Here is a 57,671-nt window from a genome sequence, read left to right as displayed (position 1 = left end):
TAGGTTATGGCTTAGAAACTATTATTGGTCCTATAGAAGTAAAATATTCATGGTCGCCGGAAAACCCAAAAGGGTATACATGGTTTAGTATCGGATTTTTGTTTTAATTTGTAATTTAACTCAATAAAAATTACGATATTTGTTGTAATGAAAACAAAATGGACAGGTTTATTAGAATATCTTCAATTCCTCATCAAGAGAAATCCTGAGTAAGCTATCGAATTGAGATGATTAGTCATTCTTAGAAATGAGCTGATTATCTGTTCACACAATTCACAATTTTCGAATTATCTAATTTACAAATTATCTAATTGAAAAGCCATGCCATTATATCACAAACTCGGAAACTTTCCGCAAAAACGACACACTCAGTTCGAAAAACCTGACGGAGGTTTTTATTACGAACAATTGTTTGGTACCGAAGGTTTTCACGGACATTCATCATTGTCATATCATGTTCACAGACCCACTCAGGTTAAAGAAATTTTAAAGTCATATTCCGTAGAACCCAAAATTGCAATCGGGAAAAATATAAAATCATTATTACTTAAAGGTTTTGAATTAAAACCGGAGAATGACTTTTTAGAAAGCCGAAAACCCATGTTGGTCAACAAAGACTGTATTATTGGTTTGGCAGCACCTAAAGAATCGCTTCGAAATTACTTCTACAAAAATGCCGATGCTGATGAAATGCTTTTCATCCATAAAGGAAAAGGAAAATTAAGAACCATGTTGGGGAATATCCCTTTTGAATATGGCGATTATCTAATTATCCCTCGCGGTATTATTTATCAAATCGAATTTGAGACTACAGAAAACAGACTGTTTTATGTCGAATCTTATTCCCCTTTTTATACTCCAAAACGTTATAAAAACCAATCAGGTCAGCATTTAGAACATTCGCCATTTTGCGAACGCGATTTTATTCTGCCGAATGAATTGGAAACACATGACGAAAAAGGCGATTTTTTAATTAAAATCAAAAAAGAAGGTATGATTCATGAAGTGGTTTACGCCACACATCCTTTTGATGTTGTGGGTTGGGACGGTTACAATTTTCCGTATGGATTCTCGATTCATAATTTCGAACCTATAACCGGACGTGTACATCAACCGCCTCCGGTACATCAAACTTTCGAAACGGCAACTTTTGTCGTTTGCTCATTCTGCCCGAGACTTTACGATTATCATCCAAAAGCAATTCCGGCGCCATACAATCACAGCAATATCGATTCTGATGAAGTTTTGTATTATGTTGATGGCGATTTTATGAGCCGCAATAATATCGAGCAGGGACATATCACTTTACACCCAAAAGGAATTCCACATGGTCCCGCACCAGGCGCAATGGAACGTAGTATTGGCCATAAAGAAACTCAGGAATTAGCCGTTATGGTGGATACTTTCAGACCGCTTATGGTTACGGAAGAAGCAATGGGATTAGATGATGGTCAGTATTACAAATCCTGGACGGAGTAGTCATTGCGAGGCACGAAGCAATCTCATTTACAATATAATTAGAAGCTATTCCTGCTGTACACTGTATCTTTTATGGAGAACCCCGCCACAAAAGGATGCCGTTTTCATAAGGGCTAGAAATCAAAATTCAAAACAACATTTCGGATCATCAAATAAACGATTAGCCGATTAAACAAATAAACACAATGAGTAAAGAAATAAAATCAGTAGAATACGGATTAGAAAAAATCTTCGAAGGAGCACAGGATTTCCTTCCATTATTAGGAACCGATTATGTAGAATTCTACGTAGGAAACGCAAAACAATCGGCACATTATTATAAAACGGCTTTCGGATATCAATCATTGGCATATGCCGGGTTAGAAACCGGAGTAAAAGATAAGGCATCTTATGTTTTAAAACAGGACAAAATCAGAATTGTTCTGACAACGCCATTAACGCAGGATTCTCCAATAAATGAACATCTGAAAAAACATGGCGACGGTGTAAAAGTTGCAGCACTTTGGGTAGAAGATGCCAGAAGCGCTTACGAAGAAACCATGAAACGCGGTGCCCGTTCTTTTATGGAGCCAACTGTCGAAAAAGATGAATTTGGAGAAGTAATTCGCTCCGGAATTTATACTTATGGTGAAACAGTTCACATTTTTGTAGAAAGAAAAAACTACAACGGTGTTTTCTTACCGGGTTACAGAGAATGGAAGTCCGATTACAACCCGGAACCAACCGGATTGAAATATATCGATCACATGGTTGGAAATGTGGGTTGGAACGAAATGAATATTTGGGTAAAATTCTATGAAGACGTTATGGGCTTTGTAAATTTCTTATCTTTTGATGACAAACAAATCAATACAGAATATTCGGCTTTGATGAGTAAAGTAATGTCTAACGGAAACGGAAGAATTAAATTTCCAATCAACGAACCGGCTGAAGGAAAGAAAAAATCCCAGATAGAAGAATATTTAGATTTCTATGGCGGACCAGGAATTCAGCACATCGCTATTGCAACAGATGATATTATTAAAACAGTTTCAGAACTAAAAGCCAGAGGGGTCGAATTTTTATCTGCTCCACCTCATACTTATTATCAGGCAATACCTGAAAGATTAGGTGTTCATATGGATGTAATGAAAGAAGATTTAAACGAAATTGAAAAATTAGCCATCATGGTTGATGCTGATGAGGATGGTTACTTATTACAGATATTTACTAAGCCGGTTCAGGACAGACCAACACTTTTTTTCGAAATTATCCAGAGAATGGGGGCAAAAGGATTCGGTGCAGGCAACTTTAAAGCACTTTTTGAGTCGATTGAGAGAGAGCAGGAATTGAGAGGAACATTGTAAAATTGTTTAAATTTTATGATATGTAGAGAAATTCTCTGAAAAATGATGGTTTTTATGCAAATGTTTTGTTAAACTAACTCTTTTGTATTTCTTTTTTGCACTTTCTGTATATCTTTGCACTCGCAAATCAAGAAGGGGTGGTTTCCTTCTGAATTGATATAAATTTTCATAATTTATAGTTTTTTGGTTAGTTAATAGCATAAAAACTCAGTCATTATTTGACTGAGTTTTTTTGTTTTGGTACATTTGGAATAAAATTTGCGTTTATGAGCTAATAAACAGACAGATATTATGAAAAAAATTATTCTCTATATACTCATTCTCTCCACATTCAGTTTCGATAGTTTCAAAGAAGATTCTTTTGATGTTGGAGAATATATAAAATTCAGGATTCATTATGGTATTGTAAATGCCGGTTATGCAACTCTCGAAGTCAAAGATGCTACCATAAATAACAAAAAAGTATATCATGCAGTGGGTAAAGGTTACACGACCGGGATGTCCAGATTTTTCTTTAAAGTCGAAGACTTATACGAAAGTTATTTTGATAAAGAAACCGGGGAACCATATCGATACGTTCGAAAAATAAATGAAGGAGGATATACCAAAAATCAGGAAGGGTTTTTTAATCCGAAAGAAAACAGGATTTTAGTAAAAGACTATAAACATAAATCTGAAAAAACAATTGTTCTCACAGAAAATGTTCAGGATATCCTTTCCTCATTTTACTATTTGAGAAATCATCCTAATATTGACAAACTTCAACCAGGCGAAGCAATTACGATTGATATGTTTTTTGACGAGGAAATCACAAAATTTAAGTTAAAATATATAGGGCGTCAAGATATTACAACTAAATTTGGCACCGTTTCTACAATGGTTTTTAAACCTTTAGTACAAACCGGACGGGTTTTCAAAGAGAAAGAGAGTTTAACGCTTTGGATAACAGCTGATGATAACAAAGTTCCGGTTAGAATAAAAGCAGAATTAGCGGTTGGTTCGCTTAAAGCTGATATTGATGAATTCAAAGGATTGAAAAGTCCACTTAAAGTAAAAAAATAATGAATACCACAGATAATTCTGAATCAATACTAAAAGAAATTGATCTTAAATTTAAAGCTATAAATCAAAAAACGGAGGTGCAGCTTGAAGGTTTACTTTGGTCAAAACCAATAACGTATTGGGATTATATACAAACCGATGCGCTTTTAAATTTGCAGATTCAGCGTACCACACTTCCTGACGAAATGGTATTTATTATGTATCATCAGGTAAATGAATTGATTTTTAAAATGATTCTGTGGGAAATCGATCAAATTGCCGATACTGAGGATATTCAAACCGATTTTTTTAGTGAAAGACTTTCAAGAATTACCCGTTATTTTGATATGCTGACCAATTCTTTCAGTATTATGGAGAACGGAATGGAGGTAGACCAATATATGAAATTCAGAAATACCTTAACTCCTGCGAGTGGTTTTCAAAGCGCACAATACAGATTAATTGAATTTGCTTCGACAGATGTTATTAATCTGACAGACAGAAGGTATAAAGCTGATTTTGACGAAAATACTGATTTAGAAACAAGTTTTGAGCACTTATACTGGCAGGCTGCCGGAAAAGATTATCAAACAGGTCAGAAATCGTATTTACTGCAAGAATTTGAAAAGAAATACAAAGGTCAGTTCTTACGACAAATGTCAGATTTTAAGACTAAAAATATTTGGCAAAAATTCACGCAATTACCGGAACAGGACCAGCAAAACCCTGACTTAATTATAGCTATGCGTCATTACGATTATACGGTAAATATTACCTGGGTAATGCAGCACTTAAATACGGCCATAAAATATATTCTGGAAAGTGGAAAAGGAAATGGTGAAGCAACGGGTGGAAGTGATTGGCAAAAATATATGCATCCAAAATACCAAAGACGCATCTTTTTTCCTAAATTGTGGACCGAAGAAGAATTGTCCAATTGGGGAAACGAAACCACCGTTTAATTTTCCAGTAAAAAATTTAAAAGTTTGAAAAAAGCAATCGTAATTTTAATAGTATTGTTTTCAATATTTTCATGTAAAAAAACGGAAGAAAAAGTTGAAATCAAAATTGCCAAACCAAAGACTAAAAAAATAGATTTTGGCTTTAATTACGCTGATTTTAATGTTGTTCAGGATACTGTAAAAAAGGGAGATTCTTTCGGGTCAATTATCCAAAGTCAAAATATTGGGAACAAACAGGTTTATGATATTGTTGAGCAGGTAAAAGATTCTTTTAATGTAAGAACTATTCGATACAATAAACCTTATACGATTCTTAGGTCAAAAAATAAAACCAATAAACTACAGGTTTTTATTTATCAGCCAGATGCACTTACTTATTATGTTGTAGATTTTAGGGATAGTCTTGCAACAGCTTACAAAAAAGTAAAACCAGTTACGTTAAAGCGAAAAATAATTGGAGGTGTCTTAAAAAGCTCACTCTCGGAAACTTTAGGAAATAATAGTGTTGAAGCAGCTCTTGCAAACAGGATTACTAAAGTGTTTTCGTGGTCTATCGATTTCTTTAAACTTAAAAAAGGAGATCGTTACGGATTAATTTTTACCGAGCGTTTTATAAATGGTAAGACTTATGATGGTGTTGAAGATCTTGAAGCTGCATTTTTTGAGTATAAGGGAAAAATTATATATGCTTTCCCATTCGAGAAAGATACACTGTCCGGTAAAATAGAATATTATGATGATGAAGGGAAAACGCTGAAAAACTTTTTCTTAAAATCACCGATTAAATTCAGCCGAATCACATCGAGATTTACAATGAACAGATTTCATCCTGTACAACATACCTGGAAAGCACACAAAGGAACTGATTATGCTGCACCAACAGGGACACCGATTTCTACTACCGCTTCCGGAGTTGTAGAAGCAACAGGATATACCGCAGGAAACGGAAATTTTGTGAAAGTGAAACACAATGGTACCTATTCTACACAATATTTACACATGTCCAGAATTTTGGTACGTCGTGGCCAGCGTGTTACCCAAGGGCAAAAAATAGGATTAGTAGGCAGTACCGGATTAGCTTCGGGACCGCATGTTTGCTACCGCTTCTGGAAAAACGGAATTCAGGTAGATGCGCTTCGTCTCAATTTACCAACGGGAGAATCTTTAACGGGTAATGATAAAAATCGTTTCGAAAACAAAATAGAACCTTTAAAAAGAGAATTGGACAGTATTGGGAATTTGTAGAATTTCAAAATTCTGAAAGAGCCAAAAAATTATTTAACAAACTTCTTTCTAAATTCAGAAGGATTCATTCCTTTATGTTTTCTGAAAACTTTATTAAGATGACTTTCGTCTGAAAAGTTGAGCTCATCTGCTATTTCATTGATACGCATATCACTATTTAAAAGTCGGGCTTCGATTAATCTTAATTTATAATTGGAGATGTATTCTTGTAACGTTTCGCCGGTTTGTTTTTTAAAATACTTCCCTAGATAATGAAGAGAAATATTAAAATGTTCACTTATTATCTCCGCTTTTAATTGTTTAGGATCATAAATATTCTCTTGAATGTAATGCAATATTTCGAGCACCATTTCTCCTGTCGTTTCCTTAATATTCTTTGGCAATTTTAAGGCTATATTTCTGGCAACAACAGTAATTATTGTGTTTACGATTTGCTCCGTTACTTTCTGATGATAAATTTGCTGATTAATCTGTTCGTTTATTATACTCTCAATAAGTGATGCAATTAATGGTTTATCAATTTTATTCTTCAATATGCAACCCGGGCGATGGCTTGCATTCTGTAAAATATATTCCATTCTAAGAACCGTTTCCATTTGTCCGTTTTGAGAATTTGTTTTAATATAATATTCATTAAAACGAAGAAAAAAGAATTTCGTTGGAGTTAAAATTTCAAACGAATGAATATCCTGTGGTGTAATAAGAAACAGATTTCCTTTCCGGTAATGAAATTTATTATCATTAATAATCTGAATTCCGGTTCCATCAACAACGTATATCAATTCAAAGAAATTGTTTTTCCTGGTTATTTTCGGAAACTTTTCCAACTCCTTAAAATCAACTTCAAAAGGAAGATATAGGTTTTTATCTGTCATAATGCTAAAATACAATTTTAGTGCTAATAAGTACAATTTTCAACGGATGCTAACGCTCTAATTTTGTATCAATAACAAATTAAAAAATACAAAATGAAAATACTATTAATTGGAGGAAACGGCGAAATCGGTAAAATATTAAAACCTGCTTTTGCTAAAAATCATGAAATTATTTCAGCCGGGAGAAATAGTGGTGATTTACAAATAGATTTATCGGATATAAATTCAATCAAAAAATTATTCAAAGAAATTAAAAATATCGATGCTTGTATATGTGTCGCAGGAGATTGTTTTACTGGTGATTTGCTTTCGCTTGACGAAGAAAAATTAAATATTGGCATTAAAAACAAATTATTGGGACAGGCTAATCTGGTTTTAGTGGGTCAAAAATATTTAAATGATAATGGCTCATTTACTTTAACATCAGGAAAAATGGGAGACAAACCGGTGAAAAACAATTCGGCAAAAGCAATTGTAAATGGCGGAATCAACAGTTTTGTTCTTGCAGCTTCATTGGAACTGGAAAGAGGCATTCGGATAAACGCAATAAGCCCGGGAAAAGTTTCAGATATTCCGGTAAATGATTTGGTTAATGCTTATTTAAAAAGTGTTGAAAGTTCCATCAATGGAGAAATCATCAAAGTAAACTATTAAATTTCTAAAAATGAAAAATCTAAAAACCTATATAATAGCATTGCTAATTACAAATTTTGTTGTTGCACAAAAATCAGACAAACTAATAGCTTCAAAAACAACAGGATTATGGACATTAGTTTCTGTTGAAAATTCTGAAACAGACGGCACGAAAACATTTCCGTACGGAACAAATCCAAAAGGCAGTTTGTTTTTTGATGAAAAAGGAAATTATGCAATTCAGATTTATAAAAATAAAAGGGCAAAAATAATTTCGGGAGATAAAAATAAATGCACGCCCGAAGAAAATGCATCTATTGTTCAAGGCTCTAATTCGCATTTTGGAAAATATGAAATTGATGAAACAAATCAGACGATTACTTTTAAAATAGAAACCGCGTCGTTTCCTAATTGGGAAGGAACCATTCAAAAGAGATTTTATACATTTATAGATAATGAACTAAAATATGTTGTAACCAATACAACACAAGGGGGGAAATTAGTAACTGCAGAAGTTGTCTGGAAAAAATTGTGATGAAAATTCATAAAACGTTTTCGTAACTATTTGTTATATAATCGTGAAGCAATACCCTATTAAAACTAATTTCAGTATTTTTGTATTTCAAAAAAACAAAAACAATATTAGATAAAAAATGGCTTTAAATACAACAAATCCAACCGGAACGGAAGCGTGGAAAAATCTGCAAAATCACTATAACGCAACTCACGCAACTACGATACAGGAATTATTTCAACAGGACAATGCCCGTGTTGAGAAATTCAATTTACAATGGAATGACTTTTTAGTAGATTATTCTAAAAATAATATTAGCCAGGAAACTATTTCGCTTTTATTAGAATTAGCAAATGCTATTGGATTGAAAAGCGCTATTGCTGATTATTTTGGAGGTGAAATAATCAACCAGACGGAAAACAGAGCTGTACTTCATACTGCTTTACGTGCACCGGAATCTGCAGTTATAAAAGTAGACGGAGAGAATGTAATTCCGGAAGTTTACGAAGTAAAAAATAAAATTAAAAATTTCACAAACGAAGTCATTTCGGGAGAAAGAAAAGGTTTCACTGGAAAAGCTTTTACTGATGTTGTAAATATTGGTATCGGAGGTTCTGACCTTGGACCGGTTATGGCTGTTGAAGCATTGCAATTTTACAAGAATCACCTAAATGTGCATTTTGTTTCGAATGTTGATGGTGACCACGTAAATGAAGTAATCAAAAAATTAAATCCTGAAACAACTCTTTTTCTGATTGTTTCAAAAACATTTACGACTCAGGAAACATTAACGAATTCTGAAACAATCAAAGAATGGTTTCTGAAATCAGCAAAACAGGAAGATATTGCAAAACACTTTGTTGCAGTTTCAACTAATATTCAAAAAGTAACAGAATTCGGTATTGATCCTGATAACGTTTTCCCTATGTGGGATTGGGTTGGAGGAAGATTCTCATTATGGAGTGCAGTTGGTTTAAGCATTGCGTTAGCCATTGGTTTTGATAATTATAATGAATTATTAAAAGGTGCTAATGAAATGGATGAGCATTTTAAATCGGCTGAATTCGATCAAAATATTCCTGTAACTTTAGCTTTATTGAGTGTTTGGTATAATAATTTCTTTGGTGCTGAAAGCGAAGCTTTGATTCCGTACACACAATATTTACAAAAATTAGCCCCTTATTTACAACAGGCGACTATGGAAAGTAACGGAAAAAGTGTTGGTCGTGACGGAAAACCTGTAAACTACCAAACGGGGACTATTATTTGGGGAGAGCCGGGAACAAATTCACAGCATGCATTTTTTCAATTGATTCACCAGGGGACAAAATTAATCCCGACTGATTTCATTGGATTTGTAAAACCATTATACGGAAATGACGATCATCACGATAAATTGATGTCAAACTTTTTTGCCCAGACAGAAGCTTTGATGAACGGAAAAACTGCAGCTCAGGTTCAGGCAGAATTCGACAAACAAGGATTGTCTGCTGAAAAAGCTTCTTACTTATTGCCTTTTAAAGTTTTTACAGGAAACAAACCAACCAATACAATTTTGATTCAAAAACTGACTCCTAAAAGCTTAGGGTCTTTAATAGCTTTGTATGAACACAAGATCTTTGTTCAGGGAATTATCTGGAATATCTTCAGTTATGATCAATGGGGAGTGGAATTAGGAAAACAATTGGCCAATTCTATTTTAGAAGAAATTAATACAAAAACAATAAAAAGTCACGATAGTTCAACTTCATTTTTATTAAATCATTTTTTAAGAAATAAATAAAAATTAGTTTTTCTTTTGATAAAATTGCAACGCCTTGATTTTGAAAAATTAAGGCGTTTTTTCGTATAAAACACCCTGTAACGCCCTATAAAACATTAATATTTGAAAGTTTAAGACTACTTTACTGTAAAGATTATTATGATTTTAACAAAATATAGGCGTCTAAATTTAAAAAATCATTATTTTATTTAAAGAAAAAAGAAAAAATCGTTTTAATACGCAGTACAATAAATAAAACTTGTTTTTCTTAACATTTTGATAACACTATCTGGTTAATTTGTTATAATTTTGCCAAAAACAATAAACTAACAAATAAATGAAGACAATGAAAAATTGGTTACTTACAGGACTATTGTTTATGATAGTTTCAACCGTATTTTCTCAAGGTAAAATTACTGGTATGATTACAGACGGCATTGGTTCATTGCCGGGAGCAAACGTAGTGATTAAAGGATCTACGACAGCTACTTCTACAGATTTTGATGGTAAATTTACTCTCAATGCATCAACTAGTACAGGAGAAATCGTTATTTCTTTTTTAGGTTATCAAAGCCAAACTGTAAAATTTTCAGTATCTAATGGATCTACTACTAATTTAGGAACAATCGTCTTAGCTTCAAACTCAAACGAACTAAGCGAAATTGTAGTAAAAAGTACAACAGTGGATATTGCAAAAGACCGTAAAACACCAGTTGCAGTTTCTACTATTAGAGCAGCTGAAATTCAGGCAAAATTAGGAAACCAGGAGATTCCTGAAATGTTAAAAAGCACTCCGTCTGTTTATGTAACTAAATCTGGTGGTGGTTTTGGAGATTCTAGAATTACAGTTCGTGGATTTAGCCAAAACAATGTAGCTGTAATGGTAAACGGTATGCCAGTGAACGATATGGAAAACGGAGCCGTATATTGGAGTAACTGGGCTGGTTTATCTGATGTTACTTCTTTCATACAGGTACAAAGAGGTCTGGGATCTTCAAAATTAGCTATTGCTTCTGTTGGAGGTACTATGAACTATGTAACTAAAGCTTCTGATTTGAAGCAAGGTGGTACAGTTGGTACTTCTTTTGGTAATGATAATTTCTTCAAGTCTAACGTTTCTTACAATACAGGAAAATTAGACAGCGGATTGTCTGCATCAGTTTTATTTAGCCACACTCAAGGCGATGGATATGTTGACGGAACTCAATTTAACGGAGATAACTACTATATAGCTCTTGGTTATGCTACAAAAAACAACAAACACGATTTCCAATTAACAGTGACTGGTGCTCCACAATGGCACGATCAAAGAAATACATTTATAACCATAGCTCAGTATCAAAAATATGGTTCAGAATCTGATCCAAACATTAAATACAACTCTGATTGGGGTTATAAAAATGGAGAATCATTTAACATGGTAAGAAATTATTACCACAAGCCAGTAATCTCATTAAATTGGGATTATAAAATTAATGAAACTTCAAAATTATCAACTGTAGCTTATGTTTCTTTCGGACGTGGAGGAGGTTCTAGAGGAGCAGGTGGTATTAGAGGTTTTAACTATGCAAATAATGCATTTAGAACTGCTGAAGGTTTAGTTGATTTTGATAAAATTGTTGCTTACAATTCAGGCCAAACTGTGAACATTAACGGAACTAACTATACACGTACAACTAATGGTACAAGTGGTCAATTTCAAAACAGCTCAAGTACTGGGAATTTAACAAATTCAACAACTGGTATTTCTCAAATTTCATCAGTTAACTCACACAACTGGTATGGAGCAATTGTAAACTTTAACAAAAAATTCTCGGAGCATTTAACTTGGGATTTAGGAATTGATGTAAGAGGATACAAAGGTATTCACTACCAAAACTTAAACAATCTACTAGGAGCAGATTCATTCATTGATAATTTTGATGCGAACAATCCAGGTAGAGTTCTAACAAATACATATTCTACTTATCCTGCTTGGAATGTATTCAAAAGTACAGATAAAGAAGAAAAAATCAACTTCTACAATGATGGTGACGTAAGATGGTATGGTGGATTTACTCAATTAGAGTATTCTACAGATAAATTTACAGCATTCGTTCAAGGAGCACTTTCTCAACAAGGATTTAAAAGAGTTGATTACTTCAAATACTTGTCTTCAAATCCATTGTCTAGTACAGATTACGAAAATATCCTTGGTGGTAACGTAAAAGGTGGTGTTAACTATAACATCAATGAGCACCATAATGTATTCGTTAATAGTGGATACTACTCTAAACAACCTTTCTTTAACGCAGTTTATCCAAATAACGCGTCTTTAGTAAATGGTAATTTAACAAACGAAAAGATCTTCGCCATTGAAGCTGGTTATGGATTACGTACAGGAATTTTTGCTGCAAACTTAAACTTGTATCGTATTTCATGGAAAGACAGGTACCAAAGATCTAATGATGGAGCAACTGATAACCCAGGAGGTTATTATGATTTCTCTGGAATTACAGAAATCCACTCAGGTATTGAGTTTGATGCTACTGCTAAAGTACTTAGTAATCTTACTCTTACTGGTATGGTCTCGATCGGGGATTGGCAATATGAAGGGACAAGTACAAGTAACCGTTACGATTCAGGAAACAATCCTATTGGTGGAGGAACTGCTACAACATTATATCTTGATGGTGTAAGAGTTGGTGATGCTGCTCAAACAACAGCTGCTTTAGGAGCAACCTACGAAATTGTTCCACGTTTTAGTGTTGACGCAAACTACAACTATTATGATAAACTGTATGCTGCAATCTCTCCAGGAACATTTACTGCTGAAAATAATAAAGGTGCATTACAACTACCTTCTTATGGTACAGCTGATGCTGGTTTATCTTATAAATTATTAGTAGGAAAAAACAAAAGTAATTCAGTAGGATTTAGATTAAATGTAAACAACGTGTTTGATTATACTTACATTGCAGAAGCAAAAACAAACATATTTGCAGCTGATGTCCCAACTGTTACAACATATAAAGGTATCGCTACTACCAATCAGGTATACTTTGGATTTGGTAGAACATGGAACTTCGCATTACGTTACGATTTCTAAAATTTAGAATCTAAATAAATAATAAAAACGGCATTGACTTTTAGTCTAATGCCGTTTTTTTATAACCTTTTTTGCTATATTTGTTTTCAAACAAAAAAATAATTTATGTACCATTTTATTCAAAAACTCCACTCCGGATGGGCTTATTTGGCATTGTTAGTTTTATTAATTGCCGTTGTAAATGCTATTCTTGGTTTTACATCCAAAAAAGAATTTACTGCTAAAGACCGTAAAATTGCATTATTTGCTTTAATCGGAACACATACACAATTACTAATTGGATTGATCCTTTATTTTGTTTCTCCAAAAGGATTTGCGGTTTTAGGCCAAATGTCCGCAGATTATAGACTTACTTCATTGGAACACCCATTAATTAATATAATTGCCATCGTTTTAATAACAATCGGATGGTCAAAACATAAGAAACTAATCAATAGCGAAGCAAAGTTTAAAACATTTGCTATTTTCTACGGATTAGGGTTACTGCTTATTTTAAGCAGAATACCATGGAACTTATGGTTCTAAAAATACCAAAATAAGCCCTGTTACGGGGCTTTTTTTATCTCGGCATATTATTTGTACAAACTCCCCAAGTCTGAAAAAAAATAACTTATGAGGCATAAAAAAAAGATTTTACTCTCTATTCTTTCAGTAACTTTATTAAGTTGCTTTACCTATGTGATGAGCCAGAGTAAACCAATTGAAGGTAAACCTGCTCAGGATACTTTAAAAACGGATAAATCAAAAATCTTCACTACTCCCGAAACAGATTCTATTTTTAGTGTTAAGGGTTTAAAATTAAAACTTTATAAAAAGTCAGCTCATGCTTCTTACTATCATGATCGTTTTAATGGTAGAAAAACTGCAGATGGAAGCAGATTTAACAATAATAAATATACAGCTGCCCATAAAAAACTCCCTTTTGGCACAAGAGTAAAAGTAACAAATGAAGCCAATGGAAAATTTGTTATCGTCAAAATAACGGATAGGGGACCATTTGTAAAAACAAGAGAAATAGATTTGTCAAAAAGGGCTTTCATGGAGATTACCAAAAGCAAAGGAGCAGGTGCAATGACTGTGACGATAGAAACTATTATGAATTAAAAAATCCGAAAGTTCTAAACAAACTTTCGGATACTCAATATAATTCCGGTGTGGGTACCTTCATGGTAATTATTGAAAGATAAAGCGTCTTCTACATTTCGAAGTGTAAAACCCATACTTGTCGTGTACTCAGTATAATTTAAGAATATTTTATCCGAATAATCTTTTTCTGTCTGATGCAATGTCTCTGAAAGTAATGTTCTGATTTCATCTACTTCGGCTTGTGAAACATATCCCTCAGGTTTTGTTCCTTTTCTGTATTTGGTAATAAATTCTTCAGAAACCTTTGATGGCAGCCCCGATAATTTATAGACTAAACTTTGTTGTGCAGATATACAATGCGCTATATTCCAAATCAAATTATTACTAAATCCTTCAGGGATTTTGTTTAATTGCTCTAATGAATGACTGTCTAAAATCTTTAGAAGAATTTCTCTAATTGTTTTTTGTACATCGAAAACTGAACTCATAAAATTTATTTTTTTTATAAAATTAGGCAATTTTAAGTTTTAAATGAATTTTCTTTGTAGTGAAAAAATTATAAAAATCATGAATAAAATATACTACTTAGCTTCTTGCGACACCTGCAGAAAAATCATTAAGAGTTTACCAAAAGATAATAATCTGGTTTTTCACGATATTAAACAAAATCCAATAACTGAAGCAGAGTTAGAAGAAATGTACCAGCTTTCCGGAAGCTACGAAGCGTTATTTAGTAAAAAGGCACAGTTATACAAATCAATGGACCTGAAAAATAAATCGCTGACTGAAGCCGATTTCAAAAAATACATTTTAGAACATTATACATTTATCAGCCGTCCGGTTTTTATTATTGACAGTAAAATTTACATCGGCAACAGCCAGCAAAATATTTTGCAGGTCATGAAAGCTTTAGAATAATTTGAAATAATTACTCTAAACAATGTACTGATACTTTTTAGTATCTTTGCGCCTTTATACTCAATTATATGATACAATCGATGACAGGTTTCGGTAAAGCTTCTTTGCAATTACCAACTAAAAAAATTACTGTAGAAGTAAAATCTTTAAATAGTAAAGGTTTAGATTTGAACGTTAGGATGCCATCACTTTATCGCGAAATGGAATTAGGTTTGCGTACTTTAATTTCAACCAGACTGGAAAGAGGAAAAGTTGATTTTGCGATTTACGTTGAAAGTACTTCTGAGCAAACCTCTACGAAAGTAAATGTCCCTGTTGTTAAAAATTATATTGCCCAATTGAGAGAAGTATATCCTGATGCTGATGAGACTGAACTAATGAAAATGGCTGTTCGTATGCCGGACACCATGAAAACAGAGCGCGAGGAAATTGATGAAAACGATTGGGACCAAATTCAGGTTATAATTGAGGAAGCTTTAGTAAATATCTTAAGTTTTAGAAAAGACGAAGGGGAATCACTTGAAAAAGAATTTAATCTTCGAATTGGAAATATCCGTCAATATATGGATGATGCTTTGGCATTAGACCCGGAACGTGTTCAGGCTATAAAAGAGCGTTTGCAAACTGCTATTTCTGAATTGAAAGTTAATGTTGATGAAAATCGTTTTGAACAGGAATTGATTTATTATCTGGAAAAATTAGATATTACTGAAGAGAAAGTCCGCCTGACAAATCATTTGGATTACTTTTTAGAGACAATAGAAGGCACTGAAGCAAATGGTAGAAAATTAGGTTTTATCACTCAGGAAATGGGTAGGGAAATCAACACAATGGGTTCGAAATCTAATCATGCTCAGATGCAGAAACTGGTTGTGATGATGAAAGATGAACTGGAGAAGATTAAGGAACAGGTTTTGAATGTTTTGTAAAGGCATTAGCTTTAAGCTGTAGGCAGAAAAACGAAACGAATAAAAGCTTAAGGCGTACTGCCTAAAGCCTAAAGCATACAATAAATGAACAAAGGAAAATTAATTGTTTTTTCGGCACCTTCAGGATCGGGGAAAACAACTATAGTAAGGCATTTACTTGGGAAAGAAGATTTAAATTTAGAGTTTTCAATCTCAGCAGCTTCACGCGATCCGCGCGGAGAAGAAGTTAACGGAAAAGATTATTATTTTATTTCGTTGCCGGAATTCAAAAAACATATCAAAGCCGAAGATTTCCTGGAATGGGAAGAAGTGTATCGCGATAATTTTTATGGGACTTTAAAATCGGAAATCGAAAGAATCTGGGCTTTAGGAAAAAACGTAATTTTTGATATTGATGTAGCCGGTGGGTTACGTATCAAACATAAATTTCCGGAACAAACTTTAGCTGTTTTTGTAAAACCACCAAGTGTTGATGAATTAAAACGCAGACTTAAAGAGCGTTCAACAGAAAGTGAAGACAAAATAAATATGCGAATTGCAAAAGCTTCTGTAGAATTGGCTACTGCTCCTCAGTTTGATACCATTATTAAAAATTACGATTTGGATACTGCCAAAGAAGAAGCGTATCAATTGGTGAAGGATTTTGTGAACAAGTAAATTTATTCCACAAAGATTCACAAAGTTAAACGCAAAGGCACACAAAGCTTTGCGAATCTTCGTGAAAACTTTGCGAATCTCTGTGAAACTAACAATATGAAAATAGGTCTTTATTTCGGAACGTATAATCCCATTCATGTTGGTCATTTGATTATTGCTAATCACATGGCTGAATTTGCCGATTTAGATCAGGTTTGGATGGTGGTTACGCCTCACAATCCGCTAAAAAAGAAAGCGACACTGCTTGATGATCATCATCGTTTGCAAATGGTTTATCTGGCAACAGAGGATTTTCCAAAAATAAAACCTTCGGATATTGAATTTAAATTGCTTCAGCCGAATTACACAGTCAACACTCTGGCACATTTGCATGATAAATATCCAAACGATGAATTTTCATTGATTATGGGTGAGGATAATTTGAAAACACTTCACAAATGGAAAAACTATGAAGTGATTTTACAAAATCATGATATTTACGTTTATCCGCGTATTTCTGAAGAACCAGAAAATACCGAATTAAAATCACATCCAAAAGTTCATATTATTGATGCACCGGTTGTAGAAATTTCTTCTACTTTTATTCGGAACAACATCAAAAAAGGTAAAAACATTCAGCCTCTTTTACCATCAAAAGTATGGGAATATATTGATCATAATAATTTTTATAAGAAATAAAAAAGCCTGAATTTTTAATTCAGGCTTTTGAGCTTTAGAGTAAACTTATTATTTCACTTTTGTCCCTTCAAATTTTACTCTCGGGTCATTCATATTTACAAGTTCGTCTAATTCATAGATGTTTTGTACCCGTATCCAAAAAGGTTAATATGCATTGGTATGTTTAATGCCGGCATGATAGGTTTTCTGTTAGATAATATCTGCGTCTCCGGATTATTTTTCGGTATAGCTTTCAGAGGCAAAATCTATTGGATCACCATTAAAATTATTATAACAGTATATCAATATTTTTGTATTAGGATCTGGTATTAATTCTAAAAGGTTTTCTTGTGTAAAGTCTGTGAAATCTAAATGAATAGCTCCTTTCAAATGTTTTCTGTTAAACCTAAAATCAGAACGGCTATCTAAGATTACAACATTTTCTTCTTTGGATATTTTCATGAAAACATTGAGGCTAACCAAACGTTCGGCTCGTTGTTTTTCTAATTCTGTTACAAGATTTTAAAAATCTTGATGTCTACCAGTGCCTTAGGATAATGTTCTTTTTTTGCCATCTTAACGCTTGCGAACGAATAATGTTGGTTATAAAACGCCCAATTACTAAAATTATAATGGATACAATTTTCATGGTTTATATTTTAGTTTGTTATTTTCTATCCCTATTTTTGGATTATTATAATTGAATACTAACGTAAAGCAATATTTAATTCAGCAGCAATGGTGTCAAAAAATGTTTTCAGATTATTGTTCTTAGCGGCCAATAAATAAACATATTCTTCAGGAACGTGGAAACTATTCCATAACAATTGTAATTTATTCTGCTGAATAAATTTTCTCGCAATGCAATTTCGGGTTATGGCAATACCGGAATTTTTGGAGAGTATTTCCAGCATTTCAAATTCTGATGGAATAATATAGTTGGGGACCATTGAAGGTCTTTTTTTATTGAAAGCATGAAGCCAAAATAGTTTTATATATGGAATTCTCGCATCATGCGAATACCATTTTTGTTCATTGAGCCATTGTTCCGCTTCTGTAAAATTATCTGATTTCAATTTCTGGCGAAATTCGGTTATATCCATATTAATTGGAGCAACCATTACCAATTTAATTTTTCCAACCACTTCCTGAATGGTATCAAAAGTGTCGAATCTTTTGGAAACAATTGCAAAATCCAGTTTTTTAGAATCAACTAATTCAAAAAGCGTATCATCATTGGCAAAAGTGAAATCGATTAAATCAAATTTTGAAATTAAGCTGTTGCCAATGCAGCTGAAAAGATGTTTTGAAATACCTACAGAAATTAATCGGGTCGCATCTTCTGCTTTAGCCCTAAAGGTATTTTCTACATTTTCAAGACGATCGAGTGCATCTATAATCAAGTTATTCAGTAACTTAGCGTATTCGGTTGGTTCTACACCTTTTGATTTCCGATTAAACAATTTATTTCCAACATGAGCTTCCAGCATTGAAATTTGCTGGCTAACCGCAGGCTGACTCATAAATAACTCTTTTGCGGCGATTGAAAAATTACCATTTTTATATACCGCTTTAAATGTTCTGTACCACTCTAAATTGACCATGATATAAAATTATTTATAGCAAACATAGTTTATTTTATTTTTACAAATATCACTAAAGCTGTAAATTTGTTAAAAATTTAAAATTATGAAAAAAATAGCACTACTCGCAATAATTGCATTTACCGCTACAGGCATTTCTGCTGTGGCACAAAAATCAAATAAAAAAGGTATGAAAAAAGTATTATTTGTTGTCACCAGTAATGATAAACTGGGAAACACAGGAGAAAAAACAGGATTTTGGTCAGAAGAATTTGCTGCACCTTATTATGAATTATTAGATAAAGGAATCGAAATTACAATTGCCACTCCGCTTGGAGGACAGCCGCCGATTGATCCAAAAAGTGCTGATCCGGCTTCTGCAACAGAAGACACTAAAAGATTTGATGCTGATAAAACATTACAGGAAAAATTAAAACATACCCATAAACTTTCTACTATCAATCAGGCAGATTATGATGCGGTATTTTATCCCGGAGGACACGGTCCGTTATGGGATTTAGTTGAAGATAAAAATTCAATTGCATTAATTGAATCATTTTACACGCACAACAAACCGGTTGCTTTTGTTTGTCATGCTCCGGCAGTTTTGAAAAACGTAAAAGTAAAAGGGGAATATTTAGTAAAAGGTAAAAAAGTTACCGGTTTTACAAATGAAGAGGAAGCAGCTGTTGGTCTGACCAAAGTAGTTCCATTTTTATTAGAAGATGCTTTGACTCAAAATGGAGCAAAATTCTCAAAAATAGCAAACTGGCAGCCTTATGCTGTTGAAGACGGACTTTTAATTACAGGTCAAAATCCGGCATCCTCTAAATTAGTAGCTGGAAAATTATTAGAACAATTAAATAAATAAGATTCTAAGTTGCTAAGGTTTAAGTAGCTTAAAAAAAACTTAGAACCTTAGCAACTTAGTATCTCAGCAACTTTAAAAAAAAATCTATGTTAAACTTTGAATTATACAATCCGACGAATTTAATTTTCGGAAAAGGACAAATAGAAAAACTTTCCACTTTAGTTCCAAAAGATGCAAAAATACTGCTGGCATATGGAGGAGGGAGTATTTTTAAAAATGGAATTCACGAACAGGTTATCAATAATCTGAAAGGTTTTGATATTGTAGAATTTGGCGGAATTGAGCCAAACCCACATTTTGAAACTTTAATGAAAGCTGTTGAAATTATAAAAGCAGAAAAAATAGATTTCATTCTCGCTGTTGGGGGAGGATCTGTTATTGATGGAGTGAAATTTATTTCGGCGGCTGTTAATTTTGAAGGAGATCCGATTGATATTTTACAAAAGCGTCTGTTAATAAAAGAAAATGCAGTGCCTTTCGGAACCGTTTTAACTTTACCGGCAACAGGAAGCGAAATGAATTCCGGAGCGGTAGTGACAATTGAAGCTACTCAGGAAAAATTAGCTTTTGGAGGTAGCGCCTTGTTTCCGAAATTCTCTATTTGTGATCCGACAGTTATTGCTTCCTTGCCAAAAAGACAATTGCAGAATGGCGTTGTGGATGCTTACACACATGTAATGGAACAATATTTAACGTATCCGCACGAAGGTTTTTTACAAGACCGAATTGCTGAGGGAATTTTACAGACTTTAATTGAAGTTGGTCCAAGTGTAGTTGAAAATCCAACTGATTATGCTTTGGCTTCAAACTTTATGTGGAGTTGTACGATGGCGCTAAATGGTTTAATTCAAAAAGGAGTTCCTTCAGATTGGGCAACACATATGATTGGCCATGAATTAACTGCTTTATACGGAATTGATCATGCCAGAACTTTGGCTGTTATTGGACCAAGTTTATATAATGTGATGTTTGATACCAAAAAAGGAAAATTAGCGCAATATGGAAGACGTATTTTTGGTTTAACAGGTACTGATGATGAAGTGGCTAAAGAAGCGATTGATAAAACCACAGCATTTTTCCATACAATGGGAATGGATACTAAATTGTCACAATACACGAATGACTACGATAGAACTGCCGATTTTATAGTGAAACGTTTTGAAGAAAGAGGTTGGAAAGGTCTGGGAGAAAAACAATTGATTACTTTAGAAAAAGTAAAGTCGATTGTAGAAATGAGTTATTAAACCTGAAAATATAAATTAACAAAAAAGGCGTTCTTAAAATATTTAGGAACGCCTTTTTAAAATACTAAAACAAAACTAACTAACTCAATTTTTGCTAAATTCATTAAATTCTAAATTTATACTTATCTAATAACGTAAGAATTGTAATATTATTATGCAGCGATAAAAATATTTTTTATTTTTTTCAAAACCATTGTATTTAATGACTATTCTTAAAAATTCTTAAACTACATTTTGTGTTATTACTCCATTATTAAGTACTTTTGCTTTAAATTAATAAAATAATGCGTGAAAATTTAAAATTTGCTGTAATTGGAGGTGGAAGCTGGGCAACTGCTATTGCAAAAATGCTGTGTGTGAACCTTCCCGAAATTTCGTGGTACATGCGAAATGATGCTGCAATAGAACATATTCTAAAATATAAGCACAATCCAAATTATTTGAGTTCTGTTGAGTTCGATACAAACAAACTTAAACTGACGAATAATATTAACGAAGCAATTGAATATGCTGATTATGTGATTTTTGCTATTCCTTCGGCTTTTTTGAATGCTGAATTAGAAAACCTTACTGCTTCTTTAGAGAATAAAATAATTTTTTCGGCCATTAAAGGAATTGTTCCCGAGACAAGTTTAATTGTAGGTGAGCATTTTCATATTCAATACGATATTCCATACTACAATATTGGAGTTATTACAGGACCTTGCCACGCCGAAGAAGTGGCTTTAGAAAGACTTTCCTATTTGACAATCGCATGTGGAGATCCTGACAAAGCCCGTATAGTTGCGAAACATTTATCAAGTAATTACATAAAAGCTAAAATTTCAGACGATATTATCGGGACTGAATATGCAGCAATGCTGAAAAACATTTACGCCATAGCTGCCGGAATTGCGCATGGTTTGGGATATGGTGATAATTTTCAGTCGGTGATGATGAGCAACGGTATTCGGGAAATGCGAAAATTCATTAAGAAAGTGCATAAAATGAAACGAGACATCAATGATTCAGCTTATTTGGGTGATTTATTGGTAACAGGATATTCGGTATTTTCAAGAAACAGAATGTTTGGAAATATGATTGGCAAAGGGTATACTGTAAAAAGTGCCATGATGGAGATGAGTATGGTTGCAGAGGGATATTATGCGACTAAAAGTGCATACAAATTAAATCAGGGCTATGGTGCCAAAACTCCTATTATTGATGCTGTTTATGCAGTACTATATGAAGGGAAAAATGCAAAAACTGTTTTCAAAAAACTAACAGAATCATTAGATTAATATTAAATCTAGCGTTTTTAAAATTACATCCAACGGGTTACATCTAATCTCATAAAAAGAGCCGCTTCCTAATTTAAGAAGCGGCCCTTTTATTTTGTAAAACCGGATGAAGTAATTATTTAACCTCTCTAATTGCCGAAGCATCAATCCATCCTTCAGTTCCGTCAGTTAATTCGATTTTTTTCCAATTTTCTAAAGTTTCTTTCACATATACTTTCGCACCTTCGTGCAATAAGAAAATACTTGACCCCGCTTTTTGCGGTTCACTGCGCACTTCGGTCATTTCAGCAAATACAATTGCGGGAAGATCGTTGTCATAATGGCTTTTTTCAGTTATTCCGGCTGAGACACTTAATAGTAATGCGAACAAAAGAATAAACATTCCGATGAAATAAATTCTTTTTGAAAGCGTAAGCTGTGAAAAATAATAGCCAATAAAACTTAGTAGAAATATAAACGCTATACCGATTGAAATCCACGCCCATGTATTATAATTAAAAATACCGGTAAAGTTCTGGATTAGTTTTGCAAAACCTACTTTTGGGACATCTTTAATTTCGTCAATGGTGAGTTTTCTGGCAAACTTTAAATTGTTTAGAGTTTCTGCATCATTTGGTTTTAAGACCAGAGCTTTCTCATAATTATAAATCGAAGGAGCTACTTTATTAAGTTTGTAATAACAATTTCCTAAGTTAAAATACAATTCAGCCGAATGTTGTTTCTCCTCTTTAAGTATGTTTTCATATTCTTGAGCAGCTTGTTTGTATTCTCCTTTTTGATATAATGCATTTCCCTTTTCAAAGCCGCTTTGAGCAAAGAATACCTGAGAGATGAATAGAAAGAGGTATAATATGTTTTTCATTTGTTTATGTTTTTCATTTTGTCAAGTTGGGCGGAGTCGAAACTCAACTGTTAATCCCGACTCCGCTCGATTTGACAAATGATTATAATTTATTCAATTAGACAATCTGCTTTTCCAGTTCAGAAATAATCAAAACGGCTTTGTCATAATCCTGCTGAATAGATGCGCTTGATGCCGGAGCATAACGTGCAAACTCACAATTTTCGGTTAAGTTGATAAAACTTTGAACTGTTTCCGGATTTGAGTTTCTCGATAATAATAACTCACGGATATTGTCTTTGCTCATTTCCGAAGTTTCAATATGCAATTTGGCTTTCAGGAAATTGTGCATTGCTTTTTCCAGGGCAATATAAAATGGTTCTTTATGATTAAGCTGTTTTTTGGCTTCAGATAAATATTTCTTTGCCAGTTTATTATTCATTTTGATTCGGTTACCGGTTACATCACTGTCAATTGCTTCTTTTTTCTTTTTGGCAAGTACAATAATTGGTAAAATCACGAAAGGCAATAACAATAAGCCGTAATATAAATCAGAACCATAAAAATCATCTTTGGCGATAGGGATTAAAATTGTTTTTGATTTGATATATTTAAATTGTTCCGATTTCGAAATCACATTTTTCGATGTATTTGATGCAACAGACTCAGCCTGCATTGGCCCGTCTAAGACATCAATCATAATTTCCGGTGAGGTTATGGTTTTATAACTGCCCGAATTTAAATCGAAATAGGAGAACACCATAGGCTTTATAGCATACTTTCCTTTGTATTGAGGAATAATAGTATACTTATCCGAAATTTTTCCAGACATTCCTGCAAGCGATGTAGTCACTTTTTCATCATGAACAGGATCATACATTTCTAATGCATTTGGAACAACAGGTTTAGGTAAAGTAAATAATTTCATATTTCCTGTACCAGTTGCACTAACAATCAAATCAAGACTTTCTCCATTTTTTAAAGATGTTTTTGAAGGAGTTACCCTGAAATCAAATTTACCCACAGCACCTGTAAACCCGGGAGGCTTGCTTGTTTCCGGAAGTGCTCTTACGTTAATTGTTTTCGCACCGGCAGAAACGACTTTGTTTCCTTCTGTAATAATCATCTGGCCAAACATATCGCGGCGATTTGATGGCAGTTGAACACCAATGTCTAAAGAAAGCGGTTCAATAGTAAGTCTTCCCGATTTTTGAGGATATAAAATGGTCTTTTTTAATACCACAAAATAACATCTTTGTCCTTTATAACTGCCTTCTTCAACAACTAATTGTTTGATGTCTATGTTCTGATTCCAAAAGTCATTGTATTTTGGTTTTGATAATTCCTTAAAACCGGTTACACCAATATTATTGAAATATAATTTGTAAACTGCCGTAATAGGCTCGTTTACATATGGATTTGTTTTTGAAATCTCCGCTACCAGATTCAATGTTTCATTTCCTGTACCTTGTTGTTGTTGCGCATTAGGATCTCTTTCCTGAGCTACGGCATTGGTAACAGTTATTTTTATAGGAGTTGTTTTGTAGATCTGCCCGTTATATTCAATAGAAGCTTGTTTAATGGTAACAGTTCCTTTTTGATTTGGTAATAAAAAATAAGAATAAATTTTCTGAAAAGAACTTCTTCCATTTATCCAGGACTGACTTATTTGCTGGCTGGGACCAGCAACAATTCTAAAACCATCAAAGGATGGCTGCTCAAAATTATCCCCGTCAACATTCATAATAAAGTCGATACGAAGTCTTTCGTTAAGTCCAAGCGTATTCTTGCTTACTCTGGCTTCAAATTGAACCTGAGCCATAAGCCCCTGAAAAGTGAATAGTAATAGAATTAAATATTTTTTCATTTAATTTTTTAATTGTTTGTTTTAACAATTTAGTAATGATTATTATATTTCTTCTTTGTCAGGCTGAGCAGAGTCGAAGCCCTTTATGTTATAAGCCTTCGACCCCGCTCAGGGTGACAATATTGTTTTAAAGAAAAAGTATCTTACCAGTCTTTTTCTGTTTTTTTAGGATTTGCTTTTACCTTTTGTGCGTTTACTTTATCCTGTATTTTCTTTTCCTCGTTGTTTACGGCATCCAATAAATTCTGAACACGATCTTTTGAAATTCCTCCCGGCATTGGCTTTGGCTCACCCTTATTGTCTGATTTGTCATCTTTTTTAGGGTCGTTTTTACCATCTTTTTTATCCTTGTCCTTATCGCCCTTATCGTCTTTCTTTTGGTCGTCTTTTCCGTCCTTTTTATCCTTATTGTCGCCGTCTTTTTTCTGATCGTCTTTTTTGTCGTTCTTCTTATCCTTGTTTTTGTCTTTATTTTTGTCGTTTTTCGGAGGGTTTTCTTTTAATTTTTGTTTGGCGTAAGCATAATTATAACGTGTTTCGTCATCTGTTGGGTCATTACGCAAAGCTTGTTTATATGCTTCAACAGCTTGAGAATAATCTTTCTCTTTCATAAAAACGTTTCCTAAATTATGATAAGCTTTGTGTTTTTCAGGTCTGGTTTTTGCATCTTTAATAGCTTTACCATAAGCAAATTTAGCTTCAGAAACCTGATTTTGTCTGTAAATGGTATTCCCTAAATTATAAGAAGCTGTAGCTTTTTTTGGGAATTTTGATTGCGAAATTCTGTAATTTGCTTCAGCATCAACAAATTTATTCTGTTTATATTCCTCATTGGCATCAGGCAATGTTTTGTCTTTCTCCTGAGCAGAAACTGCCAAAGAAAAGGTTAGTAAAATATATAGAAGTAAATTTTTCATTCTGATTTGTTTATTTTTTTGTTCCGAATTTAAAGAACAATTATTTTTTTTCGTTAAATAAATTCAACTCGTTTATCCAGTTTGTTTTTTTCTCTAACAGAAAAATATCCAAAAACAATAATAAAAAGGCAAAACCCAAAAACCATTGAAATTGTGATTGAAAATCGGCCATTTGCGTTGCTTCAAACTCTGTTTTCTGAATATTGTTTAATGCATTTTTTATATATTCTAAAACTTCTTTAGTACTTCCGCCATAAACATAACCGCCTTTGGTAGCTTTTGCAATAGCTTTTAATCCTTCCTGATTTAGTTTTGTAATTACAGTTTGACCATTATTATCTTTTTGGTAACTCTCGACAACGCCATTTCTTTTTAATGGGATAGTGCTTCCTTTTTCTGTTCCGATACCAATTGTAATGATTTTTATTCCAAATTTATTGGCTTCTTCAGCTGCAGATTCAGCACCTTCAGAATGGTCTTCACCATCAGAAATCAGAATTAATAATTTGCTTGTCTTGCTTTTTTCATCAAAATATTTTGAAGATAAATAAATAGCTTCATCCAGTGAAGTTCCCTGAGATGAAACCATATCAGGACTCATACTCTGCAGGAACATTTTTGCTACACTATAATCTGTTGTAATTGGTAAAACCGGAAAAGCACTTCCTGCATATGCTACAATTCCTATTCTGTCACTTCCTAAATTATTGATGATTTGCGAAACCAATTGCTTACTTTTCTCTAAACGGCTTGGTGCTACATCTTCAGCAAGCATACTTTTTGAAACGTCAACAGCAAAAACAATATCAATTCCTTCGCGTTTAACGGTTTCCATTTTGGTTCCGATTTTTGGATTAACTAATCCTATAATCAAACAAGCCAATGCTAAAAGAAACACTATTAGTTTTAAAACCGGTTTAAAAACAGAACGCTCAGGGCTTAGTTTTTTTACCATTTCCAAATCACCAAATTCGCGTTGTTTTTTTCTTTTCCAATACATATTGAAAAGAAAGACACACACCATAATCGGGATGATAAATAATAGATATAAATATTTTTTTTCGTCTAATTCCATTTTTTAAATATCGTTTTCAGTCTCAGCTTTCAGTCTCCGTTTTCAGTAACCAATTGAAAACGGAGACTGAGACCTAAAACTTATATAAAGCTTCTGTAAACCGTGTTTCGTAATCCTATTTCTAACAACAGCAGAAATCCGGCGAGTAATACAAACATTCTATATTTTTCATCGTAATCATAAAATTTTAGTTCTTGTATTTCTGTAGTTTCTAATTTGTTGATCGAATTATATATTTGGGCTAATTTATCATTACTGGTAGCTCTGAAATAAGTCCCGTCAGTTTTTCTGGCAATACTTTTTAGTAATTGTTCGTCAATTTCTACTTTTTGCATTTTAAATAAAAATCCGCCATTTGGAGCGTACGCATAAGGAAATTCAGCCATTCCGTTTGTCCCGATTCCAATGGTATATACTTTTATTCCATATTGTTTTGCAATATCCGAGGCCGTTTCAGGTTCAATAAAACCGGCATTATTTACACCATCCGTCAGTAAAATAATTACCCTGCTTTTTGCTTTACTGTCTTTCAATCGATTTACTGCCGTTGCCAAACCCATTCCGATTCCGGTTCCGTCTTGTAAAACATTGTCATATTTTATGCCCTTTATTGCTTCAAGAATAATTGCCTTGTCACTTGTTACCGGTGTTTTAGTATACGCTTCTGAGGCATACACAACTAATCCGATTCTGTCATTCGGGCGCTCAGTGACAAAATCTGCAGCAACTCTTTTTAAAGCCTCCATACGGTTTGGCTTTAAGTCTTTTGCCAGCATACTTCCGGAAACGTCAATTGCCATTACAATATCAATTCCTTTGGTAGTTTTAGTCTGATTGCTGATATCAACAGTTCTTGGTCGTGCTAATGCAATAATTAGAGAACATAATGCAATGATTCTGAAAACATACAAACAAGGTTTTAACCTTGTTAGAAGTGATTCTGAATTTTTAAAACCTTGTATTGAACTTATTTTTAAAGTAGCTGATTGTTGGTTGCGTTTCCATAAAAACCAAACGATTGCAATTGGAATTAATAAAAACAGCCAAAAAAATTCCGGATTCAAAAAAGTTATCTTCTCCATTAGTTACTTGCTTTTTTAAGTTCAACAGAATTTAAAATTCTATCCGAAATATCATTAGCATATGTGTCGCCTTCTTCGTGAAATATAGCAATTTGCTGCAAACCACCATCTTGTTTAAACATCAGAACTTCATAATAAAGTTTAGTACTGGATTTTAGGTTTTCATTAATATAGGTAAAAGTTCCGTAGCCTTTTATGCCTGTAATTCCTTCTTTAGTCTCGAAATCTTCTTGTTTTACAATCATGTTTTTTGCACCCTGAGCTTCGATTATTTTCAAATTGCCTTCCAATGCTTTTGATAAGTCAATTTCAGTTGGATTTTTAAATTTTGAAGTCGAAACAGTTACGTAAAAATTATCAAATAAGCTTCCGTATCCAAAAAGCTGCATTTCTTTTATAAGGGCCATTGCTTCTTTTGGTAAAACTTTTTGGGTGTCTAATCGTTTTAAAACTTTAGGGGTTTCAATTAAAACACCGGGATTCCCATACTCGCTTTTTACCCATTCTCCTTCCAGTAATTCTTTTGTTGGATGTCCAAAAACATTGTCTTTTACATAATTGAAACCTTTAGTAACTACAAAAAATGTAGTAGTTGCAGTAAGTAAAAACACTACTGTACCAACAGCAATTGCAATGCGCTTGTTCCTTTTTTTCTTTAATTGAAGCTTAATCTGTTTTTGTTTTTGCGCTTCATTCAATAATTGATCTTCCTCTTCAGCAGGAACTTCTGTTGGAATTGCGTTATCAAGTGTTAAGATTGCTTTCTGGATTTTATTTCTGTCTTCGGTAATTTCAAATTCTAATGGCTTGGATTTTGCGAATTTTACCAAATCCGCCTGTCTTAAAACACGTTCCAGATTTTCAACAGTTTCAGGAGTTAAACTCATTTTCTTTTTTGCGGAAGCTGATTTTATTCCCTGAATCAATTCAGATGTAGTGCTTTCCATAGCCGGAATCTGAATGGCTTCTTCGATGTAATTACGTGCAATATCTGTTAATTCACTATAATATTCTTTTATTTCCCCTTTTTGCCAAAGTTCTTTTTTTTCCAGATTATTCAATAAACTTGTAGCTTTTTCGATGGGCGTTTTATAAACTTCCTCTTCGATTTTTTTCTGCTGGCGTTTTTTGATATACCAATAAACAAAAACACCGATTCCGATAATAATGATAAAAATTAAAAGATAAATCCACCAGTTGCCAATTCCACTGTCAACAGAAGAAATGTCTTTGATATCATACATTTTTTGTTGTAACGTATCTACTTTAATATTTGTAATCTCTACACGTAAAGAGTCTGATAAAAAAGGTTTTTTGTCAATTAAAATTTTAATACATGGAATGGTATATTTTCCGGAATCAAATTGGGTTAAGCCATATTTTTTGATCAGTTCGTAAGTGTCATTTTTCTTAACCGTATCAATTGGATAGGATTCGATTACTTCTAAAGGGCCAATGTTTTTCAGTTTAGGAAATACAACTTTCGATTTTGAACTCACCACAGTTTTAAGCGTTAGCTTAAACTCAGCCCCAATTTTATTTTTTGTGGTATCAATGCTTGTCTCCACTTGTTTTTGTTGTGCAAAAACAGCTGTAGAAAGTAAAAATAAAAATATGTATAATTTTAATTTCATTTGATTTTTGATTTCAGATTTTAGTCTAAAATGAATGCTTAAAAAAGGAACACGGATGACACAGATTTAAGCGGATTTTTTATTTGGATTACTCGACAGAAGTTATATTTATCAATTTTAAAAAAATCTAAAATCTAAAATCTAAAATCTGCAATCTAAAATTAATTTTATCTCGATTTGAAATAGCCTAATAATTTGGTTACGTAATTCTCGTCAACTCTTGTATTTACAACCCCGGCGCCGGATTTACTGAAAATTTCCTTGAAATAATTGACTCTCTCCTGATAATGTTTCTCGTAATTCATGCGTACCGATTTGGAACCTGTATTTACCAATTGAATTTTTCCGGTTTCGGCATCAAGCATTGTTACCATTCCTAAATTTGGGATTTTTTCTTCACGGATATCGTATACACGAACACCTGTAATGTCGTGTTTTTTAGAAGCAATCTTTAAAGTCTGTTCGTAATTCTCAGACATGAAATCAGAAATCACAAACACAATAGCTTTCTTTTTTTGAGTTCCTGAAAGAAACTTCAGGGCTTGGGCGATATCTGTTTTTTGACTTTTCGGCTCAAATTCGATTAATTCACGAATGACTCTCAAAACATGTGAACGGCCCTTTTTAGGCGGAATGTACAATTCAACATTATCAGAGAATAAGATTAATCCAATCTTGTCGTTATTCTGTGTAGCCGAAAAAGCCATCGTTGCCGCAATTTCGGTTACGATATCTTTTTTAAACTGGCTTTTTGAACCAAAACCTTCAGAACCGGAAATATCAACCATTAACATCATGGTCAGTTCGCGTTCTTCTTCAAAAACTTTTACATGGGCTTCATTATAGCGTGCGGTAACGTTCCAGTCAATGTTACGAATATCATCGCCATATTGGTACTGACGTACTTCGCTAAAAGTCATTCCACGCCCTTTAAATGAAGAATGGTATTCTCCTGAAAAGATATGATTACTCAGTCTTTTGGTTTTGATTTCTATTTTCCGTACTTTTTTTAAAAGCTCTTTTGTATCCATTTTATTTGTTTAAAGTTTAAAAGTTTCAGGTTTCAAGTTCGCTTACGACAACTTGAAACCTGAAACATTAAACAAATTTTTAAGGTACTTCAATCTCGTTTACGATTTTGTTGATAATGTCTACAGAAGTAATATTTTCGGCTTCAGCCTCATAGGTTATCCCAACTCTGTGACGTAAAACATCATGTACAACAGCACGAACATCTTCCGGGATTACATATCCGCGACGTTTGATAAAAGCGTAGCATTTTGCTGCATTAGCTAAATTGATACTTCCACGTGGTGATGCTCCAAAACTAATAAGTGGTTTTAGGTCGGCTAGTTTGTATTTTTCCGGATAACGGGTTGCAAATATGATATCTAAAATATATTTTTCGATTTTTTCGTCCATGTAAACTTCACGAACAGCTTCCTGTGCACGCAAAATTTGCTCAACTGAAACTACCGGATTTACTTTTTCGTAACTTCCTTTTAAGTTCTGACGAATTACAAAACGTTCTTCATCTATTTTTGGGTAGTCAATTACCGTTTTCAACATAAAACGATCGACTTGTGCTTCAGGAAGCTGATAGGTTCCTTCCTGCTCAACAGGGTTTTGAGTTGCAAGGACTAAAAACGGACGATCTAGTTTGAAAGTAGTGTCGCCAATTGTAACCTGCTTTTCCTGCATCGCCTCCAAAAGTGCTGATTGTACCTTTGCCGGAGCACGGTTAATCTCATCGGCAAGGACGAAATTTGCAAAAATTGGTCCTTTTTTAATCGAAAATTCGTTTGCTTTGATGTTGTAAATCATTGTACCAACAACATCGGCAGGTAATAAGTCAGGAGTAAACTGAATACGGCTGAAAGAACCTTGTACAGCCTGTGACAAAGTGTTTATCGCTAAAGTTTTGGCCAGTCCGGGAACACCTTCAAGTAAAATATGCCCTTGCCCTAAAAGTCCGATTAATAAACGTTCGACCATATGTTTCTGGCCCACAATAACTTTGTTCATTTCCATTGTAAGAAGGTCTATAAAAGCACTTTCTCTCTCAATTTTTTCATTTATCGCTCTAATGTCTAAAGTCGTTGTATTTTCTTCCATATAAATATTTTTAAAACCTTGATTTTTATGCCTAACTTTTGAGAGTGCAAATTGAATATTTTTTGAGAAGTAAGATGTTAAAGAATGGTTAAAACTTCGACCAACGACTTAATTTTAAGGACGAATTGTGATTCTATTTTTATATTTTTAAGAACTTTGATGATTATGCTTTATCAGCACATAAATATCATTGAAAATAACATAATAAAAACATGAGCAAAACACTATTGTCACCTATAATTTCAGGTACTATGAATTGGGGTGTTTGGGATAAAAATCTTACAAACAAAGAGATGGAAAGTACGATACAGCTTTGTGTCGAAAATAAAATTACTACTTTTGATCATGCCGATATTTACGGATCATATACTACCGAAGCAGATTTTGGAAAAGCATTTAAAGCGAGTAAAATTTCGAGAGAAAAAGTGCAATTAATTACCAAATGCGGTATTCAGATGATTGCTGAAAATCGTAAAAATAAAATCAAACATTATGATTATTCGAAAGAATATATTATTTGGTCAGTTGAGGAATCCCTTAAAAAGCTAAAAACAGATTATGTAGATGTTTTTTTGCTGCACAGACCAAGTCCTTTGATGCAGGCTGATGAAATTGCAGAAGCAGTTGAAAAGTTGAAATCGGAAGGAAAAATTATTGATTTTGGCCTTTCGAATTTTACAAGTTCTCAAACTGAATTGATCCGTCAGAAAACCGAGGTAAGTTTTAATCAGGTACAATTTTCGGCAACCCATTTTGAAGCTATGACTGACGGAAGTTTTGATTACATGCAAATGCACAAAATCAGACCATTGTCATGGAATCCGCTTGGGACTGTTTTTAGAGAGGATACCAAGAAAACACGACGTTTAAAAAAATTACTTTCTACTCTGGTTGAAAAATATCATTTAGGATCTGATACCCTTTTACTTGCCTGGATTTTAAAACATCCGGCAGGGGTTATTCCGATTGCCGGAACTGTAAACGTGGCCAGGATTCAGTCATTGATTAAAGCGGTAGAATTGGATTTGGATAAAGAAGACTGGTTTGCTATCTGGACTGAAAGCATGGGTAATGATGTGCCTTAGAATAGTAGTGGTCAGTATTCAGTTTTAAGTGTTCAGCTAAAAAATAAACATATAGAAACATAGATTTATTGTTTTGAGAAGGTAAAAATAAATGACAAATCATTTTCACATAGCTATGTGTCTTCATGCAAGTGAAACGCCTTTTTAAGTTTTTAAAACTATGTTTCTATGTGTTAAAACAAAAAACAAACTAAAATATCAGAATGAAAAAAACAGTTTTAATTACTGGAGCTACTAGCGGAATTGGAAAAGCAACGGCTCAGATATTTGCCAGAAATCATTATAAAATTATTATTTGCGGAAGACGTAAAGAACGGTTAATTGAACTCGAAAAAGAACTCTCGGAATATACAGAAGTACATTCTTTAGTCTTTGATGTCCGTGATAAAAACGGCGTTCTTGAAAGTATAAATTCATTACCGGAATATTTTTCTCAAATTGACGTTTTAATAAATAATGCAGGAAATGCTCATGGATTAGACCCAATTCAAAACGGAGATTTGGATGATTGGGATGCAATGATAGACATTAATGTAAAAGGACTTTTGTATGTTTCGAAAGCGATTATTCCTCAAATGACTGAAAGGAAATCAGGGCATATAATTAACATTGGATCAACAGCTGCAAAAGAAGTTTACCCGAACGGTAATGTATATTGTGGGTCAAAACACGCTGTAGATGCAATTACTCAGGGAATGCGAATCGATTTGAATCCATACGGAATAAAAGTGGGAGGTATTCATCCCGGATTGGTTGCTACAGAGTTTAGCGAAGTACGTTTTAAAGGTGATGTTGAGAGGGCTTCAAATGTTTATAAAGGTTTCGACCCATTACAGGCTGGAGATATTGCAGATATAATTCATTTTGTGGTGTCAAGACCGTATCATGTAAATATTGCAGACTTAGTTGTCATGTGTACTGCGCAGGCATCATCAACGATTGTTAAGAAAAATATTTAAATAAAAATTCTTAGATCTTTAAATCTTATTAAGATCTAAGAAATCTAAAAATCCAATAATCTAAGAAGTCTAAAATAAATGATCAATAAACGCCTTTTAATAAAAAACCTGCTTGCACATAATGATGAGAGTAGTTTTTATGATAAAAAAAGGCAGTTAAATTTGCATTCTCGCGAAGGAAAAGGAAAGTTCTTAAAACATATTTGTGCTTTATCCAATTCAAATCCAACCAATAATTCTTATATCGTTGTTGGGGTTGAAGATCAGGACAATGAAATTGTGGGAGATGATTTTTTTGATGATAGCCGAATTCAGAATCTGGTAAATGCCTTTCTTGAAAATCCTCCTAAGATTCAATATGAAAATGTACCTTTTCCAAATCTTCCAAAAGACAAGGTGATTGGATTGGTAACCATTAAACCCAAAAGTAAAATATCCTATTTCAAAAAAGGAATCCATACCATTCTGGCTAATAGTGTTTTTATAAGACGTGGCAGTAATTCGGTTCCGGTCGAAGGTGAAATCGAAAAAAATTACCAGAATACTGAAACGGTTATCGGCATCGAGAATAGTTCCCGAAACAGTATTCAATACACACTTGACGGGGTATTCGATTTTATGAATTTCAGACATAAAGATATGTCGCCTAAATATCGTGTTTTTAAAGAATTGTTTGTAATCTGCTGGGCTGGTGTACCTAAAAAATCGAGAGATAAAACCTTTCTTTCCCGTGTTGATATTGAATTAATCAATGAGCAGATCAAACTTTTTTATTCGGCTCAGGATGTGGTTACGATTGTATTTGATGATGATAGTTTTACTATAACAGAGTATGTTCCGCTAGGATTAAATGATAAAACCAGTTATTATCCTTTAGAAAAACAAACATTGCATTTTTTTGATAATGGCTATTATAAAATTGATCGTGAAATGCTTTTTCAGCCTCCGGAATTCAATAAACGAATGTTGTTTCATATTTACAATTCGAATATAGCATTGCTTCAAAAATTGCAAAAAGGATTTCCTTTGTCAAACCGTGAATCTAAAGATTTAGAAAACCTTCCTTCAACTTTTATGATTTGTTATTTAAATGGTTTTGATGATGCCAAGCAAAAACTGATTGATGCCAAATTGCTTTTAAAACCATTTGGGCAAGTATATTTATCGTTTAAAGAAGCATTACGAATTTTGAGAAAAATGAAATATGATTTTCAGGAAGGTTCAAAGTAACAAAGGTTCTAAGGTTTTTCTGTAGAGGTACACTGCAGTGTGTATAACTTTGGCTGAATTATTTCTATTTAAATTTCAAATATTTATTGATCTTCTCATACGGAAATAAAAGTTCTTTTGGTCCGTCGGCATACGAAGCAGCTTCGTATGAATTGTAATATAAGAGAAGACCTTCATCTGTATAAAAAATATTTTGGGGCAATTGAAAGGTGTCTTTTTCGAACATCAAACCAGTTACGTTTATATTTGCTTTGGCTGGAATTTTATATTTGTTTCGGAATTCTTTTTCGGCGAAAGCCTTAAATTCTTTTTCGTTTTTAAAAAGCTGATCACTAAAAATGATTTTTCCTGTTTTAGGATTGAATAGTAAGGAACGGAATCCCTGATAGCCGTGTGCACCGCCTGTAAAAGTATAATGGTCGAGTTTAATGTTTAAAATTTGACCTGATTGGTATTCGACATTTCCTTTGATTTTTGCTTCCCAACCAAATGTTTCGCCTGGAAATTTTTTATGCATTTCTTCGTATGAAGTAATAAAAGAAGCAGCAAGACTGTTGTAATCTTTTGCTTCAGACGGTCTTTCTCCAAAATAAACAATTTCCTTTAAAACGCTTAATATTTTTTTATTGATGCTGTCTGCTACTACAGGAATATTTTTTGCTACAGGAATATCGATTGTAATTTGAGGACAATCTGTTTTGCAGGGTAAGGCAGATTTTTTCTTAAATGTTTCATTCTTAAATGAAAGCTCTTTGTTACAGCTAATGAATATCAAAAACAAAAAGACTAAAAAAATATGCTGTTTCATATCTAAAAGTGTTAATTATATACAAAGGTAAGAAGTTGCATCAGGATTAGAATAAATTAAACGGTAAATTTGTACAATATTCAAGTATTTAAAAACTGTAACTATATGAAATTCAATACTAAAGTAATACACGGTGGTCAACATCATGATCCAACTACGGGAGCAGTAATGCCTCCGGTTTATCAAACTTCAACTTATATTCAGACAAGTCCAGGGCAGCCTTTGGGTGATTATGAGTACAGCAGAGCATCAAATCCTACCCGTACAGCATTAGAAAATGCTTTGGCAAGTATCGAAAATGGAACACGTGGTTTGGCATTTTCATCGGGTCTCGCTGCGACAGACTGTATTTTGAGAGCATTTAAAGCTGGAGACGAGGTAATTGCCATGGATGATTTATATGGCGGAACTTACAGAATGTTTACAAGAATTTATAAAGATTCCGGAATTAAATTCCATTTTGTTGATATGACAGATATCACAAAATTAAAGTCTTTGATTAACGAAAATACAAAATTGGTTTGGATTGAAACTCCTACGAATCCGTTAATGAAACTGGCAGATATTGAAGAAGTTGCCAAAATTACCAAAGAACATAAAATTTGGCTGGCAGTTGATAATACTTTTGCAACTCCCTATTTGCAAAAACCACTTGATTTAGGTGCTGATATCGTGATGCATTCGGCTACAAAATATTTAGGAGGACACTCTGATGTTATTGCCGGCGCATTAATTGTAAATGATGAAGCCTTAGGAGAGCAATTGCATTTTCAACAATTTGCAACCGGAGCCACACTTGGTCCTATGGATAGTTTTTTGGTTTTAAGAGGAATAAAAACACTTTCTCTCAGAGTTCAAAGACATTGTGAAAATGGAGAAAAAGTAGTTGAATATTTAACCAAACATCCAAAGATAAAAACGGTTTATTATCCGGGATTAAAAAACCATCCGTTTCATGATATTGCCAAAAAACAAATGAAGGCTTTTGGCGGAATGGTTTCTTTTACTTTTGTTTCAGGAAAAAAAGAGGATTCAATTGCATTTTTAGAAAAGCTGAAAGTATTTACTCTTGCAGAATCTTTAGGAGGAGTGGAATCTTTAGCAAATCACCCTGCTTTGATGACCCATGCTTCAATTCCGGCTGATAAAAGGGCGGAAGTAGGTATTACGGATGATTTGGTTAGACTAAGTGTTGGTATCGAAGATGCAGAAGATTTAATAGCTGATTTAGAACAGGCATTAGCATAAAAAAGCAAAACCCCAATTTGTAAGAATTGGGGTTTTTGCTTTATTGATATTTTAATATTTTAGAATTCTAAATAGTGTGAGTATCCTAAATTAAACCAAACTTGTGAATCATTTGACTTGTTTTCTTTGTAAAGATCTCTATTAGTATTTAAACCGTCAATCCAATCTGAGTTGAAAGCCTGATAGCGTACTTCAAAGATTAAATCATTCATTTCATTTAATTTATAATGAACTCCAACCCCAAGAAGAGCTGAAATTGTAACGCCGCTTTCTGTTGAAAAACCATATTGATGTCCATCTGAAGGGATAAGATATTTATCTGGAGTTGTGCTTACTAATCCTAAAGGACCGAGTGAAGAATTGGCTTCGGTGTTATAATAACTTGCCATAACTCCAAGGGTAAAATATGGGTATAAACTGCCGACGTGGTTTTCGAAATCGTGGATAGGTATAAATGGTGAAAATTCTAATTGAGAACCTATATTAAGTAAGGTAGTTTTGCCACTCATGGCCTTGAGCTTTTCCTTAGTGACGGATGGTTTTCCTTCTATCCATTTTCCAAAATGCTGAAAATTAAGTTTGTTAAAGGAAATTTCAGAACGAATTTTAAAATGTTCATTAAAATAACCTCCATAAGAACCGGAAGAAAAGTTTAAATAATGAATTACTCCGATTCCAAATCCGGCATTCCCTACGTTTGTTGAAAAATCATGTCTTTGACCATAGTCTGACTGAAAAGTAACAGGACCAAATATTACACCTATCTCATGAGCTAGCTGTGCATTTGTTGTTGTGGTAATACCTAATATGGCGAAAAATGTAAGGGCTATCTGCTTGAACATGAGTTTTTGTGCTTTCAAATATGGAACAAATATATAAAAAACATAGACTATTTAAAATAATTAATTCTCTAATTAAAAAATAAGTACCAATATACTTAAAATGATAAATATAATTAAGGTTTTTTGTTGGAAAGAAATAGTTGTGAAAGCAGATTTTAATTTTGTTTGGAAAATATATAATTCGAATAAAAATGTTATAAAAATCGTCATTAAATTATGATTTTGATATACCTTTGTTTTGAATAACGAAAACGTTTTCTTGGATGTATTTCCTTGTTTGATAGGAACAAATATTGGTTTGTTTTAAATAATTATTTCAAAAAATGATGGAACAAAAAATAAATGAATTTATGGCTCTTGTGGAGTCAAAAAACCCAAACGAACCTGAGTTTCTTCAGGCTGTTAGAGAATTTGCAGAAACAGTAATTCCATTTATTGCAGAACGAAAAAAATACGATGGAAAAAACTTACTTCTTAGGATTGCTGAACCGGAACGCTCTATAATATTTAGAGTTCCATGGGTTGATGATAAGGGAGAAATTATTGTAAACAGAGGTTTTAGGATTCAGATGAACTCCGCAATTGGACCTTATAAAGGAGGGATTAGATTTCATCATACCGTAAATTTATCAGTTTTAAAATTTTTGGCTTTTGAACAGGTTTTTAAAAATAGCCTGACAACACTTCCGATGGGTGGTGGAAAAGGAGGTTCTGATTTTGATCCCGAAGGTAAATCAGATGGTGAGGTAATGCGTTTTTGTCAATCATTTATGACCGAATTGTGTCGTCATATCGGACCAGATTTAGATGTTCCTGCAGGAGATATTGGTGTAGGTGCAAGGGAAATTGGTTATTTATTTGGTCAGTATAAAAGAATAAGAAATGAATTTACCGGTGTTTTGACCGGAAAAGGAATTGCTTACGGAGGCTCGTTAATAAGACCTGAAGCCACTGGATATGGAGTGGTTTATTTTACGGATCAAATGTTACGCACTATTGGACAGGAAATTAAAGGAAAAATAGTGTCAATTTCCGGATTTGGAAATGTTGCATGGGGTGTTGCTTTAAAAATAAATGAATTAGGAGGGAAGGTAGTTACAATTTCCGGACCTGATGGTTATATTTATGATGAAGAAGGAATCTCAGGAGATAAAATTGAGCATATGCTTGAAATGAGAGCAAGTGGTGATAACAGAGCTGAGGCCTATCTTAAGAAATATCCAAAAGCAGTTTTTCATAAAGGTAAAAGTCCGTGGGAAGTAAAAGTTGATATTGCTATTCCGTGTGCTACTCAAAATGAATTAAATGGGGATGATGCTAAAAAGCTTATCGATAATGGCGTCTTATGTGTGACTGAGGCTGCAAATATGCCATCTACATTAGATGCAATTAAACTATTTTTAGATAATAAAGTATTATTTGCACCCGGGAAGGCTGCAAATGCAGGTGGTGTTGCTGCATCAGGTCTGGAAATGACACAAAATTCAATTCGTTTAAATTGGACAAGTGAGGAAGTAGATTTAAGATTAAAAGATATAATGGTTGGGATTCATAATCAATGTAAAAAATACGGTATGGGAAAAGATGGTTATGTTAATTATGTAAAAGGAGCGAATATTGCAGGGTTTGTTAAAGTAGCTGATGCTATGCTTGCTCAGGGAGTAGTGTAAATTTTACTATAAATTTAAAAATGCCTTCATTCATTCTTTTTTGGAATAGAATCGAAGGCATTTTTATTTGTTTTTTATTCAGGAGTTTAGATGATAGTTTCTTTAAATGCTTAGTTTAAATTTTAGATTTTGAAAAGAACTTTAATTTTTTGCAGAACAAAATTCAAATACTTTCGTTTGTATTATATTTGTGAATCTGAATCTTCTAAATAATGAAAAAAAGTTTTTTATACATTTTATTTTTAATAATTTTTCAAAACAGTTTTTCGCAAAATAAATTGTCCTGGCAGGGCTATTTTTCATATAACGAAATCAAAGATGTCTCTGAAGCTTCAAATACTGTATTTGCTGCATCTGAAAATGCCCTGTTTTCTAAAAATTCGACTACAAACATTATCAAAACTACAACAACTGTTGATGGGCTATCAGGACAAACAATATCCACAATATATTATAGTGAAGCCTCTAAAAAAACTTTGGTAGGATATGAAAATGGTTTAATGATTGTGATAAATGAAAAGGATGGCAGTATGTTGAAAGTTGTAGATATTATCAATAAGCAATTGCCGTCTAATCTAAAAAAAATAAATCATTTTATGGAATATAATGGATTGATTTATGTTTCCTGTGATTTCGGAATTGTTCAGTTTAATTTAACCACTTCACAATTTGGAGATACTTATTTTATTGGTGATGCCGGAGCCGAAATTAGTGTAAAACAAACTACTTTCTTTAGCGGTTTTATTTATGCCGCCACTTCAAACGGAATAAGAAAAGCAGTCATTACCAATGTAAATTTGGTTGATTATAATCAATGGTCTGTCGTAAATACAGGTGATTGGTCAAGTATAGAAACTTTAGATTCAGAACTTATTGCGATTAATTCGGCTGGATATATTCATCGTTATAATTCAAGTGTTTTTGTTGGGTTTTTTCAACTTCCTCAATCTTCTATAGATATGCGGGCCAAGAATCATAATTTATTTATTACAACACCAAGTGCAGTTTTTGTTTATAATAACAAAATGGTTTTGAGTCGTCAAATTAGTAATACTCAGGTTTTAGATAATAGCTTAAGCTTTACTTGTACCACGGCTATTGATGATGTAATCTATATAGGTACCAAAGGAAATGGTTTGTTTAGTTCTTCTCTGTTAAATACTGGTGTTTTTGAGAATAATACACCAAGTGGACCTTTAAGAAATAATATTTTTTCAATAGATGCGGCTTCAAATCAAACCTGGGTAGTTTATGGGGATTATAATTCATCTTACAATCCGTATCCTTTAGATAGTTATGGAATTAGTAAATATAGCTCATCGGGATGGCTTAATATTCCGTACTCAGAAGTTTTCGATGCTAAATCAATAACTCGAATTATAGTAAATCCAAACAATGAAAATCAGGTTTATGCCAGTTCTTTTTTTTCCGGATTGTTGAAAATTGAAAATGATATTCCGTCTATTTTGTATAACGAGAAAAATAGTGGCTTGGAAACGTTAACATTTCTCGGACCTAATTATATTGATGTTCGTATAAACGGAACTGCGTTTGATAAAACAGGAAATCTTTGGATAACCAATACAATGGTTAAAAACGGATTGAAAGTTTTAAAAACTAATGGAGAATGGCAAAGTTATTCTATGGTTAATATTCTTGAAGATGCTGAAAATACCAGTTATGCGGATATCGTTATTGATAAAAATAATACAAAATGGATAGCAAATAATAGGAATGGAGTTATTGGTTTTAATGAAGCATCAAATACATATAAAAAAATAACCATGGGAACTGATACAGGGAATTTACCAATTTATGATGTGAGAGCCCTGGCAATAGATACTAAAAGCCAGCTCTGGATAGGGACAACAAAAGGTCTTCGTGTTTTATCAAATACCGGAAGTTTTCAATCGGATACGCAGCTAAAAACGAATCCGATTATTATAATCGAAGATAATTTAGCACAGGAATTATTATATGAGCAATTTATTACTTCAATTGTAGTTGATGGAGCTAATAATAAATGGATTGGAACTGTTGATTCTGGAGTTTTTATGGTTTCATCAAATGGACAGGAAACAAAATATCATTTTACTATAAACAATTCGCCACTTCCAAGTAATATTATAAATGATATTAAAATTAATGCTACTACGGGGGAGGTTTTTATTGCAACCAATAAAGGAATGATTTCTTTTAAAGGAACTGCTACAGAAGCAAATGAAAATCTGAACAATGTATATGTTTATCCAAATCCGGTACGCCCTGCTTATTCGGGAACTGTAAAAATTGCCGGATTGATTGATAAAGCTAATGTAAAAATTGCTGATATAGAAGGGAATTTAGTTTATGAAACGACATCAGAAGGTGGGACAATAGAATGGGATACTACCGCTTTCGGTAAATATAAGGTAGCTTCAGGCGTATATATGATTTTCATTTCAGCACAAGATGGAAGTGAGACGAAAGTTAAAAAAGTAATGATAATTCGTTAGTTTTTGGCTATTCATATTCAAATTACATTCGGTAAGAAGTTTAACAATCTAACAATATAATTTTGCTGATCAAAACTAAAGCAATTGTAATTTCATCATTAAAATTTCAGGAAAAAAGCCTGATCGTTAAATGTTTTACACTTTCAAATGGTCTGAAATCCTACTTTGTACGTGATGCTTTTTCTAATCGGAAAGCCAGTCAAAAAATTGCTTACTTTCAGCCCTTGTCAATTCTAGAAATCGAAGCGGTTCATAAAAATAAAGGAACCCTGGAAAATTTCAAAGAAATAAAAACAGCAGTTCCTTTCCAAAGCATACATACTGATCTTGTGAAAAGTACGATGGTCATGTTTCTGTCCGAAATGCTCCATTATTCCATTCAGGAAGAAGAGAAAAACGAATCTCTTTTTGTTTTTCTCGAAACTGCCCTGACTTGGTTGGATAATCATGATGAGATTTCTAATTTTCACTTAATACTACTTTTAGAAACTACCAAATATTTAGGATTTTATCCGGATGTTTCAGAAATCAATTTACCATTTTTTGAAATGAATGATGGTGTTTTTACACTTTTCCATGGTTTGGGTTCGTTGACTGAACATGAAACCAATTTATTAAAAAAACTGATTGATTTAAAATTTGATAATGTTCAAAAAGTTTTTCATGTTATTGAAAGACAAATATTGCTAAAGATCTTAATTGACTATTATAGTTTTCATTTGGATGGTTTTAAAAAGCCAAAATCACTGGAAGTTTTGAGGGAAATATTTTCTTAAAATAGAAGCCTATTTTTATATATTTGCGGAGTGATTTTTTATTAAGGACCTAATAAATTTAATTCTTTGATTTGACTTCACAAATGTAACCCAAATACTTACAATTTATTAATTAAAAAAAAGATTACTATGAAGAGAATTACTTTTTCGATTATTTTACTCTTATTAGTCAGTGCTTCTGCTATTTCTCAAAGGAAATATGACGAAATCGTTACTACTGAGAACAGTGTGCAGGATTTAGTACAAAACGAAATTACAGGAGTCATTGTTTTTAAAGAAGGCGGAACTATAAAAGGTTTAGATCCTGAAACAAAAAAAATTGTCTGGACTTTAACTAAAGAAGATTTTGGAACAATTACTTCTAAAGACATATTAACAGATCCTGATTTTGGAAACATGTTCAAAGAGAAAAGAGATTTAACAACCGTTTCGGGAAGTCCTTATGTTGAAGCTTATATCAATTCAAAATATTTAATTATCAATACTGATACAGGTAAAGTAGTTTACAATTCTTCTAAAGAATCTTTCTTTGTATTTCAATCAGATTTTATTCCTGAAACAAATGAATATCTTCTTACTTTGAAAAAAGAAGGAGATATGGCCATCGCCTTACTAGATATGACAACAGGAGAACTTAAATGGACTACAACTGTTGACAAAGCAAAAGCAATGATTAGTTTTTCTTTGAAATTATCAGCTAATACGAATAAAGCTAAGATTAACGGAAATACTGTTTACTATTTACTTTACGGTAATTTATATTCTTTTGATAAAGAAACTGGAAAATTAAACTGGAAAGCAGCAGAAGAATATACAAAGTTCTATGAAACACAAAATGATAAAAATATTGTTGTAGTGAACGCTGCAGGTTTATTTTCAAACAAACAATATTTAAATGTTTTGAGTACAGATGACGGAAAAAGTATCTGGAAAGAATCTATCAAAACAAAACAGGTTATTTATTTAGAAGATTGGGGAACAAAATTATTAGTGGCTCACAACAGTGGTTTTAACTTTTTTGATTTAAAAACAGGAGAAAAAATCTGGAAAAAAGATGCTCGTGGAGACGGTTTGAAAAGAGTTATTCCTATCGATCAGGATTTCTTGTACGTAGCTGAAAATGAAATGATGTTAATTAATAAAGACGGAGAAAAACTTTGGAAAAAATTCATTGAAATTTCTGATGACAAAGAAGACCCGATTTATTATTTAGGAAAAGTTGGTGAAAAAGTGATGTATCTTACAGGTACTTACGGAAACATGGTAGACTACAAAACCGGAGTTAAACTTTGGAAACGTAATATTAATTTTGATAAAAATCGTCCGGTTTTACCAACTTACGACGAAGCAACAAATTCTTATTTAGTATATAATGACGAAAAATTATACAAATTTGATCCAAGTATAAACGATAAGCCAGAGCCGTTTGCTAAAGTAAACATCAAAAAAGAGAAAGAATTAAACAGCATCGAATTATTTCCTTGGGGAGTTGTTCTTTCAGGACCTGTTGAGGTAATGGGTGTTAATTTAGACGGAACTGTAAAATACCACCACGTATATACACAACCAGGTGAAGGAACAAGGCGTTTGATTAAAAGTGCTGCAATTGCCGGATCTATTGGTTTAGGAATTGGTTCTGCAGTAAGTGCTGTACAAGGTACTGAGTTAACAATGACATACCGTGATTCTAACGGAAACATGAGATCTGCTGTTGTTAGAGAAGAGAATTCATCAAAAATGAAACAATCCAGAGATATGGCAGCAGGTTCTGCAGCTTTAGATCTGGTTGCGGCTAAGTTTAATTCTCGTTTTAATGCAATGAAACAAAACAGAGATTACTCTTATATTTTTGCAAAAGCAGATACAGGAGAAAAAATATTAGTTAAAGTAAGTAAAGCTGACGGAGTTGAAGTTGATAAAATTATTTTCAATAACAACAAACCGCTTTATGAAATAGATCCTGCGACACAAAACATTTTTTATGTGTCTGACAAGTCTATTCAGATTTTCAATAAGAAATAATAATAAATAACAGAGAGGCCATCAGGATTTACTTCTGATGGCTTTTTTTTGCCTATGAAAAAAACTTTACTCTTTATTGTTCTGCTTGTAATTACCTCAATTCAGGCACAGGAAAAAATAAATTCAAAAACAAAGAAATTTAAAATTCCGGTAATTAGATATCCTGAATTTCAGCTTCTTGATAATGCATTAACTCAAACTGCTTTTTACCAATTGGATAAAGCGCTGACAGAAGAAGAAACGAATTTAAAAAAGCATTTTTTTAATATTGATGGATATATAAAAGATCCGGTAAACGGTAAACTTAAGTTTTATTTAACCTACGCAAGACCCAGATATATAGATACCCAAATAGATAGTTCATATAATAAGAAAGAAAATAGATGGACTTATAGCGCGCGTCCTAACTATTTGTCGAGTGTAAAACTGGATGTTAGATATGGAGATAAAATTTTATTGACTAAAGATTTCGGAGGTTCGGAATCCTATTCAGTAAGTGTTGGGAATAGTTTGGCTGCTGTAAAAATGGCGGCCTCAGAACATGACAAAAAGATAAAAATAGCTACTAATAGCGGAGATTATAGTGCTGTGGGACTTGGGTTTGATAATGTTATTTATAATGCAGCAATCAGGATTCAGGATTTTATAAATTATAAATTTGGATATTCAACTGATATATCAAAAGAAAAATTTGAATTTGTAACTTCTAAAGGGCATTCAGAATACGCACAAATGCTTGCTTTCGAGACAGAAATTACAGCTCAGATGGAGAAAGTAACTCTTGAGAAAGGTTTAGACGAGAAATTGCTAACGCCGCATTTGCAGTATTTAGAAAGTTTGCTGGTTAAATATCCGCCTTCTCCGGCAAATGAAGATATTCGTTTTATTGTAACCAACAATTTAGCTGAAACTTATTTTTTACTTGAAAATAAAGAAAAAGCCTTGCAATATGCTAATTTGCTTATTGAAAATGACAAACAAGATTCAAGAGGATCTACAATTATTGATAGAGTAAATAAAGCCAATTTTGTAGATAAAAAAATAAGAAGCCATACACCCCGTTTTGCTGAGCTTAAAAAATTGGGGGTTAAAATTGCGGAAGAAAAAGAAGAATTGAGATTGGCTTTTTTTGAAAAAATAGCGCAGCAAGAGGCAGAATGGGAAACTGAAAAAGCAACAAGAGAGGCAAATATAGAGAAAGCAAAAATGCAAAGATTCAATCTGCTTGATTCGATACCTTATCAGCTAAATGCTAGTTTACTGGCTAAAGTAATCGCTAACTTAGGCGGAAGTGAAGCATTAAAGAAAGTCGAAAAAGCACATTTGTTTTCGAAACTTAAAATTGAAGGAAATAATTTTCCTCAAACAGAAGAAAAATGGGCAACGAACTCCAATTATCTTCTTAGAAAAAAAATGCCTGAAAGCTATTATGAAATCGTTAACGGAGCCGAGGCATGGAGTCATGATGATCGCGAAAGCGGTGTAAATGCAAAGTGGGCAAAACTCACAACGTATGATTTTGGTAATTTGTCTAAAAATGTAGATTTAATCAACTTTCTTACAGATTTAAGATTGGATTTGTGGAATAATTTTGAAGTTTTGCCAGATGAAATGTACGAAGGAAGAGAATGTTATCATTTAAATTATTTTGAAAAAACATTAAGTACAGGTAATCGAACAATTCCTAAAACAGATTATCACGTTTTTATTGATAAAGAAAATTTCAATATCGTTTCTACTGAAAAAACAGAATATGATAATGGAAACAAGAGTTTCTTCGAAAAAAAGCTTTTTGGAGATTATCGCCCGGTTGCAGCATTAAATTCAGGGAAAATTCCATATAAAATCAATTATGAGATTGAAGATTTTAATGGTGAAACTATTTATCAGGAACAACGCGAGAAAATCGAGATAAATCCTGTTTTTGGAAATAGAATTTTCATGAAAGAAGTATATTTTGGAGGGTTTAAATAATTCGGCTTATTTAAAAAAATAAAACAAAACTGATTGTTTTTAGTAAATGCCTCTGTTTGAAGGTTAATTCTAAAAATAATCAGTTTTTTATTTGAAATTAGACCTGTTTGTTACTGTCTAAATTTAAAAAGTATTCCTTTCAATTACAAAATGTAGTGTTTTGTTCTTTTTTCTATCATCTTTTATCTATTTTCCTCAAAATTCCTTACTTTCGCACCTCGATTAAGAAAAGGATAAAATGAGTACAAAATTTACTGAATACAAAGGACTTGACTTACCAACAGTAGCGTCAGAAGTGCTTGATTTTTGGAAGAAAGAAAATATATTTGAAAAGAGTGTAACTACCCGCGAAGGTGCAGAGCCTTATGTGTTTTTTGAAGGGCCGCCTTCAGCAAACGGATTACCGGGAATTCACCACGTGATGGCACGTGCGATTAAGGATATTTTTTGCAGATATAAAACTCAAAAAGGTTTTCAGGTTAAAAGAAAAGCCGGCTGGGATACGCACGGATTACCTGTAGAATTAGGTACCGAGAAAGAACTTGGAATTACAAAAGAAGATATTGGCAAAACCATTTCTATCGAAGAATATAACGAAGCGTGTAAAAAAACCGTAATGCGTTATACCGACGTATGGAATGATTTGACCGAAAAAATGGGATATTGGGTAGATATGGAAGATCCGTATGTAACTTATAAACCGAAATATATGGAGTCTGTTTGGTGGCTTTTGAAACAAATCTATGATAAAGGTTTGTTGTATAAAGGATACACGATTCAGCCTTATTCTCCAAAAGCAGGAACGGGATTGTCTTCTCACGAAGTAAATCAGCCGGGAGCCTACAGAGACGTTACTGATACTACGATTGTAGCGCAATTCAAAACCTTACCAGAAACGTTACCTTCATTTTTGCAAGGTTTTGGAGATATTCACATTTTGGCATGGACGACTACTCCCTGGACATTACCATCAAATACAGCTTTGACAGTTGGGCCAAAAATAGATTACGTTTTAGTAAAAACTTTCAATCAATATACTTTTGAGCCAATTAGTGTTGTTTTGGCTAAGAATTTAGTTGGAAAACAATTCGGAAAAGGATTTTTTGCAAGTGAAGACGAAGCTAATTTCGAAAAAGTGAAAAATGGAGACAAACAACTTCCGTATAAGATTTTAGCAGAAGCAAAAGGTGCTGATTTGGTAGGGATTCGTTATGAGCAATTATTGCCATATGTATTGCCTTATCAAAATGCCGAAAATGCATTTAGGGTAATTGCCGGAGATTTTGTTACTACAGAAGACGGAACAGGAGTTGTTCATACTGCGCCAACTTTTGGAGCTGATGATGCTAAAGTTGCAAAAGAAGCAAAACCAGAAGTGCCGCCAATGTTGGTTTTAGACGAAAATGGTACAGCAGTTCCTTTAGTTGACTTACAAGGAAAATTTACTTCTCACATGGGTGAATTAGCCGGTAAATATGTTAAAAACGAATATTATGATGAAGGTCAGGCACCGGAACGTTCTGTTGATGTTGAAATTGCTATTCGATTAAAAGAAGAAAATAAAGCCTTTAAGGTTGAAAAATATGTTCACAGTTATCCGCACAGTTGGAGAACAGATGAACCATTATTATATTATCCGTTAGACTCCTGGTTCGTTAAAGTAACCGATGTAAAAGATAGAATGTTCGACCTGAACGAAACTATCAATTGGAAGCCTAAGTCTACTGGTGAGGGACGTTTTGGGAATTGGTTGAAAAATGCCAATGACTGGAACTTATCTCGTTCTAGATATTGGGGTATTCCGTTGCCCATTTGGAGAACTGAAGACAAAAAAGAAGAAGTTCTGATTGGTTCTGTTGAAGAATTGTACAATGCGATCGAAAAATCTATTGAAGCTGGTTTTCAAAAAGAAAACCCGTTTAAAGGTTTTGAAATCGGAAATATGTCTGAAACAAATTATGATTTAATCGATTTACATAAAAATGTAGTGGATCAAATTACCTTAGTTTCGGCTTCAGGCCAGCCAATGAAACGTGAGAGCGATTTAATTGATGTTTGGTTTGATTCTGGGGCAATGCCTTACGCCCAATGGCATTATCCTTTTGAGAATAAAGATAAAATTGACGAGAATAAAGATTTCCCTGCGAATTTCATTGCAGAAGGTGTCGATCAGACCCGTGGATGGTTTTATACCTTACATGCTATCGGAACTTTGGTTTTCGATAAGGTAGCGTATAAAAATGTAGTTTCGAATGGTTTGGTTTTGGATAAAAACGGACAAAAAATGTCGAAACGTTTAGGAAATGCGACAGACCCTTTTGAAACCATAAAAGAATACGGTCCTGATGCCACACGTTGGTACATGATTTCAAACGCAAATCCGTGGGATAACTTAAAGTTTGATCTTGAGGGAATTGCTGAGGTTCGTCGTAAATTCTTCGGAACATTATACAACACATATTCATTCTTTTCGTTATATGCGAATATTGATGGATTTAAATATGCTGAAGCAGAAATTCCGTTAAACGAAAGACCGGAAATCGATCAGTGGATTATCTCTGAATTGCATACATTAATAAAATTTGTTGATGAATGTTATGAAGATTACGAGCCAACAAAAGCTGCTAGGGCTATTTCTGACTTCGTTCAGGAAAATTTAAGTAACTGGTACGTTCGTTTATGCCGTCGTAGATTTTGGAAAGGCGAATATGCCCACGATAAAATTGCAGCTTATCAAACGCTTTACACTTGTTTACTGACTATAAGTAAATTGAGTGCTCCAATCGCTCCTTTTTTCATGGATAAATTGTACCGCGATTTGACAATTTCTACAGAATCTGAGAAATATGCCAGTGTTCACTTGGCTGAGTTTCCAAAATTTGTCGAAAACTTTGTTAATAAAACGTTAGAGAGCAAAATGCAGAAGGCGCAAACGATCTCATCGTTGGTATTATCTCTTCGTAAAAAGGAAATGATTAAAGTGCGACAACCTTTGCAAAAGGTAATGATTCCGGTGCTTGACGAAAATCAACGTGCAGAAATTGAAGCTATTTCCGAGCTTGTAAAAGCGGAGGTAAATGTGAAAGAAATAATGCTTTTAGATGATGCATCGGGTATTTTGGTAAAGCAGATCAAGCCTAATTTTAAAGCTTTAGGACCACGTTTTGGAAAAGATATGGGTCTGATTTCTAAGGAAATACAAAGTTTTTCTGCAGATCAAATCAATAAATTAGATAAGCAGGGGATGTTAGATATTGTTATTGCTGGAAATAATGTAACTTTATCACTAGAAGATGTTGAAATAACATCGCAAGATATAGAAGGATGGCTGGTTGCAAATTCAAACGGAATAACAGTTGCGCTTGATATTACAATTACCGATGATTTGAAAAAAGAAGGTATTGCGAGAGAATTAGTAAACAGAATTCAGAATATCCGTAAAGATTCCGGATTTGAGGTTACTGATAAGATTAAAGTGCAAATTAAAAGAAGTGGTCTTTTAGAAGAAGCCATTTTAAAAAATGAAGACTATATTAAGTCTGAGACATTAACAGATAATTTGGTTTTTACTGACGCTTTAGAAAACGGCACAGAAATTGAGTTTGATGATATTAAAACAACGATATTAATTTCAAAATAATAGATATAATGATAGATGAAATTACAAGATACTCAGACGCTGATTTGGCAGAGTTCAAAGAAATAATTCAAAATAAAATACAAAAAGCACAAGCCGATCTGGATTTAATAAAAAGTGCTTACATGAACGATTTAAATAACGGGACAGACGATACTTCTCCAACTTTCAAAGCTTTTGAAGAAGGAAGCGAAACGATGTCAAAAGAAGCAAACTCACAGTTAGCTATCAGACAGGAAAAATTTATCCGTGATCTTAAAAACGCATTATTCCGTGTAGAAAATAAAACATACGGTATTTGTAAAGTTACCGGTAAATTAATCGGTAAAGAAAGACTGAAAATTGTTCCTCACGCTACAATGAGTATCGAGGCTAAAAACTTGCAAAGATAAACACCTGAAATTACAAAAGAATTAACGCTCCATTTGGAGCGTTTTTTTTGATTTAATTCTTACTTTTGCCACATTAAAATTCATAAAATGTCATTAAGAAAAGCGTATCTCCTTATATTTATTATATTATTAATTGATCAGGTTTCAAAAATCTACGTAAAAACTAACTTTATTTTAGGAGAAGAGTTTCATGTTTCCAGCTGGTTCAGAATACATTTTATTGAAAATGAAGGAATGGCATGGGGAACTAAAATTCCGGGAGAATACGGGAAATTAATTCTGACGGGTTTTAGGATTTTTGCCGTTTTCGGAATAGGTTATTGGTTGTATGATTCTGTAAAAAAGAACACTTCCGCTTATTTGGTTGTTGCAATCGCACTTATTTTTGCAGGTGCCACAGGTAATATTCTGGATTCTGTTTTCTACGGAGTTATTTTTGATGGCAGTTATAATAATTTAGCAACTCTTTTTTCTCCTCAGCCTTACGGAACATGGTTTCATGGTTTGGTTGTGGACATGTTTTATTTTCCTATCTGGAAAGGGAATTTACCTGGCTGGATACCATTTTTTGGAGGGAAAGAATTTGAATTTTTTAATGCTATTTTTAATGTTGCCGATATAGCTATTTCTACTGGTGTGGGTATTTTGCTTGTTTTTAATAAAAGAGCCTTTCCAAAACATTAGACTTTGTTTGTATAATATAATTTTTTGGTTTTGTAATTAATAGTGTGCTTTAGAAGTGCTATTTTTACCATACAAAATCAAACTTCATGCAAAGCACGTCTTTTTCTATTTATGATGCCTCTGCAGGTTCTGGAAAGACCTATACTTTGGTGAGGGAGTATTTGAAAATTATTCTTTCCTCACCTAAAAATGATGCCTATCGTAACATTCTTGCTATAACATTTACCAATAAAGCGGTTCATGAAATGAAAAGCCGTATTGTTGGGAGTTTGTCTGAGTTCACGAAAGAGGAACCTTCTTCCAAAGCAATAGATTTAATGGAAGATTTATCTCGGGAAACGGGACTTTCTATAATCAAAATCAAAACAAAATCTCAAAATATCATCAAGCATCTTATTCATAATTATGCTGCTTTTGATATTTCTACCATTGATAAATTTACGCATAAGGTGATTCGTGCTTTTGCACATGATTTGAATCTGCCTATGACTTTTGAGGTGACTTTAGATACTGAAAATTTATTGATAGAAGCTGTCGATGCAATTATTGCACAAGCAGGGCAGGATGAAACATTGACGAAATTGCTGATCGATTTTACAATGGAAAAAACCGACGATGATAAAAGTTGGGATGTTTCGCGGGAAATTTTGGAAACAGGCAGATTAGTGCTGAATGAAAACAATCGAAATGAGATTTTGCATTTTCACGACAAATCGATTGAAGAATTTGTGGAGATTAAAAAGAAAATGCTTGTTCTGTGTAAAGAATTAGAATCCGAAAATGAACAGTTTGCGATTGAAGCATGTTCTTTGATTGATAAAAACGGGATTGATTCAAAATCTTTTTCCCGGGGTACTTTTCCGAATCATTTAGAAAGCATCCGTAATGGTAAATTCAATCCAAAAAATAAAACTTTTCATGAATTTGAAGATATAGCGATTAACAAAACAGCTAAGGATAAAGCATTAATTGAAAATCTTATTCCGGAATTGCTTCAAATATTAAACAAGGTGTATAAAAATTTCGAAAAAAGAGATTTTTATAAAGCATTCCTGAAAAATATAACACCACTTTCCTTGCTAAATACAGTTAGTAATGAATTGGCAAAAATCCAATCCGAACAAAATATTCTGTCAATTTCAGAATTCAATGCGATTATTCACCGTGAAATTCAAAACCAGCCAGCTCCTTTTATATATGAACGTTTAGGGGAACGCTATCGACATTTTTTTATTGATGAATTCCAGGATACTTCAGAAATGCAATGGCAAAACCTAATTCCGTTGATCGACAATTCACTCTCGGGGTTGGATGATTTGGGGAATAAAGGAACTTTAATGATTGTAGGAGATCCAAAACAGTCCATTTATCGTTGGAGGGGTGGAAAAGCAGAGCAATTTATTGAATTAAGTAAAGATGTAAATCCGTTTAATAATCCCGATAAAGAAATAAAACATTTAAATACAAATTACAGGAGTTATAGCGAAGTCATTGATTTTAATAATGCTTTTTTTAAGTTGATTTCAACCGAATTTTCTAATGAAGACTATAAGGATTTATATGAAAATCACAGCTTTCAAAATACAAATTCCAAAAAAGGCGGATACGTTAATATTTCTTTTCTTCCAATAATTGAAAAAGATGATTTTGCTGATGATGATGAAGCAGTGGAGAAGTCAGATTTATATGTTCTGGCAACCTTAAATACTATTCAGAGTGTAGTTCGTCAGGGTTTTGAATATAAGGATATTGTTGTATTAACCCGAAAAAGAGACCAGGGAATTGCTGTTGCAAATTATTTAACGGAACAAAATATTCCCCTTTTGTCATCTGAAACCTTAATGATTCAAAATGCGACAGAAGTCCGTTTGATAATTCACTTGTTGAAATACCTGAATAATAATGCCGATTTAGAAGCAAAAGCAAATTTTCTGCATTTTTTGGCAGTTAATAAAGAAGTTGGAATGCCAATTCACGATTTTATTTCGAAGGGCATGGCTCAGAAGTTCGAAAGTGATTTTGAAAAATGGCTTTTAACTTTTGATGTTTCACTTTCTTTCGAGAATATTAGAAAAAAATCGTTATACGAAGCTGTTGAAATTATCATATCTAAATTTGTTCTTCCCTCTGAAGGAAATGCTTATGTACAATTTTTTTTGGATATTGTATTGGAAAGAGATATTCGTAATCAGGCTGGAATTGCTGATTTCCTGAGTTTTTGGAATAAAAACGCTGAGAAATTCAGTATCCCGTCTCCGGAAGGGAATAATGCAGTTCGGATTATGACAATTCATAAATCGAAAGGTCTTGAATTTCCTATTGTTATTATGCCTTTTGCGGAAGAAGATTATAATAGGAAGCCGAAAGATAAATTATGGCTGGATACTGAAGATACAAATCTGGATGTGCCGAGAGCTTTAATTGATAACAGTAGTGCTGTTGAAAATTTTGGTGAAAGTGCTTCGGCAGTTTTTAATTTGAAAAAACAAGAAGAATTACTTGATAATATTAATGTTTTGTATGTTGCCTTAACACGTGCTGAGGAACAATTATATATTATTTCTCAAGCTGTAAAGGAGAAAAAGGATGGAGGGTTTCCAAATAATATGGCTTCTTTTTTTATTAAATATTTAGTAGAAAAAGGTGTGTACGATTTGGAAAAGTTAGAATATGAATTTGGAAACAAAACGAAACTCTCTCCACTTGACAAAACATTGGATTTGGTAAAAACAATTCCCATAGTTACTGAAGTTTTAAATCCCAAGAATATTAAAATTGCTCAGCGCGAAGCTTTAATGTGGGGAACAAATCAGCAGGAAGCAATTTCGTATGGAAACGTAATTCATGAAATTCTGGCATTTGTAAAAGATAAATCAGATATTCATTTGGCGATAGAAAAAGCAATAGAAAACGGATTAATTACTTATGGGCAAAAAGAAATTGTTTTCAAGACGCTTCAGGAAATAGTAAATCACCCGGAAATAGATGTTTGTTTTGAGGGTAAAAATATTATTTTAAATGAGCAGACAATAGTTCAAAAGCAAGGGAAAATTTTAAAACCGGACCGAATTGTTTTGACTGAAGGCAAAGAAGCTTATTTGCTTGATTATAAAACCGGAGCCAGAAATCCTAAATATATACAGCAAATTCAGGAATATCAATATGCAATTGAGGATTTAGGATACAAAGTGTTAAAAAGAGCTTTGGTGTACATAGGAACGGAAATCGATGTAGTAAATTTGTGAAAAAATTAGTCAGTCGTTAAAAATTTAAAAATTAGTATAAGTTGTTAATTTTTAACATATTAAATAAATAAAGATGTACGGTAAAATAAAAGAGTATTTGCAAAGTGAGTTGCAGACTATTGAAGAAAATGGAATTTTTAAAAAAGAGCGTATTATAACTTCTGCACAAGACGCAGAAATAACTATTTCTACGGGTGAAAAAGTTTTGAATTTCTGTGCTAATAATTATTTAGGGCTTTCTTCGCATCCTGAAGTAGTGCAGGCAGCAAAAGATGCTATGGATACTCATGGTTTCGGAATGTCTTCAGTGCGTTTTATTTGTGGTACACAGGATATTCATAAGACATTAGAAAAAAAGATTGCTAATTTTTATGGTACGGAAGATACTATTTTATATGCAGCAGCTTTTGATGCAAATGGAGGTGTTTTTGAGCCATTGTTAGGAGAAAATGATGCAATTATTTCTGATAGTTTAAATCATGCTTCTATAATAGATGGAGTTCGTTTGTGTAAAGCCGCTCGCTATCGTTATGAAAACAGTAACATGGAAGATTTGGAGCAGCAATTAATTATGGCTAATAAGGCAGGGGCACGTTTTAAATTAATTGTTACTGATGGTGTTTTTTCAATGGATGGCCTTGTTGCTCCCTTGGATAAAATTTGCGATTTGGCTGACAAATATGATGCAATGGTTATGGTTGATGAATGTCATGCAGCCGGATTTATTGGGGCAACCGGTAAAGGTACGCTTGAAGCAAAAGGAGTTATGGGAAGAGTTGATATTATAACTGGAACGCTTGGTAAGGCTCTAGGTGGTGCCATGGGAGGTTATACAACGGCTAAAAAAGAAATTATAGAATTGCTGCGTCAGCGTTCAAGACCCTATTTGTTTTCAAATTCTTTAGCGCCGGCGATTGTTGGGGCTTCTATTAAGGTGTTTGAGCTTTTAGAAAAAGATACTACATTAAGAGATAAATTAGAATGGAATACTAATTATTTTAAAGAAGGGATAAAAAAGGCAGGTTTTGATATAATTGATGGAGATTCTGCAATTGTTCCGGTAATGTTATATGATGCAAAATTGTCACAAACAATGGCTAATGAGCTCTTAAAGAAGGGAATCTATGTTATTGGGTTCTTTTTTCCTGTTGTTCCTAAAGAAAAAGCACGAATTAGAGTTCAGTTATCTGCAGCACATTCCAGAGAACATTTAGATAAGGCTATTAGGGCTTTTATATCTGTTGGACAAATGTTAAAAGTTATATAATTACCATTTAATTCCATTTTTGTAGGTTTTTTTTAACATTACATTTTGTATTTAAAAAATTAGGTGTTACTTTTGTCTGTAATTAACTAAATTGTAATTAAATAAAATAAGTATGAAACATCTTAACAAACTTTTAGTTGCTGTGATGATGGTGATGGGTTTAAGCTCTCACGCACAAGACAGTAACAATCCATGGGCGATCTCTTTTGGAGTTAATGCCGTTGACACTAGAACTAGTGCTGGTGGTGGAAATGGATTTTTTGATCAACACTTTTCTCAGCCTTTCGCTGTAAAAGACAATTGGAATATCCTTCCTTCTTTATCTTACATTGGTGTGTCTAGATATGTAGGTAGTGGTTTTTCTGTTGGTTTACAAGGTTCTGTAAACAAAATTGATAAATATGTTACTTTTGATCCGACTAATCCAGACGCTGACTCAAGAGGAAATGTAGTTTCTAACCCTGGTGATTTGATGTATTATGGAATTGATGCTACTATTAAATATAGCTTCCAGGAATTAATTAAATCTAAAATAATCGATCCTTCGTTATCTGTTGGTGGTGGTTATACTTTCTTTGGTGATAGTAGTTATGGAACAGTAAATCCAGGTGCTGGAATTACTTTCTGGTTTACTGATGCTATTGGTCTTGAACTTGCTACAAGATATAAATGGGCTGTTGGTGCAGGTGATGATGGTAGACAAGATGCTGCTGGTGTTCCAGATGCTCCTTCTCATTTCCAACATACTGCTGGTCTTGTTTTCAAATTTGGAGGTAAAGATACTGACGGTGATGGGATTTATGATAAAGATGATGCATGTCCGGATGTTGCTGGTTTGAAACAATTCAATGGTTGTCCTGATACTGATGGAGACGGAATTGTTGATGCTAGTGATGCTTGTCCAGATGTATTTGGTTTAGCTGCATTAAATGGTTGTCCTGATACTGACGGAGACGGAGTTGCTGACGCTAGTGATGCATGTCCAGATGTTGCTGGTTTAGCTGCATTAAACGGTTGTCCAGATGCTGACGGTGATGGTATCGCTGATAAAGATGACAAATGTCCTACAGTTGCTGGCCCTAGAGAAAATGGTGGTTGTCCTTTCGTAGACGCTGATAAAGATGGTGTTCTTGATAAAGATGATGATTGTCCTACAGTTGCTGGTCCTGCTAGTAACAGAGGTTGTCCAGAAGTTACTAGTGAAGCTTTAGAAGAACTTAAAGTTCAAGCAAGAGCAGTATACTTTAACTCAGGTAAAGCTACTTTCAAAACAGGAGATCAAGAAACTTTAGCTAGATTAGATGCTATCAAACAAATTCTTATTAACTATCCAAATGCTAAATTCAGTATCGAAGGGCACACAGATAGCGATGGTTCTGATAAATTGAATCAAAAACTTTCTGAAGATAGAGCAGCTGCTGTTATGAATGCTTTAATCGAAAGAGGAATTAGCGTTGATAACTTAGTTTCTAAAGGTTTTGGTGAGTCTCAACCAGTTGCAAGTAACAAAACTCCTGCAGGTAAAGCTCAAAACAGAAGAACTGAAATCAAACACATTGGTTCTAAATATGAAGGTAAACTATAATTTACTTTTCTAAATAATTTTAAAAAGCCATTCTTAATGAACATGCCCCAA

Annotated in this window: 48 protein-coding genes (1 of these 48 running past the window's edge); 34 read left to right on the top strand and 14 right to left on the bottom strand. The window is 33.3% G+C overall.

Annotated elements, in window-relative coordinates:
* The 6 genes from PMI10_RS09595 to PMI10_RS09570 form a co-directional block, all read left to right on the top strand.
* On the top strand, positions 1-107 hold the 3' portion of the coding sequence (locus tag PMI10_RS09595; RefSeq protein WP_007807144.1) for a patatin-like phospholipase family protein. 2,203 nt of this gene lie to the left of the window's left edge; 107 of the gene's 2,310 nt are visible here — the last part of the coding sequence; the start codon falls outside the window, past its left edge; the stop codon is at positions 105-107.
* Positions 108-321: 214 nt separating this feature from the next.
* Positions 322-1,479 carry a homogentisate 1,2-dioxygenase gene (locus tag PMI10_RS09590; RefSeq protein ID WP_007807142.1) on the top strand — a complete coding sequence of 386 codons (1,158 nt, stop codon included), beginning with the start codon at positions 322-324 and terminating at the stop codon, positions 1,477-1,479.
* 185 nt (positions 1,480-1,664) lie between these two features.
* Complete coding sequence (hppD, locus tag PMI10_RS09585; RefSeq protein WP_007807141.1) at positions 1,665-2,825, top strand: 4-hydroxyphenylpyruvate dioxygenase; 1,161 nt, start codon at positions 1,665-1,667, stop codon at positions 2,823-2,825.
* Between the two features lie 291 nt (positions 2,826-3,116).
* Positions 3,117-3,887 (top strand): DUF3108 domain-containing protein, encoded by a 771-nt coding sequence (locus PMI10_RS09580; RefSeq protein WP_007807140.1) that lies wholly within the window; start codon positions 3,117-3,119, stop codon positions 3,885-3,887.
* Complete coding sequence (locus PMI10_RS09575) at positions 3,887-4,828, top strand: tryptophan 2,3-dioxygenase family protein (protein WP_007807139.1); 942 nt, start codon at positions 3,887-3,889, stop codon at positions 4,826-4,828. Before PMI10_RS09580 ends, PMI10_RS09575 begins: the two co-directional genes overlap by 1 nt.
* A gap of 24 nt (positions 4,829-4,852) precedes the next feature.
* Entirely contained in the window at positions 4,853-6,073 is a 1,221-nt protein-coding gene (locus tag PMI10_RS09570; RefSeq protein WP_007807138.1) for a peptidoglycan DD-metalloendopeptidase family protein, read from the top strand.
* A 29-nt stretch (positions 6,074-6,102) separates the two neighbouring features.
* On the opposite strand, the gene PMI10_RS09565 is transcribed toward PMI10_RS09570, so the two are convergent.
* A complete protein-coding gene (locus PMI10_RS09565) occupies positions 6,103-6,948 on the bottom strand; it encodes an AraC family transcriptional regulator (RefSeq protein ID WP_007807137.1) in 846 nt (281 codons plus the stop codon).
* Positions 6,949-7,041: 93 nt separating this feature from the next.
* On the opposite strand from PMI10_RS09565, the gene PMI10_RS09560 reads away from it, so the two are divergent.
* From PMI10_RS09560 to PMI10_RS09535, 6 genes are all read left to right on the top strand, one after another.
* The gene (locus PMI10_RS09560; protein ID WP_007807136.1) at positions 7,042-7,602 is read left to right on the top strand and encodes a short chain dehydrogenase; all 561 of its coding nucleotides are present in this window, start codon (positions 7,042-7,044) and stop codon (positions 7,600-7,602) included.
* Between the two features lie 10 nt (positions 7,603-7,612).
* Positions 7,613-8,116, top strand: coding sequence for a lipocalin-like domain-containing protein (locus PMI10_RS09555; protein WP_007807132.1), 504 nt, complete (start codon positions 7,613-7,615; stop codon positions 8,114-8,116).
* Positions 8,117-8,234: 118 nt separating this feature from the next.
* The gene (gene pgi, locus PMI10_RS09550; protein WP_007807130.1) at positions 8,235-9,878 is read left to right on the top strand and encodes a glucose-6-phosphate isomerase; all 1,644 of its coding nucleotides are present in this window, start codon (positions 8,235-8,237) and stop codon (positions 9,876-9,878) included.
* Between the two features lie 316 nt (positions 9,879-10,194).
* Positions 10,195-12,945 (top strand): TonB-dependent receptor, encoded by a 2,751-nt coding sequence (locus PMI10_RS09545; protein WP_007807128.1) that lies wholly within the window; start codon positions 10,195-10,197, stop codon positions 12,943-12,945.
* 105 nt (positions 12,946-13,050) lie between these two features.
* Positions 13,051-13,470, top strand: a complete 420-nt coding sequence (locus PMI10_RS09540; RefSeq protein WP_007807126.1) for a hypothetical protein — start codon at positions 13,051-13,053, stop codon at positions 13,468-13,470.
* A gap of 87 nt (positions 13,471-13,557) precedes the next feature.
* Entirely contained in the window at positions 13,558-14,049 is a 492-nt protein-coding gene (locus tag PMI10_RS09535; protein ID WP_007807124.1) for a septal ring lytic transglycosylase RlpA family protein, read from the top strand.
* A gap of 14 nt (positions 14,050-14,063) precedes the next feature.
* Here the strand turns inward: PMI10_RS09535 and PMI10_RS09530 are convergent, their stop codons facing one another.
* Positions 14,064-14,519, bottom strand: coding sequence for a DinB family protein (locus PMI10_RS09530; protein ID WP_007807122.1), 456 nt, complete (start codon positions 14,517-14,519; stop codon positions 14,064-14,066).
* Between the two features lie 79 nt (positions 14,520-14,598).
* On the opposite strand from PMI10_RS09530, the gene PMI10_RS09525 reads away from it, so the two are divergent.
* The 4 genes from PMI10_RS09525 to nadD all read left to right on the top strand — a co-directional run bounded on the left by PMI10_RS09525 (position 14,599) and on the right by nadD (position 17,213).
* Entirely contained in the window at positions 14,599-14,949 is a 351-nt protein-coding gene (locus PMI10_RS09525) for an arsenate reductase family protein (protein ID WP_035631648.1), read from the top strand.
* 68 nt (positions 14,950-15,017) lie between these two features.
* Positions 15,018-15,878, top strand: coding sequence for a YicC/YloC family endoribonuclease (locus PMI10_RS09520; RefSeq protein ID WP_007807117.1), 861 nt, complete (start codon positions 15,018-15,020; stop codon positions 15,876-15,878).
* 84 nt (positions 15,879-15,962) lie between these two features.
* Entirely contained in the window at positions 15,963-16,535 is a 573-nt protein-coding gene (gmk, locus tag PMI10_RS09515) for a guanylate kinase (RefSeq protein ID WP_007807115.1), read from the top strand.
* Between the two features lie 96 nt (positions 16,536-16,631).
* Positions 16,632-17,213, top strand: coding sequence for a nicotinate (nicotinamide) nucleotide adenylyltransferase (nadD, locus tag PMI10_RS09510; protein WP_007807113.1), 582 nt, complete (start codon positions 16,632-16,634; stop codon positions 17,211-17,213).
* Positions 17,214-17,426: 213 nt separating this feature from the next.
* Here the strand turns inward: nadD and PMI10_RS22325 are convergent, their stop codons facing one another.
* Positions 17,427-17,654: a rhodanese-like domain-containing protein gene (locus tag PMI10_RS22325; protein ID WP_007807111.1), complete on the bottom strand. Its 228-nt coding sequence runs from the start codon at positions 17,652-17,654 to the stop codon at positions 17,427-17,429.
* 245 nt (positions 17,655-17,899) lie between these two features.
* Positions 17,900-18,796 (bottom strand): LysR family transcriptional regulator, encoded by an 897-nt coding sequence (locus tag PMI10_RS09500; protein ID WP_007807110.1) that lies wholly within the window; start codon positions 18,794-18,796, stop codon positions 17,900-17,902.
* An 85-nt stretch (positions 18,797-18,881) separates the two neighbouring features.
* Here PMI10_RS09500 and PMI10_RS09495 point away from each other — a divergent pair, with 85 nt between their 5' ends.
* From PMI10_RS09495 to PMI10_RS09485, 3 genes are all read left to right on the top strand, one after another.
* Positions 18,882-19,646, top strand: a complete 765-nt coding sequence (locus tag PMI10_RS09495; RefSeq protein WP_007807109.1) for a type 1 glutamine amidotransferase domain-containing protein — start codon at positions 18,882-18,884, stop codon at positions 19,644-19,646.
* A gap of 86 nt (positions 19,647-19,732) precedes the next feature.
* Positions 19,733-20,890, top strand: a complete 1,158-nt coding sequence (locus PMI10_RS09490; protein WP_007807108.1) for an iron-containing alcohol dehydrogenase — start codon at positions 19,733-19,735, stop codon at positions 20,888-20,890.
* 284 nt (positions 20,891-21,174) lie between these two features.
* Positions 21,175-22,170 carry an NAD(P)H-dependent glycerol-3-phosphate dehydrogenase gene (locus PMI10_RS09485; RefSeq protein ID WP_007807107.1) on the top strand — a complete coding sequence of 332 codons (996 nt, stop codon included), beginning with the start codon at positions 21,175-21,177 and terminating at the stop codon, positions 22,168-22,170.
* A gap of 115 nt (positions 22,171-22,285) precedes the next feature.
* On the opposite strand, the gene PMI10_RS09480 is transcribed toward PMI10_RS09485, so the two are convergent.
* The 8 genes from PMI10_RS09480 to PMI10_RS09445 all read right to left on the bottom strand — a co-directional run bounded on the left by PMI10_RS09480 (position 22,286) and on the right by PMI10_RS09445 (position 31,701).
* Positions 22,286-23,032 carry a tetratricopeptide repeat protein gene (locus tag PMI10_RS09480; RefSeq protein ID WP_007807106.1) on the bottom strand — a complete coding sequence of 249 codons (747 nt, stop codon included), beginning with the start codon at positions 23,030-23,032 and terminating at the stop codon, positions 22,286-22,288.
* 97 nt (positions 23,033-23,129) lie between these two features.
* The gene (locus tag PMI10_RS09475) at positions 23,130-24,878 is read right to left on the bottom strand and encodes a BatD family protein (RefSeq protein ID WP_007807105.1); all 1,749 of its coding nucleotides are present in this window, start codon (positions 24,876-24,878) and stop codon (positions 23,130-23,132) included.
* 143 nt (positions 24,879-25,021) lie between these two features.
* Positions 25,022-25,795: a tetratricopeptide repeat protein gene (locus tag PMI10_RS09470; protein ID WP_007807104.1), complete on the bottom strand. Its 774-nt coding sequence runs from the start codon at positions 25,793-25,795 to the stop codon at positions 25,022-25,024.
* A gap of 40 nt (positions 25,796-25,835) precedes the next feature.
* A complete protein-coding gene (locus PMI10_RS09465) occupies positions 25,836-26,870 on the bottom strand; it encodes a vWA domain-containing protein (protein WP_007807102.1) in 1,035 nt (344 codons plus the stop codon).
* 80 nt (positions 26,871-26,950) lie between these two features.
* Positions 26,951-27,952, bottom strand: coding sequence for a vWA domain-containing protein (locus tag PMI10_RS09460; RefSeq protein ID WP_007807100.1), 1,002 nt, complete (start codon positions 27,950-27,952; stop codon positions 26,951-26,953).
* Positions 27,952-29,586: a hypothetical protein gene (locus tag PMI10_RS09455; RefSeq protein WP_007807099.1), complete on the bottom strand. Its 1,635-nt coding sequence runs from the start codon at positions 29,584-29,586 to the stop codon at positions 27,952-27,954. The genes PMI10_RS09460 and PMI10_RS09455 overlap by 1 nt, the downstream gene beginning before the upstream one ends.
* Positions 29,587-29,753: 167 nt before the next feature.
* Positions 29,754-30,617, bottom strand: a complete 864-nt coding sequence (locus tag PMI10_RS09450) for a DUF58 domain-containing protein (protein WP_007807097.1) — start codon at positions 30,615-30,617, stop codon at positions 29,754-29,756.
* A gap of 79 nt (positions 30,618-30,696) precedes the next feature.
* Positions 30,697-31,701, bottom strand: coding sequence for an AAA family ATPase (locus PMI10_RS09445; protein ID WP_007807095.1), 1,005 nt, complete (start codon positions 31,699-31,701; stop codon positions 30,697-30,699).
* Between the two features lie 212 nt (positions 31,702-31,913).
* Here PMI10_RS09445 and PMI10_RS09440 point away from each other — a divergent pair, with 212 nt between their 5' ends.
* The 3 genes from PMI10_RS09440 (at position 31,914) to PMI10_RS09430 (ending at position 34,975) form a co-directional block, all read left to right on the top strand.
* The gene (locus PMI10_RS09440; protein WP_007807093.1) at positions 31,914-32,786 is read left to right on the top strand and encodes an aldo/keto reductase; all 873 of its coding nucleotides are present in this window, start codon (positions 31,914-31,916) and stop codon (positions 32,784-32,786) included.
* A gap of 203 nt (positions 32,787-32,989) precedes the next feature.
* Positions 32,990-33,745 carry an SDR family NAD(P)-dependent oxidoreductase gene (locus PMI10_RS09435; RefSeq protein WP_007807091.1) on the top strand — a complete coding sequence of 252 codons (756 nt, stop codon included), beginning with the start codon at positions 32,990-32,992 and terminating at the stop codon, positions 33,743-33,745.
* Between the two features lie 78 nt (positions 33,746-33,823).
* Positions 33,824-34,975, top strand: coding sequence for an ATP-binding protein (locus PMI10_RS09430; RefSeq protein WP_007807089.1), 1,152 nt, complete (start codon positions 33,824-33,826; stop codon positions 34,973-34,975).
* Positions 34,976-35,039: 64 nt separating this feature from the next.
* Here PMI10_RS09430 and PMI10_RS09425 read toward each other — a convergent pair whose 3' ends face one another.
* On the bottom strand, positions 35,040-35,783 hold the full coding sequence (locus PMI10_RS09425; RefSeq protein WP_007807087.1) for a DUF3298 and DUF4163 domain-containing protein: 744 nt from the start codon (positions 35,781-35,783) through the stop codon (positions 35,040-35,042).
* Between the two features lie 105 nt (positions 35,784-35,888).
* Between PMI10_RS09425 and PMI10_RS09420 the strand changes: the two genes are divergently transcribed.
* Positions 35,889-37,031, top strand: a complete 1,143-nt coding sequence (locus tag PMI10_RS09420; RefSeq protein ID WP_007807086.1) for a cystathionine gamma-synthase — start codon at positions 35,889-35,891, stop codon at positions 37,029-37,031.
* Positions 37,032-37,090: 59 nt separating this feature from the next.
* On the opposite strand, the gene PMI10_RS09415 is transcribed toward PMI10_RS09420, so the two are convergent.
* Positions 37,091-37,873 carry a THC0290_0291 family protein gene (locus PMI10_RS09415; protein WP_007807084.1) on the bottom strand — a complete coding sequence of 261 codons (783 nt, stop codon included), beginning with the start codon at positions 37,871-37,873 and terminating at the stop codon, positions 37,091-37,093.
* Between the two features lie 326 nt (positions 37,874-38,199).
* Between PMI10_RS09415 and gdhA the strand changes: the two genes are divergently transcribed.
* The 11 genes from gdhA to PMI10_RS09360 all read left to right on the top strand — a co-directional run bounded on the left by gdhA (position 38,200) and on the right by PMI10_RS09360 (position 57,620).
* Positions 38,200-39,543 (top strand): NADP-specific glutamate dehydrogenase, encoded by a 1,344-nt coding sequence (gene gdhA, locus PMI10_RS09410; protein WP_035631645.1) that lies wholly within the window; start codon positions 38,200-38,202, stop codon positions 39,541-39,543.
* 212 nt (positions 39,544-39,755) lie between these two features.
* The gene (locus PMI10_RS09405; protein ID WP_007807081.1) at positions 39,756-42,038 is read left to right on the top strand and encodes a type IX secretion system anionic LPS delivery protein PorZ; all 2,283 of its coding nucleotides are present in this window, start codon (positions 39,756-39,758) and stop codon (positions 42,036-42,038) included.
* Positions 42,039-42,100: 62 nt separating this feature from the next.
* A complete protein-coding gene (recO, locus tag PMI10_RS09400) occupies positions 42,101-42,814 on the top strand; it encodes a DNA repair protein RecO (RefSeq protein ID WP_007807080.1) in 714 nt (237 codons plus the stop codon).
* Between the two features lie 129 nt (positions 42,815-42,943).
* Positions 42,944-44,836, top strand: a complete 1,893-nt coding sequence (locus tag PMI10_RS09395; RefSeq protein ID WP_007807078.1) for an outer membrane protein assembly factor BamB family protein — start codon at positions 42,944-42,946, stop codon at positions 44,834-44,836.
* A gap of 54 nt (positions 44,837-44,890) precedes the next feature.
* Positions 44,891-46,810 carry a hypothetical protein gene (locus PMI10_RS09390; protein ID WP_007807074.1) on the top strand — a complete coding sequence of 640 codons (1,920 nt, stop codon included), beginning with the start codon at positions 44,891-44,893 and terminating at the stop codon, positions 46,808-46,810.
* A 238-nt stretch (positions 46,811-47,048) separates the two neighbouring features.
* On the top strand, positions 47,049-50,450 hold the full coding sequence (ileS, locus tag PMI10_RS09385; protein WP_007807072.1) for an isoleucine--tRNA ligase: 3,402 nt from the start codon (positions 47,049-47,051) through the stop codon (positions 50,448-50,450).
* Positions 50,451-50,458: 8 nt separating this feature from the next.
* Entirely contained in the window at positions 50,459-50,839 is a 381-nt protein-coding gene (locus PMI10_RS09380; protein ID WP_007807070.1) for a TraR/DksA family transcriptional regulator, read from the top strand.
* 87 nt (positions 50,840-50,926) lie between these two features.
* Entirely contained in the window at positions 50,927-51,523 is a 597-nt protein-coding gene (locus tag PMI10_RS09375; protein WP_007807068.1) for a lipoprotein signal peptidase, read from the top strand.
* 86 nt (positions 51,524-51,609) lie between these two features.
* The gene (locus tag PMI10_RS09370) at positions 51,610-54,768 is read left to right on the top strand and encodes a UvrD-helicase domain-containing protein (protein WP_007807065.1); all 3,159 of its coding nucleotides are present in this window, start codon (positions 51,610-51,612) and stop codon (positions 54,766-54,768) included.
* 73 nt (positions 54,769-54,841) lie between these two features.
* Positions 54,842-56,035, top strand: a complete 1,194-nt coding sequence (gene kbl, locus PMI10_RS09365; RefSeq protein WP_007807063.1) for a glycine C-acetyltransferase — start codon at positions 54,842-54,844, stop codon at positions 56,033-56,035.
* A gap of 112 nt (positions 56,036-56,147) precedes the next feature.
* A complete protein-coding gene (locus PMI10_RS09360; RefSeq protein ID WP_007807061.1) occupies positions 56,148-57,620 on the top strand; it encodes an OmpA family protein in 1,473 nt (490 codons plus the stop codon).
* Positions 57,621-57,671: the final 51 nt, after the last annotated feature.

The organism is Flavobacterium sp. CF136 (assembly GCF_000282055.1).
Taxonomy (GTDB): domain Bacteria; phylum Bacteroidota; class Bacteroidia; order Flavobacteriales; family Flavobacteriaceae; genus Flavobacterium.
The sequence above is the reverse complement of the archived record's forward strand: the minus strand, read 5'-3'. Positions and strand labels throughout refer to the sequence as shown.

What these genes read in the sequence shown, in the direction of transcription:
- PMI10_RS09460 (WP_007807100.1), bottom strand. Translation starts at nt 27,952, where the DNA reads ATGGAGAAGATAACTTTTTTGAATCCGGAATTTTTTTGGCTGTTTTTA.
- PMI10_RS09565 (WP_007807137.1), bottom strand. Translation starts at nt 6,948, where the DNA reads ATGACAGATAAAAACCTATATCTTCCTTTTGAAGTTGATTTTAAGGAG.
- PMI10_RS09495 (WP_007807109.1), top strand. Translation starts at nt 18,882, where the DNA reads ATGAAAAAAATAGCACTACTCGCAATAATTGCATTTACCGCTACAGGC.
- PMI10_RS09390 (WP_007807074.1), top strand. Translation starts at nt 44,891, where the DNA reads ATGAAAAAAACTTTACTCTTTATTGTTCTGCTTGTAATTACCTCAATT.
- PMI10_RS22325 (WP_007807111.1), bottom strand. Translation starts at nt 17,654, where the DNA reads ATGAAAATATCCAAAGAAGAAAATGTTGTAATCTTAGATAGCCGTTCT.
- PMI10_RS09470 (WP_007807104.1), bottom strand. Translation starts at nt 25,795, where the DNA reads ATGAAAAATTTACTTCTATATATTTTACTAACCTTTTCTTTGGCAGTT.
- gmk (WP_007807115.1), top strand. Translation starts at nt 15,963, where the DNA reads ATGAACAAAGGAAAATTAATTGTTTTTTCGGCACCTTCAGGATCGGGG.
- PMI10_RS09485 (WP_007807107.1), top strand. Translation starts at nt 21,175, where the DNA reads ATGCGTGAAAATTTAAAATTTGCTGTAATTGGAGGTGGAAGCTGGGCA.
- PMI10_RS09545 (WP_007807128.1), top strand. Translation starts at nt 10,195, where the DNA reads ATGAAGACAATGAAAAATTGGTTACTTACAGGACTATTGTTTATGATA.
- PMI10_RS09430 (WP_007807089.1), top strand. Translation starts at nt 33,824, where the DNA reads ATGATCAATAAACGCCTTTTAATAAAAAACCTGCTTGCACATAATGAT.
- PMI10_RS09490 (WP_007807108.1), top strand. Translation starts at nt 19,733, where the DNA reads ATGTTAAACTTTGAATTATACAATCCGACGAATTTAATTTTCGGAAAA.
- PMI10_RS09360 (WP_007807061.1), top strand. Translation starts at nt 56,148, where the DNA reads ATGAAACATCTTAACAAACTTTTAGTTGCTGTGATGATGGTGATGGGT.
- PMI10_RS09415 (WP_007807084.1), bottom strand. Translation starts at nt 37,873, where the DNA reads ATGTTCAAGCAGATAGCCCTTACATTTTTCGCCATATTAGGTATTACC.
- PMI10_RS09590 (WP_007807142.1), top strand. Translation starts at nt 322, where the DNA reads ATGCCATTATATCACAAACTCGGAAACTTTCCGCAAAAACGACACACT.
- nadD (WP_007807113.1), top strand. Translation starts at nt 16,632, where the DNA reads ATGAAAATAGGTCTTTATTTCGGAACGTATAATCCCATTCATGTTGGT.
- PMI10_RS09445 (WP_007807095.1), bottom strand. Translation starts at nt 31,701, where the DNA reads ATGGAAGAAAATACAACGACTTTAGACATTAGAGCGATAAATGAAAAA.
- ileS (WP_007807072.1), top strand. Translation starts at nt 47,049, where the DNA reads ATGAGTACAAAATTTACTGAATACAAAGGACTTGACTTACCAACAGTA.
- PMI10_RS09435 (WP_007807091.1), top strand. Translation starts at nt 32,990, where the DNA reads ATGAAAAAAACAGTTTTAATTACTGGAGCTACTAGCGGAATTGGAAAA.
- PMI10_RS09405 (WP_007807081.1), top strand. Translation starts at nt 39,756, where the DNA reads ATGAAAAAAAGTTTTTTATACATTTTATTTTTAATAATTTTTCAAAAC.
- PMI10_RS09520 (WP_007807117.1), top strand. Translation starts at nt 15,018, where the DNA reads ATGATACAATCGATGACAGGTTTCGGTAAAGCTTCTTTGCAATTACCA.
- PMI10_RS09375 (WP_007807068.1), top strand. Translation starts at nt 50,927, where the DNA reads ATGTCATTAAGAAAAGCGTATCTCCTTATATTTATTATATTATTAATT.
- PMI10_RS09450 (WP_007807097.1), bottom strand. Translation starts at nt 30,617, where the DNA reads ATGGATACAAAAGAGCTTTTAAAAAAAGTACGGAAAATAGAAATCAAA.
- hppD (WP_007807141.1), top strand. Translation starts at nt 1,665, where the DNA reads ATGAGTAAAGAAATAAAATCAGTAGAATACGGATTAGAAAAAATCTTC.
- PMI10_RS09455 (WP_007807099.1), bottom strand. Translation starts at nt 29,586, where the DNA reads ATGAAATTAAAATTATACATATTTTTATTTTTACTTTCTACAGCTGTT.
- PMI10_RS09380 (WP_007807070.1), top strand. Translation starts at nt 50,459, where the DNA reads ATGATAGATGAAATTACAAGATACTCAGACGCTGATTTGGCAGAGTTC.
- PMI10_RS09480 (WP_007807106.1), bottom strand. Translation starts at nt 23,032, where the DNA reads ATGAAAAACATATTATACCTCTTTCTATTCATCTCTCAGGTATTCTTT.
- PMI10_RS09425 (WP_007807087.1), bottom strand. Translation starts at nt 35,783, where the DNA reads ATGAAACAGCATATTTTTTTAGTCTTTTTGTTTTTGATATTCATTAGC.
- PMI10_RS09540 (WP_007807126.1), top strand. Translation starts at nt 13,051, where the DNA reads ATGTACCATTTTATTCAAAAACTCCACTCCGGATGGGCTTATTTGGCA.
- PMI10_RS09420 (WP_007807086.1), top strand. Translation starts at nt 35,889, where the DNA reads ATGAAATTCAATACTAAAGTAATACACGGTGGTCAACATCATGATCCA.
- PMI10_RS09555 (WP_007807132.1), top strand. Translation starts at nt 7,613, where the DNA reads ATGAAAAATCTAAAAACCTATATAATAGCATTGCTAATTACAAATTTT.
- pgi (WP_007807130.1), top strand. Translation starts at nt 8,235, where the DNA reads ATGGCTTTAAATACAACAAATCCAACCGGAACGGAAGCGTGGAAAAAT.
- PMI10_RS09525 (WP_035631648.1), top strand. Translation starts at nt 14,599, where the DNA reads ATGAATAAAATATACTACTTAGCTTCTTGCGACACCTGCAGAAAAATC.
- kbl (WP_007807063.1), top strand. Translation starts at nt 54,842, where the DNA reads ATGTACGGTAAAATAAAAGAGTATTTGCAAAGTGAGTTGCAGACTATT.
- PMI10_RS09465 (WP_007807102.1), bottom strand. Translation starts at nt 26,870, where the DNA reads ATGGAATTAGACGAAAAAAAATATTTATATCTATTATTTATCATCCCG.
- PMI10_RS09560 (WP_007807136.1), top strand. Translation starts at nt 7,042, where the DNA reads ATGAAAATACTATTAATTGGAGGAAACGGCGAAATCGGTAAAATATTA.
- PMI10_RS09530 (WP_007807122.1), bottom strand. Translation starts at nt 14,519, where the DNA reads ATGAGTTCAGTTTTCGATGTACAAAAAACAATTAGAGAAATTCTTCTA.
- PMI10_RS09575 (WP_007807139.1), top strand. Translation starts at nt 3,887, where the DNA reads ATGAATACCACAGATAATTCTGAATCAATACTAAAAGAAATTGATCTT.
- gdhA (WP_035631645.1), top strand. Translation starts at nt 38,200, where the DNA reads ATGGAACAAAAAATAAATGAATTTATGGCTCTTGTGGAGTCAAAAAAC.
- PMI10_RS09440 (WP_007807093.1), top strand. Translation starts at nt 31,914, where the DNA reads ATGAGCAAAACACTATTGTCACCTATAATTTCAGGTACTATGAATTGG.
- PMI10_RS09370 (WP_007807065.1), top strand. Translation starts at nt 51,610, where the DNA reads ATGCAAAGCACGTCTTTTTCTATTTATGATGCCTCTGCAGGTTCTGGA.
- PMI10_RS09535 (WP_007807124.1), top strand. Translation starts at nt 13,558, where the DNA reads ATGAGGCATAAAAAAAAGATTTTACTCTCTATTCTTTCAGTAACTTTA.
- PMI10_RS09500 (WP_007807110.1), bottom strand. Translation starts at nt 18,796, where the DNA reads ATGGTCAATTTAGAGTGGTACAGAACATTTAAAGCGGTATATAAAAAT.
- PMI10_RS09475 (WP_007807105.1), bottom strand. Translation starts at nt 24,878, where the DNA reads ATGAAAAAATATTTAATTCTATTACTATTCACTTTTCAGGGGCTTATG.
- PMI10_RS09395 (WP_007807078.1), top strand. Translation starts at nt 42,944, where the DNA reads ATGAAGAGAATTACTTTTTCGATTATTTTACTCTTATTAGTCAGTGCT.
- PMI10_RS09580 (WP_007807140.1), top strand. Translation starts at nt 3,117, where the DNA reads ATGAAAAAAATTATTCTCTATATACTCATTCTCTCCACATTCAGTTTC.